Below are 43,512 nucleotides of genomic sequence, written 5' to 3' on the forward strand. Positions count from 1 at the left end.
ACTGCTAGCGCCGGGGTAAAGGCATTGAGAATCCCGGCCACGCCGCTGGCAATATGCTGCTGACCCAGTGCGTAAAAGGCAAAGGGCGCAGCGTAGCTCAATACGCCGAAGCCAAACAAAGCCAACCAGCGCGACGGTTGCTCCGGCACCCGTTTGCGGGCCGCCAAAACATAGATCCAGCATCCAAGCGCCCCAAAGCCGACACGGCCCATCGAAACCGACAGCGGCCCCAACTCGCGCAGCAGCACAGCGTTGAACATGAAGGACATGCCCCAACCGATGCCCAGCACAAAGATCGCCGCCCAATATTTCAGTGCCATGTCACGTCTCTCCGGTGCTGCAATCTCTGACCCGGGAGTTATGGGGTTCACAGCTTGGGATTGTCGACCCGCATTCTGCGGTTTAGGTGTGTCAGAATGAGCGACCCCCTTGATATTGTCTTTGCCGCGCTTGCAGATCCAACACGACGCAGCATTCTGACCATGCTGCTGGAGGATGATATGGCTGTTACAGACGTTGCGGATCCCTTTGACATGTCGCTGGCGGCAATTTCCAAACACCTGACGATCCTGAGCCGCGCCGGTTTGATCGCGCAGGAAAAACGGGGCCGGGTCAAATGGTGCAAGCTACAACCGGATGCCATGCGGTCCGCCAGTGTCTGGATGCAGGGGTTTGGTCAGTACGAGCCCGTCAATCTGGATGCGTTCGAGCGGTTCCTGGAAACCGAACTCGGAACCCCGGCGAACGATCTGTCATCGGATTGACGCCGATCCGCCAGCCTCTGCCGCTGCCATCGGTGGGCGACCTTCCCGCAGCAGAAGCCAAAGCGCCCAGATCGTGCAGAGCACGCCCAGCGCCACGATACCGCCCGGAGCCGGTCGACCCAATGCGATTTCCCACAGGATGACCCAGCTCGGCGTCAGATAGGTATAGGCCATCACCTTGGCGGACGGCAGATGAAGCGTCGCGTATTGCAGCAAGACAAAGGTCGCGGCACTGGCAATCAGCGCCACATAAAGCAGAACCAGCCAGACAAGCGGTGACAGCCCGACCCAATCCGTCGCGCTGATATCAGCCCAACCCACCACCACCAGGATGATGGCCCCGGCAACCAGCATACCAAAGGTAAACACCACCGCAGGTTCCCCGCGATTCAGCAGCCGCACCATCGGCGTATAGACGGCATGAGCCACGCAGCCCCAGAAATAGATCACCTCTCCGCGACCGACCTCAAACGCCCAGATCGCCGCCAGATCACCACGAAATATGACCCAGATCGCGCCCGCCGCGCCGATCGCCAAAGCCAACGCCATCCGCCAGCTCGTAACCTGGCGCAACAGCAGCCAGCCGAAAATGCCGCTCAGAACCGGTGTCAGCGTAAAGACGGCGGCAGCACTGACCGGCGCTGCCGTTTGCAGGCCATAGAACATCAGAACAAAATAGACCGCAAAGAAGCCGCCCAGAAGGATGAAGCGCCAGGGCGCCTGAAAATTCCGTCGCCGCAGGCCATGAGTCACCTGGGCGGCAATGCCAATCACAACCGCAGCAATTATGAACCTCGCCGCGTTCAGGGCCATCGGAGCGATGTCGTTGGCGACCATGGAGCCAAGCGAAAACGATCCGGCCACCAACGCCGAGAAGAGCAGCATAGCCAGATGGCCACGATGGGCCGGTGTCATTCGGCCCAGGCCTTGGCTTCTGCTTTCAGAAAGCTGAGGAAGCTCTGAACCTTGGTGGTGCGATGCAGATCCACATGGGTGACCAGCCACAAATCGCCACTCCACTCGGGCAGCGGCTCCATGATCTGTGTCAGTTCGGGATGCCGCGCAGCTTCCCATTTGGTCAGAAAACCGATCCCCGCCCCGGCCAAGAGCGCGTCCTGTATCGACGCCCCATTGACGCAGCGGAATGACAGCGCGCTCTCGGGGGCATGCGCTCGCAGCCAGCGGGAGTAAGGCGCGCGGCTGTCGATATCATCGTTACAAATGAAGCGATGATTGGGCATATCCTCAAGCCCGTTCAGGGGGCCGAACCGCTCCAGATAGGACCTGCTGGCGTAAAGCCCATGTTGCTGACGCATAAACGGCTGAACCACGTTGTCAGGCTGCTCAGGCGGAGATCCGGCACGAATCGCCACATGCGCCTCACCGTATTCCAGGCGAAACAGGCGGCTGCCGGTCAGGAACCGGATCACCAGCTCCGGATGCTGACGCTGAAACTCGGTCAGTGCAGGAACCAGAAGCGCCGACATCGACGACAGCGATGTCACGACCAGTTCGCCCGAGACAGCATCGCCGTGCCCCTTGAGCCGACCGACAAGCTGGCCAAACTGATCATCTGTGGCCTGCGCCACGCGCAGCAGATCCTGCCCGGCCTCTGTCGGTGTGTAGCCACGGGCATGGCGTTGGAACAGCTTCACGCCCAACCGCGCCTCAATAGCATCGACGTGGCGAATGACCGTGGCATGGTGAACCCCCAAAACTTCGGCGGCGCCGCTGACCGTCCCCATGCGCGCGACCTGATAGGCAGTGCGTACCTCGTCCCAGTTCTCCATGGCTATCTCTCAACTTGCGACCCACTTACTGCAAACATGCACATTCCACCAAGGACGGCCAGAGAAAGGTTCGCAATTGCGCAAAGGTCAGCCAGAGTTTGAGCAGTTCAGACCCAGGTGATCGCCACACCCAAACGCTGCATAACATCGAGAAAGGCCGGACGGCTCAGCGCGACCGTCCGATCATTAACCAGCGGGTGCATGTAGATCAGGTCGACCTGCTGGGCAGCCTTGTCCATGTAGAAATGCACATCTCTTTCGACACCATTGATCATCGCAAGCGGCGTCACCGCTCCTGGGCGCACACCGAGGGTCTGAAACAGCCGCTCTGCCGAGCCGAACGACAGCGTCCCCAGCCCCAGCTCAGCGGCGAGACGCTTCAGATCGACGTCGCGGTCCTGTTCCAAACTGATCAGGTGGTTGCGTTTCTTCTTGTCCCGCAAATAGAGGTTCTTCAACCGCAATGCGGTCTTCCCCGGCTCTACGAACTCCGCTTCGACCGCTTTTGCCTCCTCAACCGTGCGCAGCGGTGGATGGCGGTGCAACCGGTAGCCGATGCCCCAGACATCCAGCTGCGCCAGCAGTTTATCGCAGGAAACCGGTAGGCTGTCCTGTAGCTCGGTTGATGCATCCATTGCGGCCTCATGCTGTTATCGTTCTGCAGATCACGTGATGTCAGCAGATCAATAAGAAACCCACAAGGACGCAAGGGGTAACATCATAGTTTCGCCGGCGTTTCACTGTTGGTTGGTCAGTCTGCCATAGACCGGCTACACCCGCCGTGCCTCCTCATAATGATCGAAACCGCTTGAGAACCACGCCGTACCGCGGGTCGCACTGGCCAGGCTGTTGCACAGCTGCTCCTGCGCGGCGACAGGCAGTAGGGTTTCAAACACATCCCACCCGGCGGCATCTGGATGGGCGGCAAAGCCCAGGATCTGCCCCTGCATTCCGCTCACCACGGGGACCAGCCCGCCGGTAAAGACGGAGGGTACGTGAATTTCCACGCGCATAATCGGTTGCAGCACCACAGACCCGGCCTGCGCCAATGCCTCACGCACCGCAGATTTGCCAGCGGTGCGGAAAGCAAAATCGGAACTGTCGACGGAGTGGTGTTTGCCATCCAGCAGGGTTACCTTCACGTCGACCACAGGGTGACCGTTGACACTGGCTTGCAGAGCCTCTCGCGCGCCGGCTTCGACTGAAGGAATATACCCTTTGGGTACGGCACCACCCTTGACCTCATCCGTAAACTGAAACCCTGATCCGCGCGCTGCGGGGGCGATGCTCAGCACGACATCCGCAAACTGGCCCGCCCCCCCGGACTGCTTGCGGTGGCGATGATGGATTGTGGCAGGACGGGTGATCGTCTCCCGAAGGGCGGGTGGCACCGGTTTGTCACTGACCTCAATGCCAAACGACCCTTTTAGCAGCGACAGAATCCGGCGCAGGTGCAACGGCCCCTGGAGGTGGAGCAGCGCATGACCGCTCATTTCGTCCTGATCAACTCGCAGCCCCGGATCTACCTCAGCAATTCTTTCCAGCGCAGAGGTAAGGCGGACATCATCGCGATCATGTAAAGGGGTGAGGATCCGTTGATAACTTGCCGGGCGTGGCTGCGCCCAGTCCGGCAGTTCCGCAGCGTGGTCTTTAAGATAGGTATATCCAAGACTGAGATGATCAGACTTGACCACCTGCGCGATATCGCCTGGCGCCAACTCACCGGCATCAGATGAGGCACCATTGCTGCCATTCCCCGCAGATCGTGAAGGCGTCTGGACGCCTGCCCCGTTCTTTGCAAACCCGCCATCACCGTTCAGTTGGGTCATCGCCCCCAGGTTGCCGCCACCGACCTGTGCGCCGATCCCGACAGGTTCGCTGAGCGCGCGGACCACAACTGTCTTGCCAAGATGTTTGACGAGGTCACCGATGCAGCCCACTGCAAGGGGCGTTCCGTCCCCCGCCAACCGCTGCGCAGCAACATCAACTGCCGGGGCCTCATGCCGAAGGGATTTCATAAGCCGCACAATCCCGTTGCGATGCAGCGCCGACCCCAGCAACGCAGGGATCAGGTCATTGTGCTGCAATACCCGCGTGGCGACATCATAGACCGCTTCGGTCAGCGGCTTGCGATCCTCGATCAATTGCTCCAGCAGATCGTCGTCGTAGTCCGCCAGCGCCTCCAGCATCTCTCCGCGCGCCTGACGCTCGCGTGCATGGATGCTGTCAGGGAAGGCCACAAGGGCCGAGGGCTGCCCCTCCTGATACTTCCACGCCCGCTCTGAGATCAGGTCTACTGCCCCGATCACCTCACCACCCGCCCGCATAGGGATCTGACGCAGTACGATATTGTGCCGACAATAGGTTTGTAGCGCAGCAACAATATCCGCCACCCGCCCTGCGGCCTGATCCATACGGTTGATAAAAAGAAAGGCGGGAACACCCGCCTCTTCGACCATACGCAGATAGGGCGCGGCCAAGACCCCGGCGGCGGGATCAGCAGGCACGCAGACCACCGTTGCATCACTGGCGGCCAAAGCGGGCCCGGCGATGGCCAGGTTTTCAACCCCGCCGGCGATATCAATCACCCCCCAGTTTTCCTCCATGAACTGGAAGGCTCTCAGATCTGCAACGCCCGTGGCGTGCTGTGGTTTTTGCCCAGGCTCCTGAAGTGTCGCCAGTGCCGTTGCCAACTCCGTTTTACCGGATTGGGAGGGGCCGATGATCGAAAATACACGCATCTGTCATGATCCTTCTGATGGCTGCAAAGCCGCCCGATGAAGGAATGCGGCATTAGATTGCCGCAACAGATGCCTTGAGAATAACTGCCTCTCGCGTGGTGCCGCTTATTCGACACCGTAGTTTCGTCATATGGGGGAACACCCGAATAAGCGCCCGTAAAGTGGTCGCCGAGGTGCCGTCTCCCTGCGATATTCCCTCAGGGAGGTGGCTCGCGTCAACCGTTGCACCCAGCGCATGGCAGCCTCCCCCTCGCTCTGTCTGGGCGCGCCGGGTTGACTCACTCCGGACAAAGGCGTAACGCATGCTGCAAATCCGGGAGCCATGATGAGTCTTCCGGTCCCTGCCCGTGTCAGGGATCGCCCCCCACCAGCGTGTTACGCCCGTGGGGGCGATTGTGCATGGATCATTTGCTCCCTACATGTGGGGCGTCCACTTCGAAACCGGCATAGGAGGCCGCAGGCATGTTTGAAAATCTATCCGAACGCCTATCCGGTGTCTTCGACCGGTTGACCAAACAGGGCGCGCTCTCTGAAGAAGATGTGAAAACCGCCCTGCGCGAAGTCCGTGTCGCGCTGCTCGAGGCAGATGTTTCCCTGCCGGTCGCCCGCGATTTTGTGAAGCGCGTACAGGAGCAGGCAACGGGCCAAGCCGTCACCAAATCGGTCACCCCGGGCCAGCAGGTTGTAAAGATCGTCCATGACGCACTGGTTGACGTGCTGCGCGGCGACGAAGATCCCGGACAGCTGAAGGTCGACAATCCTCCCGCGCCGATCCTGATGGTCGGTTTGCAGGGGTCAGGTAAGACCACGACCACCGGCAAGCTTGCCAAGCGTCTGAAAGATAAAGAAGGCAAGCGCGTCCTGATGGCGTCGCTTGACGTCTATCGCCCTGCCGCGATGGACCAGCTGGCTGTGCTGGGCACACAGATCGGTGTCGACACGCTGCCCATCGTTCCGGGCCAGAAACCCGTCGATATCGCCAAACGCGCCAAACAGCAGGCGGCGCTTGGTGGTTACGACGTCTATATGCTCGACACGGCGGGCCGGTTGCAGATCGACGAAGTGTTGATGCGGGAGGTCGAAGACGTCCGTGATGTCGTCTCCCCCCGCGAAACCCTGCTTGTTGTTGACGGGCTGACAGGTCAGGTCGCCGTTGAGGTGGCCGAAGAATTCGATGCCAAAATTGGCATCTCCGGTGTGGTCCTGACCCGGATGGATGGCGACGGCCGTGGCGGTGCGGCGCTTTCGATGCGCGCTGTCACCGGCAAGCCGATCCGCTTTGTTGGTCTCGGCGAGAAAATGGACGCCATCGAAACCTTCGAGCCGGATCGAATCGCGGGCCGGATCCTCGGCATGGGCGACATCGTTGCACTGGTCGAAAAGGCCCAAGAAACCATCGAGGCCGAACAGGCTGAGCGCATGATGAAGCGCATGATGAAGGGTCAATTCAATATGAATGACCTGAAGATGCAGCTTGAGCAGATGATCCAGATGGGCGGCATGCAGGGCATGATGCAGATGATGCCTGGCATGGCGAAGATGGCCAAGCAGGTTGAGGATTCGGGGTTCGACGACAAGGTTCTGCGTCAGCAGATCGCCATGATCCAGTCGATGACCAAGAAAGAACGCGCCAATCCTGCCCTGCTCCAGGCGTCTCGCAAGAAACGGATTGCAGCAGGATCCGGCATGCAGGTCTCTGACCTCAACAAGCTCATGAAAATGCATCGCCAGATGGCCGACGTCATGAAGAAAATGGGTAAGATGGGCAAAGGCAAGATGCTGAAGCAGGCTATGAAAGGCATGTTCGGCAAAGGTGGCATGCCCGAAATGGCCGGCATGGATCCGAGCCAGATGGACCCAAAAGCGCTGGAAGCGGCGGCCAAGGCGATGGGCGGCAAGGGCGGTTTGCCCGGCGGTCTCGGCGGGCTTGGTGGTCTCGGGGGTGGCATGGGGCTGCCCGGCGGCCTCTCCGGTTTCGGCAAGAAGAAATAAGCTGCATGATCGCCTCCATCCCTACCCTTCAGACCGAGCGCCTGACGCTGCGCGCCCCCAAGCTTGAGGATTTTGAGCATTGGGCCGCGTTCTTTGCGTCCGAACGCGCCCGCTACGAGCGTGGCATCCTGCCGCGCGGCGAAGCGTGGAGAGTCTGGGCCGGGGATGTGGCACTTTGGACACTTCGTGGGTACGGCCCCTTCGGTGTCGAAATCCGAGAAACCGGCGCCTATGCGGGCGAGGTCGGGATTTACCAACCGGACGGCTATCCCGGCCCGGAACTGGGCTGGTTCGTCGTCCCCGAAGCTGAAGGCAAGGGAATCGCTGCCGAGGCCGCGCAAGCTGTCATGACCTGGGCGCGACAGAATTTCGGCTGGGACAGTCTGATCAATATTATCGACCCGAACAACCACCGATCAATCGCCCTGGGCCAGCGTCTCGGCGGTGTTATCGACCCCGACGCAGAGGGCGAATGCGTCGGCGACGTGGTGATCGTGCATGATCTGCGGGGACTGGCATGATGCAGATCCCGGCTATCCTTCAGCTTGAAACCGAACACTTGGTCCTGCGCGGACCGGAGGCCTACGCATGATGGCCACCCATCTTCCCACACGCGTCTTTACCCACATCCGCTCCGCTGTGGCCGCCTTGCCACAGCGCAACAGCGCCTTAACCCCTTGTTTCCCGGCATCTGGCATCATCGAGCCGTCATTGATGCCGAAACAGGTCACTGGTGCGCGCGCGGCAGGGGCCGAAACGAGTGTGGGTATGCCAGACACAGACAATCGTTTCCCTAGCCTCATGACGAAGAGGCTATTGTTGGTCTCCCCTGCGGAGGCCGGTTTTGACGCGCATGATGCCTTCCTGCGCATTGGTGCGCCGCGCTTCATCGACGCGGTCGACGATCCTGATGCGCTGTGGTGGTCGATAGCGACGATCATCGGCCACTGGCACCTGCGTGGTTACGGATTGTTCGCCCTCATCGAGCGCAATACCGGGCGCCCGGTCGGCATGATTGGCCCCTGGTTCCCGAAGGGCTGGCCAGAGCCGGAGCTTTCGTGGCACCTGACCGAGGATGCCCGTGGTAAAGGCTACGCAAGCGAGGCCGCAGAGGTCGTTCTCGACTGGCTGTTCCGCGAGAAAAACTGGAGCAGTATCGCCTCCTTCATTCCCGAGGACAACGCAGCCTCCATTGCCTTGGCGCAGCGAATCGGCGCCCGCCCAGAAAAATTAGTATCGTTCCGCCTCGCACCTGCACACAATATGCGCACCTGGCGCCATCAGCCCCGCAAACACCTGCTGGACCGGCCTGCAATCACAGGGCGCCTTCAATGATCTATTACCACTGCGACTTCAGCGCGGGGGGCATCTGATGCCATCGTCCATCCCCGTAATCGAAACCAAGCGCCTGATTCTGCGTGGCCCGGAAGCCGTGGATTATCCCGACTTCAAAGCCACGTTCAGTTCCTATCGTGCGCGTTTCATGGGCGGTCCACTGAACCCCTATGAGGCCTGGATGCTCTATGCCGCCGAAATCGGCCACTGGCAGGTGCGTGGCTTTGGCATGTGGATGATCCACGATAAGACCACCGAGGAAACTTACGGCATGGCCGGTGGCTGGATGCCTGCTGGCTGGCCCGAGCGTGAGATCGCCTGGATCATCTGGCCCGATGCCGCAGGTAAAGGCTATGCGCTGGAAGCAACCCACGCGGCACGGAACTACTATTACAATACGCTCGGCTGGGATGGGGCGGTCAGCTATATTGACCCCAAGAACCTGGATTCGATCCGTCTTGCCGAACGGCTGGGTGCCAAGAAGGACCAGGACGCCGCAACCATTGATGGCAACGACGCCGTCTACAGGCATCCCGCACCAGAAGCACTCAAGAACAGCCAGTTGTCCCATGGGATCGAGATGGAGATAAGCCACTACGCAGATCCCATGTTCAAACCGGAGGGTTGGGCGCTTGACTGATCTATTCACCCAACGCTGCCTGATGCGATATGCCTTCATTGCCTTGTGGAGCCAGAAATGACGACAGAGACTCAAGATCCCGTCGCCCGCGCAGCGGCGTTGCTGAAAGGCCACCGCGAGAGTATTGATCGCCTCGATGCGATCCTCGTCTACACGTTGGGCGAGCGGTTCAAGCACACCCAGGCGGTGGGCCGTCTCAAGGCAGAACACGACCTTCCCCCGTCCGATCCGACGCGTGAGACAGCGCAGATCGCACGGCTCGAAGACCTGGCGAAACAGGCCGACCTGGACCCCGATTTCGCCAAGGCTTTCCTGAATTTCATTATTCAGGAAGTCATCCGACACCACAAGAAACACCAGGAATAACAGGGATTTCCCTGCAAACGCCATTAAAGGAGACTGAACCCATGGCAATGAAAATTCGTCTGGCCCGCGGCGGCTCGAAAAAGCGTCCCTTCTACCGCATCGTGGCTGCCGACAGCCGCATGCCGCGCGATGGTCGCTTCATCGAAAAGCTGGGCACCTACAACCCGCTGCTGCCGAAAGACAGCGAAGAGCGCGTGAAAATGGACATGGAGCGTGTGCAGCACTGGCTGGACCAGGGCGCCCAGCCCACAGATCGTATCGCTCGCATGTTGGAATCCGCTGGCGTACGCGCTAAGGTTGAACGCAACAACCCTAAGAAAGGCACCCCGGGCAAGAAAGCCCAGGAACGTGCTGAAGAGAAAGCAGCCAAAGCTGCCGAAGCGACTGCAGAAGCGGAGTAAGTTGATGAACATGCGGGACAATTCATTCTCTGAAGACTTCCGCATGCAACTTGATCTGTTGATGCGTGTCCGGCGCGATGTGCGCCGGTTCCGCTCTGATCCGGTGGACGAGACAGTGCTCACGCGCTGTCTCGACACCATTCAGCTGGCTCCCTCCGTGGGTCTAAGCGAACCATGGCGGGTCATTCGCGTCGAAAGTGACGCAGCCCGGGCCGCCGCACTTGCCAATTTTGAAAGCGCAAACGCCGAAGCGCTAGCGGGTTTCTCCGAAGCCAAGGCCGAACGCTACGCCAAACTGAAGCTTTCAGGCATGCGCGAAGCACCGGTTCAGTTGGCGATCTACTGCGACGATTCCACCACAAAAGGTCACAAGTTGGGCGCCGGCACCATGCCGGAGATGCGTCGCTATTCGGTGGTCACCGCCGTGACTCTGTTCTGGCTGGCCTTGCGCGCCGAAGGGCTGGGGCTGGGCTGGGTATCCATCCTTGACCCACAACGGTTGAACAGGGATCTGGATGTGCCAGCGGACTGGCAGCTGATCGGCTATTTCTGTGTTGGTCACCCGGAGCGGATGTCCAAGACGCCCGAACTGGAACAACTGGGTTGGGAAACCCGGCGCAACGCATTGCCGATCGAAACTCGGTAATCCGCCCATGTGGCGATTGATACGGCTTGCGGTTTTTGTTCTGATCGCCTTTACCGCAGGCGTTCTATATGAACGCAATTACCAAACAGAACGCTGCGGACTCGCGGGCGGCACTTGGACTGCTGCGCGGTTCTGCAAAGGATGGACTGAATGACTGAGCAGATTTGCGTTGGTGCCATTTCCGGCTCGTACGGAGTGCGGGGCGAAGTGCGGCTGAAGAGCTTTTGTGCGATGCCCGAGGATATCGAAGACTATTCCCCGCTCAGCACCGAAGACGGCAGCCAGACCTATACGATCACCTTGGTCCGCGCCATCAAGAACGGGTTTACCGCCCGTATCGGCGGAATCGAGACCAAGGAGCAGGCCGATGCTCTAAAGGGGGTCCGCCTGTTTGCGCCGCGTAACCGTCTGCCGAGCCTGCCGGATGATGAATACTACCACACCGATCTGATGGGGCTGGAGGTGTACGACACCGGCGGGACCCTGCTGGGGACCGTGAAATCGGTGCAGAACCACGGCGCCAGTGATCTGCTGGAAATCGCCATCCCGGCAGACAGCAAGACAGTATTGCTGCCCTTTACACTGGCTGCGGTGCCGACGGTCGATCTTGCCAGCGGACGCATCATCGCAGACCCGCCGGACGGCGTGTTCTGAGCCCGTCAGCCTTCAGCTGCCAACAGCTGCTCCAGCACATGTTCAACAGCGACCCCGAGATCCTTTGTTCTCTGTCGCGGCTCCGATAGTTTGCCGCCCAGCGCTGACCACAGCTTGAACAGGCGCCAAGTAAAGAAGAACCTAAAGATCGGATCCGTCGTCAGTTCTGCACCATAGCCGTCCTCAAATGCTGCCCAATCGGCTTTGGCAACACCTCCGAAACCAGGCGCGCGCCCTTCTGCAGCCAGGTGGTCGGGGCAGTTGGACAACCAGATATCGGCAATATCGCGCTGCGGGAATGTTCCGTCGTGGTTTGAATAGTCAATGAATGACACCTCACCATCGCACATCAAGATATTGCGTAGATGAAGATCTCCATGCTCCAATGCACCACGAAATGTCTGTGCACGGGCGCGCCGTGCCTCCCGGTGAAGCAGCGCGCAGAGGCCCAGGTACCTCTTGGGCTTCAAGACCTGGAACTCCCCGGCACGTACCGCCTCCGCCCGCGCTGAGACCTGTTTCAGAAACGGTTTTGGCCAGAATTGCATATCTCCGGCATCCGAAACCCTGTGCAATTCAGCGACCGCATGTCCAATCCGTCGAAGAACCTCTGCCCGGTCACCGAACCCGTATTCGGTCATAGCCAGCTCGCGATAGGCGGTATCCCCTTGGACAAAGTCCATCAAAACTACAGCACTATCTTGATCTCGCCACAGCACGTCAGGCGATGACACACCGCAGACCGATTGCAGGCCAAGCGCCGCTTGCTGATGCCGGTCAAGAAACCTGATCTGCCGCGCGGCGTTGGCTTCGTCAAAAACCGCCCTCAAGACATAGCTTTGCCCACTGGCCGTTTTGACCTCGAGCACACTGCGACAGTGTTGGCGCCGACTATGCACCTGTAGTCTGCGAAAACTGACCCCATCGGGCGGCAGACCTAGATCCGACGCAATACGTGGCCAGAACGCTTTTGCGCGCGCCTGCACATCGTCGATTGCGGCCTGATACTCGCGGTCGGTAACAATAAGGGCCATTTCCGAATTCATCCAAACACCAAAGCTTTTTATTGCGTGTCGTTCTAACTGGATTAAACAGCACCACATGAGTGCACAAAACAAATCTCATGGCCGCAAAGCCATTCGCCCCTCATTTAAACCGCGCGAGCTGATGACGCCGACGCCGGATCTGGTCGGCGTCTGGAAGGCCAAGATCATGACGCTGTTCCCGAATGCCTTCCCCGGCATACTTGGCGAAAGCCTGACCGGAAAGGCGTTGCAGGAAGGGTTATGGCAGCTGGAAACCATTGACCTGCGCCAATTCGGCATCGGTAAGCATCGCAATGTCGATGACACTCCGGCAGGTGGCGGCGCCGGCATGGTCCTGCGGGCCGACGTTCTTGGCAACGCTATTGAACACACCATGGCAGGCACCTCCGGTAACTGGCCCCTGATCTATCTGTCTCCGCGCGGTCGCCGGATGGATCAGGCGTTGATGCAGAACCTCGCACGCTGCGACGGGGTCACCTTGCTCTGCGGGAGATTCGAGGGTGTCGACGAGCGCGTCTTGCAGCACTATGGCATTCAGGAAGTCTCCCTGGGAGATTTTGTGATGACCGGCGGCGAGATTGCCGCCCAAGCCATGATTGATGCCACCGTTCGGCTGATCCCAGGCGTCTTGGGCAACCAAGCCTCTGCCGAGGAAGAGAGCTTCTCCTCAGGCTTGCTCGAGCACCCGCAATACACCCGTCCGGCAGACTGGAAGGGTCACCCCATACCTGATGTTCTGATGTCCGGCCATCACGGCAAGATTGCTGAATGGCGCCAGAAAATGAGCGAAGAGATCACGCAGGCGCGGCGCCCTGACCTTTGGCAGGCCTTTCTGAACCGCAAAAAGGCCGAGTGAGCGCCCGCAAGTGGACAGGCCGGTCCCAGACTGAACCTGGGCTCTTGATCCGCCAGCAAAACAGGCATAGAAGGCCCCTGTCTGGATTCGCTTCTGCGTCTATGGACCGGTGTGCTGTTGCATCATGAAACCCTCGACCCGCCTTCTTCGGCAATCCGGGGGGATGTCAGCTCGCTCTCAGGAAAGAACGGGACGATCTCTGGCGGGCTGCAAATGGCGGGACCCGATGAAGACCAAGAGCTCTCGCAACCGCGCAAAACTTCGTGGACAAAACCACGAGCAACCATAGGAGACCTGCGATGGATCTGATCGCACAGTTGGAGGCGGAACAAGTTGCCGCCCTGGGGAAAGAGATCCCCGATTTCAAAGCCGGTGACACCATCCGCGTTGGCTACAAAGTGACCGAAGGCAGCCGCTCGCGCGTGCAGAACTACGAAGGTGTCTGCATCAGCCGCAAGAATGGCTCCGGCATCGCCGGTTCGTTCACCGTTCGCAAGATTTCGTTTGGCGAAGGTGTGGAGCGTGTTTTCCCGCTGCACTCGACCAACATCGACAGCATCACTGTTGTGCGCCGCGGCCGTGTTCGCCGTGCGAAACTGTACTATCTGCGCGCCCGTCGCGGTAAATCCGCACGGATTGCAGAAGATACAAACTACAAAGCCAAAGCGTAAGGAGTGGTATCATGAAAGCCGACACCCATCCCGAATACCACTTCATCGACGTCAAAATGACCGATGGCACCATCCTCAAGATGCGCTCCACCTGGGGCAAAGAGGGTGACACTCTCTCGCTGGACATCGACCCCACCGTGCACCCCGCATGGACCGGTGGTTCGACCCGCCTGATGGACGCCGGTGGTCGCGTATCCAAGTTCAAGAAAAAATACGAAGGCCTGGGCTTCTAAGCCGATCCGGTCTTGTTCTTTCGGAAAACGCCGCTCGTTTTGGGCGGCGTTTTTTATTGGTGCCACGCCCGCCCGCGCAGCGCCCTCTCCCGTTAACGCGGGATGAACCTAGACCCTAAAACAGGGCCTAACGTGCGGATATCCCGCTTTCCATCGATTCGCGCGGGCAGTATACTCATCCCAAAATGCGCGGTATTTTGCGCAGTGATTGGGGGAAGCGAACGTGGCGCATATTATTGTCGTCGGCAACGAAAAAGGGGGCGCGGGCAAATCCACCGTTTCCATGCATGTGGCAACCACCCTGGCCCGATTGGGATACAAGATTGCCGCCCTGGACCTCGACTTGCGTCAACGTTCACTGGGGCGCTATCTGGAAAACCGCAAGGCGTTCATGGAAAAGGCCGCGCTGGACCTGCCACTGGTGGAGCTGCATGAGCTGCCCGAAATCGATCCCGAAAGCCTGCAACCCGGCGAGAACATCTATGACCACCGGCTGTCTGCGGCGGTCTCCGAGCTGGAACCCAACAACGACTTTATCCTGATCGACTGCCCGGGTTCGCACACCCGGCTCAGTCAGGTCGCCCATTCCCTGGCCGACACGCTGATCACGCCACTGAACGACAGTTTTGTCGATTTCGACCTCCTGGCGCATACTGACCAAAAGGGTGAAAAGATCACCGGGCCGTCCGTTTATTCCGAAATGGTCTGGAACGCGCGACAGTTGCGCGCGCAGGCTGGCCTGAAACCAATTGACTGGATTGTGATCCGAAATCGAGTTGGCACTCAGCGCATGGTGAACAAGGAAAAGATGGAACGCGCGATTTCCATGCTTTCGAAACGGATCGGATTCCGCGTTGCCCCCGGATTTTCGGAACGGGTGGTGTTCCGGGAGTTGTTTCCGCGCGGGCTGACCCTGCTGGACCTCAAGGATATTGGCGTCAAACAGCTGAATATCTCCAACATCGCGGCACGGCAGGAACTGCGCGACATGATGAAATCGCTGAATCTGCCAGGCGTGGATGTCGATATCTGATCAGCCACAGTCGTCGCGCCCTATCGACCAGGTGTTGGGCAACGGCAGCCGACGGTTATTCCTGATCCTCGGGTTGGCGATTGCCGAGCTATTGCTTGTCATGGTCGCCTACCAGCTGCTGGCCAATGTGCATTGCAAATTCACCGGCGCGGATCTGGCCTGTACCACCGTACGGTCGCTCGCCGGGCGTTTGCTAGCGTTGTTGACCGTGCTCAGCCTTTATCTTGTGCTGGTGCACAGCGCCTATACTGCGCTGGCCGCATTTGTCGGGAGCGCCTCGCAACGCCCATCGGCAGTTATCCTGAACCTCGTCGGTCTTCTGATCGCGCTGGTCCCGCTGGCCCTGTTTGGACCCAGCGGCATCAACGCATGGATTTCGCCGACCCTTATTCTGGTCTGCCTAGGCGGCGGCATCGCCGGGCTAGGCGGTCTGCTGGCCCTGATGCCACTTCGAGATTGGGTTGTCTGGCTGCGCGGCTGCGGCCTGCCTCTGATCCTGGCGCTTCTTGTGGCACTGGTCATGCCCGATATCACTCGCATGATGGAGCCGATCTGGAACATAGAAGCGCTGACGTCGGTGACGTTCCTCCTCGTGACATGGGTTCTAGAAAGCTCAGGTGCCACTGTCTGGTCCGATCCGGCGTTGCATCTGATCCGTGTCGACGGTTTTCTGGTGGAGATCGGCGAACCCTGCTCAGGCGTCGAAGGGTTTGCCCTCGTCACGACCTTTATGGGGCTTTATGCGCTGTTGATGGGCCGCGACCTCAGGCAGACACGATATTGGCTGTTCCTGTTTCCCGCCGCTCTGCTGCTCAGCTGGGGCTTCAATGTCGCGCGTATCGCTATACTGATCCTGATCGGCGCCTGGATTGCACCGGAACATGCGGTCAACGGATTTCACAGCTATGCAGGCTGGCTGATGTTCACCTGTCTTGCGCTGCTGATCCTGGCGATTGCCCATCGCTCTCGCTGGTTGCAGAGCAACCCCGCTAGGGTGGCCGCCGCAACCGCCGACCTGCCACCGCTGCGTGCCGATATGCTGATCGCGAGCATAGTGCCTTTTGTCGTGATGATGCTGAGCGGCGTATTGGTTTCTGCAATCTGGGCAGAACCTGCCGACGGATATCCGCTGCGTACCGCAATGATGGCAGCCGCATTGCTGTTGTTCTGGCCTGCCCTTAGGGCGCTGGCCTACAGGCCACGCCCTATGGATATCACCGCCGGGGCCGCAATTGCAGCCGTCTGGATCGTGATGGCCACACCCGACATCAGCCGTGGCAACATTACAGAGCACCGGGATACCCTATGGATTGCGACACGCCTGCTCGGGACCATAATTCTGGTGCCCATCATCGAAGAGCTGTTCTTTCGCGGGTATCTGCTGCGCCGCATGGCCGGGCAGGGTCAGGTTCTACGGGCGGTTATCGCCTTGGTCGTCAGCAGCCTTCTGTTCGGTCTGATGCATGACCGCTTCGCGCTTGGTATGGCCGCTGGCGCAATCTTTGGCGCCCTATATCTGCGTGGGGGCGGGTTACCGGCCGCCATATTGGCCCATATGGTGGCAAATGCCCTGATCGCCTATGTTGCCTTTGCGACCGGGAACTGGACACTTATCTAGGTCCAGAATGGTTGACTCAAGCGACGCCCTGGCAGCCATTGGTTCTAGACAGACCGGCGCCGGCGCAACTCCCAGCTCAGAAGCAAAGCAGCGGCGACCGCAGCCACGGCGAGCATACCTGCGCTGACGTCGATCTCAGGCACGGTCTGGCCATTGCCGTTGCCGTTCCCATTGCCCCCGCCGTTGCCCCAACCATTGCCCCAACCATTGCCATTGCCGTTCCCATTGCCCGGTCCGCCCGCGTCAGGCCATTCACCAGCCGCAAATGCCATGGGGGCAGTTGCACACAAAACGGCCGCAACGGTTATCAGGTCATGTATGCGCACTGCCAGTTTCATCACACTTTCCTCGCTGCTCTCTCAATAAAGTCAGGCATGGCAGTTCAAGATTTCTTGCACGAATCTCGTTGGCCATAATCTGTCCCAGCTCTGCTCTACGCGGAAAAAATGCGTAAATTATGGCAAATTTTACCTTTGTTCAGGCTGAACGTTGTTCTGACACCCGATCAGAAAGGCCCGCTCCGCTGCCTTCGTAAATCGTGAAGAGCTCAACCGGCTCGGCAACACCGCGCAGCATATAGCGACCCAGCGACACCAGATCGTGACTGGTCGGCTGGGCTGCCCGTTGAACCTGTTCCGAGACAATGATGCTGCGACCAACAGAGGCGTGCATACCTGACAGCCGTGCCGTCAGGTTGACGGTTGGTCCGATCACCGTGAAATCCAACCGGTTCTCAGATCCTATATTACCATAGAGGATTTCGCCGGCATGCAGGGCCAGCGTGAAATCAGCAACCGGATTACCCTGCTGCGCACGCTCAACATTGCGATTGCGTATCTTGCTCTGCAAGCCACTGGCCGCCGCGAGCGCTGCTGTTGCATCTTCGCCGATACTGCCAAGGTCAAACATCGCCAATATGCCATCACCCATGAATTTGAGGATATTCCCTCCATGGGTCTGAATGGTCTCGACCGCCAGACCAAAGTAGTCGTTAATCATGTCGATCAATTCGGCGCCCGGAATTTGCTCAGCCAGTTGGGTAAAGCCTTTCAGATCGAAATAGCAGATCACCGCATCAATCTGGCGTGACGAACCCCGCTGTATTTCTCCTGACAGAACCCGCTGACCAGCATCGCGACCGAGATAGACCTGAAGCAGATCCTTGGCCATCTGCTGGGCAGAGGCCGCCCGCAGCGCCAGCGCCAGATGCGGGTAGATAAAACGGATCAACGTGAGATCCGCCTCTGAGAAACCGTCGGGATGATCGGTTGACCAGGATGACAGGATGCCCTCTCCCGGCCGCTTAGGATCAAAAGGGGCATCGGCAAAATCACCAAAGCGCATTGCCAGCGCAAAGTAATCCGTGGCCCCGCGCTGTTTGAACTGCGCTAGTGCAGGAAACCGCTCCAGCACATGCCCGGTCAGTTTGGTGCGAAACTCAGGCACTTGGCGTTCCAACATATAATAGAAGGTGCTGTAGAGCCACTCATCCCGCGGTGTATCGCTGTGTTCATAGAATTCATGCGACAAGCCGTCCGCGCGGGTCCAGCTAAAGCCGATACCACCGTATTTTGGGTGATAGGCACGCTGCGCCAGATGAAACCGCAGGAGCGGCACGCCGTCGTCAGCAAGCCTCTGGCAAAAGCCTTGCAGCATCTCCTGACGGCTTGCCCCTCTTAGTCCTTCAGCAGTCAGCCAGTCGATTATCGGCGTGGCGCGCAGAGCAGCATCCGTCATTGTGCACGGCCTCACATTGTGGTTCCGGCCCAATCTGAAGCCTCAACCAACGGATGTCTATGGTTCAATTCCGGCCAGTTTGCGCAGCATGTGGCGCAGCGCCTCGCTTTCACCTTCGCTGAGTCGGGATGCAAGCTGCCCATCATAGATGGCGGCCTGCTCCCGAAGATCGCGATAGGCGGCCTGCCCCTGCGGGGTCAGTTCCAGATGCTCTGATCGTCGGTCTCGTTCATCCCGGTGACGCAATACAAACCGACGCTCGGCGAGCTTCGCAACGGCACGGCTGATCTTGGTCTTATGGATTTTGGCGCGCTGGCCAATTTCCTTTGCGGTCATGCGCCCGTAGCTGCCCAGATGGAACAGGACCCGCCATTCGGTACGGAGCATCCCGTAGCGATTCTTGTAGTGCTGTTGAAACTCAAGCGAGCTCTCTTCTGCGGCGCGATTGAGGAGATAGGGTAAGAAATCCTGCAGCGCGAAGTCATCTTTTTCGGTCATGAGGGTGACCTATGCCTTGTTAGTTACAAAATCAACTATTACCGAAACAGAGAGTTAAGAAAAGGAGCGCGCCATGAATCACAAAGTCGATGCCCACGAAATGATCCAGGCCCCGTCCCTTACCGGGCCACACGAGGGCTATATGCCGGGCTTTGCCAATGATTTTGAAACCGAGGCGCTGCCCGGTGCGCTGCCGCAAGGCATGAACAGCCCGCAAAAGTGCAACTATGGTCTTTACGGCGAACAGCTGAGCGGCACCGCTTTTACCGCCGATGTGCCGGAGCGGACCTGGTGCTACCGCATCCGCCCGTCCGTCAAGCATTCGCACCGCTATCAGAAGATCGACCTGCCGCATTGGAAGTCTGCCCCCTGCGTCGATCCGGACGTGATCTCGCTGGGCCAGTACCGCTGGGATCCGGTGCCGCATTCGGATGAAGGCCTGACCTGGCTCACCGGCATGCGCACGATGACCACCGCAGGCGATGTGAACACCCAGGTCGGCATGGCCAGCCACATCTATTTGGTCACCGAATCGATGGTGGACAGCTACTTCTTCTCCGCCGATTCCGAACTCTTGGTGGTGCCACAGGAAGGACGCCTGCGCTTTGCCACTGAGCTGGGTATCATCGACCTCGCACCGCAGGAAATCGCCATCATCCCGCGCGGTCTGGTGTACCGGGTGGAGGTGCTGGAAGGCCCCTGCCGCGGCTTTGTCTGCGAGAATTACGGCCAGAAGTTTGAGCTGCCGGGCCGCGGGCCGATTGGCGCCAACTGCATGGCCAACCCGCGCGACTTCAAGGCGCCGGTGGCAGCGTTCGAGGATCGCGAGACGCCCTCCACCGTGACCATCAAATGGTGCGGCCAGTTCCATGAGACCAGGATCGGCCACTCGCCGCTGGACGTGGTCGCCTGGCACGGAAACTACGCGCCTTACAAATACGACCTGACCACCTATTGCCCGGTCGGCGCGATCCTGTTCGACCACCCGGACCCGTCGATCTTTACCGTGCTGACGGCACCGTCGGGGGTGCCGGGCACAGCCAACATCGACTTTGTGCTGTTCCGCGAGCGCTGGATGGTGGCTGAGAACACCTTCCGCCCGCCGTGGTATCACAAGAACATCATGTCGGAGCTAATGGGCAATATCTACGGCCAGTATGATGCCAAACCGCAAGGGTTCGTGCCGGGTGGCATGTCCTTGCACAACATGATGCTGCCGCACGGGCCGGACAAGAATGCGTTCGAGGGTGCGTCGAACTCCAACCTCGGCCCCGAGAAGCTCGAGAACACAATGTCCTTCATGTTCGAGACCCGTTTCCCGCAGCATCTGACAGGATTTGCCGCGAAGGAAGCACCGCTGCAGGATGACTACATCGACTGCTGGGCCGATATCGAGAAGAAATTCGACGGGACACCAGGCAAGAAGTAATCCAACGGGGGCGCTGCCCCCTCTGCGGCCTGAAGGCCGCATTCACCCCCGGAGTATTTCGGGAAAGATGACGAGAGCAGCTGCTCTCAAACGAAAAGGACCACGTATGCCTTTGACAAAATCCTGGGTCACCTCCGCCAACAGCGCGACCCATCCGTTCCCACTGAATAACCTGCCTTATGGCGTGTTTTCTGTTGATGGCGACGATCCGCGCTGCGGCGTGGCCATCGGCGACATGATCCTCGATATGCAGGCCGCCGAGGAAACCGGCTTGGTCCAGTTGAGCGATGCGCCACTTTTCGACGTTCCGTATTGGAACGACCTTATGGAAGAAGGTCCGGCCGTCTGGACTGCGCTTCGCAACCGTTTGACAGCGCTGCTGTCCGAAGGCTCTTCCGAGCAGGGTAAGGTCGAACCTTTTCTGGTTCCGGCTACGGACGCCGAGCTGCACATGCCCTTTGCCGTCAGCGAATACACCGACTTCTATGCGGGCAAGAACCACGCCTTTAACGTCGGCACCATGTTCCGCGGTCCGGAAAATGCGCTGCCGCCGAACTGGCTGCATATCCCGATCGGCTATAACGGGCGGGCCTCCTCCGTTGTGGTGTCCGGTACCGACGTGCGCCGACCCTGGGGTCAGCTGAAAGGTCCAAATGACGAGACGCCGCGGTGGGCGCCCTGCGCGCGCTTCGATATCGAGCTGGAGATGGGCGCCATTGTCGGCACCCCCTCCGATGGCCCGATCACCGTGCAGGAAGCGGATGACCATATCTTTGGCTATGTACTGCTGAACGACTGGTCCGCGCGCGATATCCAGGCCTGGGAATACCAGCCCTTGGGACCGTTCCAGGCCAAGGCTACTGCCAACACGATCTCTCCTTGGATCGTGACCAAAACGGCGCTGGAGCCGTTCCGCTGCGACACGCCGGGGCGTGAGGTGGAACTGCTGGACCACCTGAAGGATTGCGGCCCGATGCTCTATGATATCGACCTTGAGGTCACCATGGCGCCGGAAGGCAAAGAGGCCACAACCATCGCGCGGACCAACTACAAGGAAATGTATTACTCCGCCGCACAGCAGCTGGCGCATCACACCACCTCGGGCTGCCCGATGAACGCGGGCGATCTTCTGGGCTCCGGCACCATCTCCGGCCCCACCAAGGAAAGCCGCGGCTCACTCCTGGAACTCAGCTGGGGCGGTAAGGAGCCGCTAACGCTGGAAACTGGCGAGGAGCGCTCCTTCATCGCCGACGGTGACACGCTGACCCTGAAAGGCGCGGCCAAAGGCGACGGCTACACCATCGGTTTCGGCGACTGCACCGGTACCGTGCTGCCCGCGCTTGAAAACCCCTACGCAAGATAAGGAAGACCACCATGGCCAAGGCTTTTGCGTCCCAAGGGGACATGACTGAAAAGAAGATCACCTTTGATGAGATCGGCGAGGGGCTTTATGCTTTTACCGCCGAGGGCGACCCGAACTCCGGCGTGATCATCGGCGATGACTCTGTGATGATCGTCGAAGCGCAGGCGACCCCACGGCTTGCGAACAAGGTGATCGACTGCGTTCGCTCTGTCACCGACAAGCCGATCACCCATGTGGTGCTAACACATTACCACGCTGTTCGCGTACTGGGTGCTTCCGCATTTGGCGCGCAGAACATCATCATGTCGGACAAGGCCCGTTCGATGGTGGTTGAACGCGGGCAGGAGGACTGGGACAGCGAATTCCAGCGCTTCCCGCGCCTTTTCGAGGGCCATGAGAGCATCCCCGGACTGACCTGGCCCTCCACCACCTTCAGCGATTCGATGACCGTTTACCTCGGCAATCGCCGGATCGACATCAAGCATCTGGGTCGCGCCCATACCGCGGGTGACGCGGTGATCCACGTGCCGGATCAGAACGTGATGTTCACCGGCGATATCGTCGAAGACCACTCAGCCTGCTACTGCGGCGACGGGCATTTCGGTGACTGGGGCAGGACGCTGGACAATATCAAAGCTTATGATGTCGACGCCATTGCCCCCGGTCGTGGAGACGCGCTGGTGGGCAAGGACGCGGTGGAACGCGCCGTCGAAAGCACCCGCGATTTCGTTGAAAGCACCTACCGCCCGGCAGCGAAAGTTGCAGCCCGCAACGGCACGCTGAAAGAAGCCTGGGACGCGGTGCGCGCAGAATGCGATCCGAAGTTTGCAGATTATGCCATCTATGAGCATTGCCTGCCCTTCAACGTGGCCCGTGCCTATGACGAGGCACGCGGCATCGACACCCCCCGGATCTGGACCGCTCAGCGCGATCTGGAGATGTGGGAAGCCCTGCAGGGGTGAGGCCCAGGCAAATTTATACTCGGGGCGGTTTGATCCAGACCGTATCGCCCCAGCAGTACCTATGAAATGTTTGACCAGAACCTCGGCGTAGCCGCGACCGGGGGCTAGTCGAGCCGTGCCTGACGGCACCCGGATTTGGGAGGAGGCCAGATGAACAAGATCTTTGAAGTTCCCTTGTATTCTTATCAACGCAGTGACGATCAGGATGCGCCCTCGCCGGTGCGTCATCCAGTCGTCGTGATCGGTGCGGGGCCGGTTGGTCTTGCTGCCGCAATTGACCTGGCCCAGCAGGGCATTGGCGTGGTCGTGCTGGACGACAACGACAAGGTCAGTTTTGGCTCTCGCGCCATCTGCTTCTCGAAACGGACACTGGAAATCGCCGATCGGCTTGGCCTCGGGGATCCCATGGTCGCCAAAGGCGTTCAATGGAACCTCGGCAAAGTCTTTTTCGACGACCGCAAGGTGTACGATTTCAATCTCCTGCCTGAGGAGGGCCACAAGCGGCCCGCATTTATCAATCTGCAGCAGTATTATTTCGAGGAATACCTGGTGAACCGGGTCCGAGAGCTGCAGGAGCAAGGCGCGCCGATCGAAATCCGCGGCCGCAACAAGGTCTCTGCCATCGGCACTCACCCCAGCCATGCCGTGCTGGAAATTGACACGCCAGAAGGTCCCTACAACCTGGAAGCCGACTGGCTGATTGCCTGCGACGGTGCCGGCTCCCCCACCCGGCAGATGCTGGGGCTGGATTTCGTCGGACGGGTGTTCGAAGACAACTTCCTGATTGCTGATGTGATCATGGACGCGGATTTCCCGACGGAACGCTGGTTCTGGTTCGACCCTCCCTTCAACAAGGGGCAGTCGGCACTGCTGCACAAGCAGCCCGACGGGGTCTGGCGCATTGACCTACAGCTGGGCTGGGACATCGACAAGGAGCGTGAGAAGCGCCCCGAAAACGTGATCCCGCGACTCAAGGCGATGCTGGGCGAAGATGTGAAATTCGAGCTGGAATGGGTCTCTATCTATACATTCCAGTGCCGCCGCATGGAGAAGTTCCGCCATGGCCGGGTAATCTTCGCCGGCGACGCCGCACATCAGGTGTCGCCGTTCGGAGCCCGCGGTGCCAACTCCGGCCTGCAAGATACCGACAATCTGTGCTGGAAACTCAAGCTGGTGATGGACGGCAAAGCGCCGGAAAGCCTGCTGGATAGCTATGACATTGAACGCGTCCACGGCGCTGACGAGAACATCCGGAACTCCTCGCGCTCCACTGATTTCATCACCCCCAAGTCGGAGATGAGCCGGGTCCTGCGCGACGCGGTTCTGGACCTGTCCGAGCAGTATGAATTCGCGCGTCCTTTGGTGAACTCCGGCCGGCTGTCGGTGCCCTGCACCTATGAGGGCTCACCGCTGAATTCGGCGGACGCGCTGGACGGGCCGGAACGCACCCGGCCCGGCTCACCCTGCCCCGATGTGCCGCTGGTCGACGGGTTTCTGCTTGGCAAGCTGGGCGACAAATTCACCCTGCTGACCATCGACGCCGACGCGCCTGATGAGATTCAGGAATCCGGCATCACGGTCACCCGATTGGCGCTCTCCAGCAAGGACGACAAGACACTGGCGCTGAAGGACCGCTACCTGGGCAAGCATGAAAGCGGTGTCTACCTGATCCGCCCGGACCAGCATGTCGCCGCCCGCCGCCCCAGCTATGACGACAACCTGTTCCGGCATGCGATCCGCCGGGCCATCGGCAAGGAGTGATCACCATGACCGAAGACCAACTGATCCTGGCCGCCAACCTCGAACGCGCCGACGATTTCTATGCTGATCTGCTGGCCGCGCATGAGGATCTGAGCAAGGCCGAAAGCGATGCGCTGAATGCACGGCTGGTGCTGGTGCTGGCAAATCACATCGGGAAACGCGCGATCCTGAAACAGGCGCTGGCCGCGGCCGCGCTAAACCCCGGGGAGGACTCCGCTTGAAAATAGAACAGATCCACCACGTCGCCTACCGCTGCAAGGACGCAAAGGAGACAGTCCTGTGGTACAACAAGATGCTGAACATGGACTTTGTCCTGGCGATTGCCGAGGACCATGTTCCCTCCACCCATGAACCCGATCCCTACATGCATATCTTCATGGATGCAGGTAACGGCAACGTCCTGGCCTTTTTTGAGCTGCCGACCAAGCCGGAGATGGACCGCGACCGCAACACGCCGGTCTGGGTGCAGCATATCGCCTTCAAGGTGAAGGACCGCGCGACCCTGATCCAGCTCAAGGAGCATCTGGAGGCCAACGGCGTCGAGGTGCTGGGGGTGACCGACCACTCGATCTTCCACTCGATCTATTTCTTCGATCCGAACGGCCATCGGGTGGAGCTGGCCTGCCCCGACCCGGAGGAACAGGCACTGCTGCAAAAGCTGGACTCCGTGAAATGGGAAATGCTGGAAGAATGGTCCAAGACCAAGAAGGCGCCGAAACATGCCGAATGGCTGCACGCCAAGGAATTGAGCGAGCTTTAGTGATCGGACCGCGGGGCGGTGTTTCCACCGATCACTCAGGCCATGCAGGGAGACCGGAATGTCTGATGTCATACTCTACGACTACTGGCGATCATCGGCCAGCTATCGTGTTCGCATTGCCCTCAATCTCGCGGGTATCGCCTACCGGAGCCAAACCGTGGATCTGGTCAACGGCGAGCAAACCGGCCCCGAGCATCTGGCCCGCAACCCGCAAGGGTTCGTGCCGGTGCTGGAAATCGACGGGCTGCGCCTGACGCAATCGCTGGCAATCCTCGACTACCTGGACCAGACCCGAAACCTTGGCCTGCTGCCTGGCACCCCCTCAGAGCGTGCGGGGGTTCAGGCCCTTGCCCACTCCATCGCGGTTGATCTGCACCCTGTCTGCAATCTGAAGGTCGCCCGCTACGCCACCAGCCTTTGTGCAGAGGCACAGCCGCAAGATGCTGAACACTCTCTCGACATGCCCGCAGGCTGGATGCGCCACTTCATTCGTCCGGGTCTCATTGCTTTTCATGCGCTTCTGGAAAGATATCCCCCTGCGCCATATTGCACCGGAGACCGTCCGGGGCTCGCAGATCTCTGCCTGATGCCACAACTCTACAACGCCCGACGCTGGGGGGTGGATTTCAACGACCTGCCCCGTCTTGGTGAGATTGAAGCCACATGTGCAAGCAATCAGGCCTTCGCGATGGCGCATCCGGATGCAGTTCATTCCGCCACTACAACGGACAAACAGATAGGATAATCCGCTTCCAGCGATACGGCTCCTGCCAGACGAGGGGATCATTGATGTCAACCGATTGGACGGGTTTCACCCTTGCCATGACAGTGTTTATCGTCAGCCATTTCCTGCCACGCCTCGCAGATCTGCGCGGGCGACTGATCGCAACCCTTGGTCGCCGCGCCTATTTCTCGGCCTACGGGCTTTTGTCACTCGGAGTGTTCGGCTGGGTCATCGTAGCCGCGGCTGATGCGCCTTATGTCGAACTCTGGCCGCCATCTGATTGGTTGCGATGGGCCCCGATGCTGACAATGCCCTTGGTCTTTGTGCTGACAAGCTGCGGTTTGGGCGTGGAAACCCCCTTTACGCTTGGAGGACGGCGCAGTTCCGATCCGACGCGGGATGATCCCGGGCGCGCCGCGCTCAGCCGCCATCCGATGCTCTTGGCGCTGGCACTCTGGTCGCTGTCACATCTGCTGGCCAACGGCGATTTGGCTCATGCCATTGTGTTTGGCGGATCCTTTCTCCTGGCCGGTGCTGCAATCCTGCTCTTTGATTTTAAGGCACGCGCAACGCTTGGTGCGGACGCAGCGACTTTTTTCGCAACTACCGCCGTGTTCTCGCTACGCCCGATCCGCAACTCAGGCTGGCGGCAACAGCACCTGCGGGATCTGGCCATACGGGCTGCGCTTGGCCTGTTGCTCTGGGCGGCCGCGTTACATTTGCATGAGCGCGTGATCGGCGTTTCACCCTTGCCAGTCTAAAATTTGATTTCGCGCAAAGTCCTGCATTCAGAAATCGGTCATATCTGGCAATATGAAACAGATTGATCGCCTTCGCGAGCTGGGACTTTTTGACAGCCGCGTTCCCCGCTATACTTCCTACCCCACAGCGCCGGTATTCAGCGCAGCCGTCGATAGCGCTTTCCAGAGCCATGCACTGTCGGCGCTGGACCCGGCGGAACCTGTGTCAGTCTATATACACGTGCCCTTCTGCGAACGCTTGTGCTGGTTTTGTGCGTGCCGAACCCAAGGCACTCAGACACTCAGCCCGGTCGAAAGCTATATCGCCACCGTCGAAAAAGAACTGTCCCTTCTCGCCGAGCGACTTCCCAAAGGGTTGCAGATGGGCCGCCTGCATTGGGGAGGCGGCACTCCGACCATTCTGCCGCCAGCGCTGGTACACCGGCTGGCGCAAGCGGTGAAATCTGCCATACCACCGACAGATGATTGCGAGTTTTCAGTCGAGATCGACCCGACAATGGTAGACGGCGACAAGATTGCGGCTCTGGCAGAGGAAGGCATGAACCGCGCCAGCATCGGCATTCAGGATTTTGATCCCGAGGTGCAGGCAGCAATCGGTCGTATCCAGCCCTATGACGTCACTGCCGCCTGTGTCGCTGAGCTGCGTGCGGCTGGCATTCGATCTCTGAATACCGATCTCGTCTATGGATTGCCCCATCAGGACGCGACACGCATCGCGGATACGGTTGACAAGGTGCTGACACTGGCGCCAGATCGTGTCGCCCTGTTTGGTTATGCCCATGTCCCATGGGTGGCAAAACGGCAGAAGCTGATTGATGATACCGCGCTGCCAGGCGATGAAGCCCGCTACCATCTGGCTGAGCTGGCCGCAGAGGCATTTCGATCTGCCGGATTTGCCAACATCGGCATAGATCATTTTGCGCGCCCTCAGGACCGTTTGAACCTGGCCAGCGAAAATGGCGGCTTGCGGCGAAACTTCCAGGGTTATACGGATGACCGCTGCCCGACGCTGATCGGTGTTGGCGCTTCTTCGATCTCGCGCTTTGAAGGCGGCTATGTGCAGAATGCAGCTGCTACGGCCGCCTATGTTCAGAGGATTGAAGCCGGCGAGCTTGCCGGCGCACGCGGCCATCAACTTACCCAGATCGACAAGGTGCGGGCTCGGGCGATTGAAATGCTGATGTGTGATTTCCTGCTGGATCTCACGGAACTGCGCCAGCGGTACGGGCCCATATGCCAGCAGCTGACTGCGGATCTGGAGGAGGTCACCGCGACCTACGGTGAACTGGTGACCTGGGCGGACGACGCCCTCCGTGTCAAACCCGAAGGGCGCGCGCTGACCCGGATCATCGCCAGCACATTCGACGCGCATAAACCGGAGGGTGTCCGCTACAGCCAGGCCTCCTGACGCTTTGAAAATGACATAGATCAGTCTCTAATATTGGCTTATCTGTCGCGCCTTTCTGCGCGGGACCACCCTGCCGTTGCCAGCTTTCCCCGTTGCCAGCTTTCACGGTCACGCTATCTGCTGCCAGACCAGCGGAGTACCGGGACATGACCAATAATGTGACACCTCAGGACAGCAGTGACCGCGGCAGGATTATTCTGATCCTGGGTGATCAGCTGTCGCATGATCTTTCGTCTCTGCAGCAGGGTGACCGACAGAAAGACCGCCTCCTGATGGCTGAAGTTACGGAGGAAGCCAGTTATGTGCCGCACCACAAAAAGAAACTCGCCTTTGTCTTTTCCGCCATGCGGCACTTCGCGGATGAGCTGTCCGCCGACGGTTGGGCCCTGCGGTACATACGACTTGAGGATCCCGACAATTCAGGCAGCTTGATTGGCGAGCTGGAGCGTGCATTGGAGCAGACCCCGGCAACAGAGGTTCTCATCACCGAGCCGGGAGAATATCGCCTCAAAGAGGCGCTGACCAACTGGTCTGGACCGGCAAAGCTGACCATGCTTGAGGACAGCCGCTTTCTCGCCAGTCATGAGATGTTCCGCAACTGGGCGGAGGGGCGCAAACAACTCCGCATGGAGTATTTCTATCGCGAAATGCGTCGCAAAACCGGCTTATTGATGCAGGGTGACGACCCTGAGGGTGGCAAATGGAACTATGATTCTGAGAACCGCAAAACGGCCCAGAACGACATGTTTATGCCCAAGCCTGTTCACACCGATCCGGACAAAATCACGCAAGGCGTACTCGCGCTGGTGGAGCAGCGGTTTTCCAGCAATTTCGGACAGCTAACCCCCTTCTGGTTCGCAGTCACCCGCAAGGAAGCCCTGGCGGCGCTAGATCATTTTGTAGATGAGGCGCTGCCACTATTTGGCGATTATCAGGATGCCATGCTGACAGGAGAGCCGTTTCTCTACCACTCCATTCTGGCGCAATACATCAATATTGGCCTGCTTGGCCCTTTAGAAGTCTGCCTCCGCGCCGAACGTGCCTATTATGAGGGGCGCGCTCCTCTCAATGCGGTCGAAGGGTTTATTCGTCAGATTATCGGCTGGCGCGAGTATATGCGCGGTATCTACTGGCTGAACATGCCGGGCTACACCTCAATGAATTTCCTGGGGGCAACACGGGACCTGCCAGAGTTCTACTGGAGTGGCCGAACCGACATGGCCTGTATGGCCGCAGCCATCAGTCAGACCCATGACGAGGCCTATGCGCATCATATTCAGCGGCTGATGGTAACCGGCAATTTCGCCCTGCTGGCTGGAGTGGACCCGCACCAGGTCCACGAATGGTATCTGGCGGTCTACGCAGATGCCTATGAATGGGTTGAAGCGCCAAATGTCATCGGCATGAGCCAGTTTGCAGATGGCGGTTTCCTAGGGTCCAAGCCCTATGCCGCCAGTGGAAATTACATCAACAAAATGTCGGATTACTGCGCGAATTGCGCCTATGACGTGAAACAAAAAACAGGGCCCAAGGCTTGCCCGTTTACACCGCTGTACTGGGATTTTCTGATCCGAAACCGTGAAAAACTGTCAAGAAACCCGCGTTTGATGCAGCCCTATCGGACCTGGGACAGAATGTCGTCAGACAAACAGGAGGCCTATCTCAGCAGTGCAAGAAAGGTTCTGAACAGTCTCTAAATAGGCATTTTCGGGGATTTGGCCGAATATTAACCCGATTCAGGATCACGCTCCTTTCACCAAACATGTCCGTCAGAATTGGCACTTTGCCCTCGACTGGTTTGTTGTGCGGTCTGTGCTGTTGTCAGGGCAGCCACTTTTGCAGGGCGATGTGACACGGTATAAATCGATCATGACCACTTCAACGCTCCCATATTTTCCACTCAAGCGCGGACGCGTACATGAAGTCTGCGGTCCTGGCAGTTTTGGGTTTCTTGCAGCTTTGATGGCCCAGACCTGCGGACCCACGCTTTGGATACGTGAAAGCCACCGTCCAGAATATATCAACCCTATGGGGCTAGGTGAATTTGCAGATCCCTCTCAGATGCTGGTTGCAAATGTGACGCATCAGACCGATGGGCTTGCCAGTGCCGAGGAGGCGTTGCGGGAGCGCGCTGTCGCATTGGTCGCGATCGACATCAGCAAACCTCTCAGCCTTACTGCCGGGCGGCGTCTGCAACTCGCGGCGAAGACAGGAAACAGCACCGGGCTTTGCCTTATCCCTGAAGGGATGGGCAGCAATGCCGCCGAAAGCCGCTGGCGCTGTCGACCTCTATTTCATGCACAGGACTCGACTCATTTTCACTGGAGTCTTATTAAGAACAAATCGGGAACAGTTGGATCTTGGCATGTTCGATGGAATCGCACGTCGCGTCGTGTCGATATGGTTTCACCGGTTAGCGAGTGACCGGTTTCTTCGGCAGTACCCGCTGTCCGGCCCTTTTGCGCTGACCATCAAACACAGCAATGCAAATCGGCTGTATTGCCTCAATACTGAAGCCGCGCAGCAAGGCTTGCACCAGGGTATGCCCCACTCAGACGCCCGCGCATTTTGTCCAAAACTACAAACAGCCCCTGCGGATCTCTACCGGGATCAGCAATTCTTGCTGACCCTGCGCCGATGGGCCACCCGGTATTGCCCTTGGGTAGGGTTAGAAGGCCGGGACGGCCTGGTTCTTGATATCAGTGGCTCTTCTCACCTTTTTGGAGGAGAGGACAATATGTTGAGTGATATCCGCACAGGTCTGACACGGGCGGGCCTATCGGCACAGATCGGACTGGCCGACACACGCGGAGCAGCCTGGGCGCTGGCACATTTCGGCGAGGGACAGGCTGCACCAGGGGCTATGTTGCCAGCTCTTAAGGACCTTCCCGTTGCCGCTCTGCGGCTGGATGAGAAGACAACAACCGCTCTGATCAGATTGGGGCTGCGCAAAATCGGGGATCTTGCGACAACGCCCCGTGCCCCGCTGACACGCCGTTTTGGACCAAACGTAGTGATGAGGCTGGATCAGGCCTTAGGGCAGCAAGTTGAAGAAATCACACCTTTGGCCGCGCCGCCCCATTACGGTGTCCGCATGACATTGCCAGAGCCTATCGGCCTGATAGATGATGTCATGGCTGGCACGAAAAGACTGCTGACACGACTCTGTGCAACCTTGAAAACCCATGAGATGGGCGCCCGTGTGTTTGTCGTAACACTGCGGCGAGTGGATCAGGGACACCAAGAAGTGGAATTGCGTCTGGCCCGCCCCTTGCGCGATCCACTCCGGATTCTCCCCCTGTTCGAAAAGGGACTGTCTGAAATTGACGCTGGCTTTGGCATAGATCAGCTGCGTCTCGAAGCGACACAGACCGAGGCTCTGCCCGCGCAGCAGATGACTCACGTTGCCACTGACAGCGACGACCGGCTGGACGATCTGATTACGCGGCTCGGGACACGGATCGGTCTTGAAAACATTCAGCGTTTTCTTCCCGCCGACAGCCATATTCCGGAACGTAGCTTCATTACATCACCTGCGGCCTATTCAACCGCCGCCAGCGGTTGGGTTTGCAGGAACCCACGCCCACTCTGCCTGTTTCACCCAGAACCGATTGCAGGGGGCGGATCTTATCCGCCGACCCATTTCCGCTGGCGACGCATGTCATTGACCACAGGCAGGGCCACCGGACCGGAGCGCATCACCCCCGAATGGTGGTTTGATGACGACAACTGGCGGTCTGGCTTGCGTGATTATTGGCGGGTGGAAACCACGCAGGGGCGACGGCTCTGGCTGTTTTATACGCCTCAGAACCCCGGCTGGTACGTGCAGGGGGAATTCGCATGATTGAGGTCAACCACAGGCATCGGCAGGTTGAGGTGTTTCAGAAAGATCTGCCGGATCGACGACTGCAAAAGCAAGATTATGCCGAACTGTGTGCCACCACAAATTTCACCTTTCTGACCGGGGCCTCCCATCCCGAAGAACTGGTTGCGCGAGCTGCCGAATTGGGACTGTCAGCGCTGGCAATAACAGATCACAACTCGCTTGCGGGGGTTGTCCGGGCCTGGAGTGCGCTAAAGGAGCTGACACGGGAAACACAGGATGCCTTGAAAATCCGGTCCCACCAGCGGATCGATTCCTCCTCTCGGCAAGAGATAGGCCACGCATCTGCCATTCCCAAGCCGATAGCACCGGTCCTTCCCAAGTTGATTGTCGGATGCCGTCTCATCTTGCAGGACAGCGCAGTGGATTGGCTGGCCCTACCATGCAACCGAACCGCCTATAGTAAGTTGGCAAGATTGCTCACCCTCGGGAAACGGCGTGCGGAAAAAGGTAAATGTATTCTCTACACTGAAGACGTCATCAATGCCTGCCAGGCCATGATCCTGATCGCCTTGCCAAAGGGATCATTGAACGATGCTGTCCTGGATATTCAACGAATGGGGCGGCAGTTTCCGCATCATGTCTTCTTGGGGGCCGCGCCGCGCTATGATGGAAGCGATCAGGCTTATCTCGCGGCCTGCGCCCAGACAGCGCAAAAAACATGCGCTCCAATGGTGGCGATCGGAGATGTCCTGATGCACCGTGCCAATCGCAGGCAGCTTGCTGATGTTTTGACCTGCATGCGCGAGAATATCACCATCGATGAGATCGGCACCCGCGCCTTGCCAAATGGAGAACGTCGGCTCAAAGCGGGCGCCGATATGGCACGTATATTTCGTGATCACCCTGCAGCGCTCCGCCGCACGTTGGAGATTGCCAATAGATGTAATTTTGATCTGGGTGAACTCTCCTATGAATACCCACATGAAGAGGCGGACGGTGAAACAGCACAGGCCCGTTTGGAACGCCTGGTTCAGGAAGGCTTGAAACGTCGCTACCCAGATGGCCCTCCGGACAGAGCAATTCAGCTGATGGAGAAAGAGCTTTCTGTTGTCAAAGAACTGGAGTTTTCAGCCTATTTTCTGACCGTTCATGACATCGTGCAATTTGCCAAATCCAAGGGGATCCTCTGCCAGGGACGCGGGTCTGCTGCCAATTCAATCCTTTGCTATCTCTTGGGCATTACGGATGTCAGCCCCGATATGATTGCGATGGTTTTTGAGCGTTTCGTGTCAAAACATCGGGGAGAGCCACCGGATATCGACGTTGATTTCGAACACGAACGGCGTGAAGAAATCATCCAGTGGATTTACCAGAAATACGGTCGCCATCGTGCTGGGCTTTGCGCAACCGTCATCCACTTTCGCACGCGCGCTGCCATTCGCGAGGTCGGCAAGGTTATGGGCCTCAGCCAGGATGTAACTGCAGGCCTGTCCGGACAGATCTGGGGCATGAGCAATGGCAATGTGGATCTGGATCGCATTCGTGAACTTGGGCTCAATCTAGAAGACCGCCGCCTGATGCAGACGATACAACGGATCGGCGAGATCATCGGCTTTCCACGTCATCTTTCTCAACATGTGGGCGGGTTTGTCATCACCAGTGGACGGCTGGACGAACTTGCCCCGATTGAGAATGCCGCAATGGAAGATCGTACCGTCATCTGCTGGGACAAGGATGATATTGATGCCCTGCGCATTCTGAAAGTAGATGTGCTGGGATTGGGTATGCTCACCTGCATTAAAAAAGCCTTTGCCTTGATGCAGCAACACGAGAACATAACGCACAGCATCGCAACCGTCCCCCAAAAAGATGAGGCGACCTACGATATGCTCTGTGCCGCAGATGCGGTGGGTGTCTTTCAGGTAGAAAGCCGGGCACAGATGAATTTCCTGCCCCGGATGCGGCCCCGCAAATTCTACGATCTGGTTATCGAAGTCGCGATCGTCCGCCCGGGTCCGATACAGGGAGATATGGTGAAACCTTATATTCGCAGGCGAAACGGTTTGGAAAACCCGGATCCCTTCGGACCTGCTCTGGAACAGGTAACCAAGCGCACAATGGGCGTGCCTCTGTTTCAGGAGCAGGCTTTGCAGATCGCTGTTGTCGGTGCGGGTTTTTCTGCAGAAGAAGCTGACCACCTGCGCCGTTCTCTTGCCTCCTTTAGGCGCATGGGAACAATTGGAAAGTATCGCGACAAATTCATCGCTGGAATGCTGAGGAACGGCTATAGCCAAGACATTGCCGAAAGGTGCTTCGGACAGATAGAAGGCTTTGCGGACTATGGATTTCCCGAAAGCCACGCTGCAGCCTTTGCCATGCTGGCCTATGTCTCAGCTTGGCTGAAATGTCACCACCCGGCAATTTTTGCCTGTGCCTTGCTCAATTCTCAGCCGATGGGCTTTTATGCTCCAGCACAGATCATCCGGGATCTACGTGATCATGGTATCGAAGTCCGGCCGATCTGTGTAAACTGCTCCGAATGGGACAACACGCTTGAACGCCGCCCGGATGGAACATTGGCCCTGCGTCTAGGGTTTCGTCAGATCAAAGGTTTCAAGGAAGACGACGCAGGCTGGATCATTGCTGCGCGCGGAAACGGGTATATAGATCCTGAGCACCTCTGGCTGCGCGCGGGGCTTGCCCCTGCAGCCCTGGAGCGTCTGGCTGAGGCGGATGCCTTCTCGTCTATGGGTGTCCCGCGCCGAGAGGCGCTCTGGCAAGTAAAATCAATCCGAACTCCTGCACAGCTTCCGCTGTTCAACGATCAGTTCGACGGAGAAGCCATCACCGAGCCGGACGTCATGCTGCCGCGGATGCATCTGGGGGAAGAAGTCGTCGAAGACTATGTCTCAATGCGCCTGAGCTTACGCGCGCATCCGATGGAACTTCTGCGTCCGGCTCTACCCGGCCTGATCTGCCACGACCAGCTGATAACCGCGCCATTACAGCCAGTCTGCGTATGCGGCCTGGTCATTACGAGGCAACGACCGGGCACCGCTTCAGGCGTGATATTTCTGACCCTCGAGGATGAGACCGGCGTTTGCAATGTGGTGGTTTGGAACAGGATATACGAACGTTTTCGCCGCACTGTCATGGGGGGGAGATTGTTGCGCATAACAGGCTACCTTCAACGAGAAGGTGCTGTGGTGCATGTCATCGCCCAGAATATCGAGGACGAATCTGCGAGGCTATCGGAGCTAGGCCACCCGCTAGACAGTGCAATTCAATCCGAGGGGCCACGTGCGGACGACACCCCGAAACGCACCCGCTATCCAGCCCGCGCAATGCATCCAAGGGATCAAGCCAAGAGGCTCTTTCCAAGCCGGGACTTTCATTGAACCGCAGTATCGCCTTTTCTACCACAACTCATGCGTTTCGGCTTTCCAACACCCTATCACTTTGCGACTAGCCGAGAGCGATCGACGTCAGTGCGCATCGAAGTACAAAAGGTATCCCGAAGTACATCGAGCATGACCCATCTGACGATTGGGACGCCGTGCAGGCGAAAGTAACGAGCGCGATGTCTTTGTCGCTTTTCACGGAGTTCAGTGACGATGACATCCAAGCGCTAGAGAAGCTATTCAAGAAGGAGAGTGACTCGGATTGAGTTTGCTTGCGAGGCATGCGCACGACTAACGACGATCAAGAAGATGCAGGAGCGGCAGTTGGCACCCAGCTAGCCAGCAGATTGGTAGGAGCGTAGCGCATCTCAACTTAAATCATTGATTTATAGTTATACAATGGTGCCCGGGGGCTGTTCTAAATCTGGTCTAGATCCGTGTGCAATCCGGTTCAGTTCCCGTTACAGGCATCGTCAGCACGGTAAGCATCAGCAATATAAGGGTTATCAGTCGCGTAGAGATGAGGTCAACATGCACAAATTGTTCTACGGTTTGTTCTACGGTCTCGGTCCTACCTGCTCCCGCGCCGAACAGAGATGAAGGTTCAGATGAAAAACCGGCTGGGTCTGAACCAGCGTATGCCTTCGGAGTACGGAGGGGGGGGCCAGTGCCACCCCACCCCTAGGCGATATCGTACATGACCTCGACCCGAGATTGGGTTTCAGATTTCGTCAACCTGCTCTCGAATGAAAGCCCTTTTGAGCAGTGAACATTGCGTAGGCGCCAGTTGTGACAAACCTCAGTTCTGCAGGGGGTGCCTTACGGGTGCATAGCTTGACGGGGAAACTCGGTGCAGTTCGCTGATAGTTACCCAAGCAGTTTCAGGCGTGCTTCCCGTCACAAGCTGATTGGATCAAGGCTGTTGGGCAATCAGCGAGGAGAGGAGTATATTTTTTTCTTCTTCGTGATGAGAAAATGTAGTTGGTGTAGGAAGTGTAGCCCTCTCGGAAAAGTCCCCGGAAAGGATCCGGTTAGAGACTTTCCAAGAAGGGCTACATCGACTGCATCCCCTACACCGTCAGCCTAGGGCGGGTTGAATGCCGTGCCATTGCATGCCGCCGGAAGTGCGGTGCTGAAAGACCCCAGGCAGCTTCTCCAAGGCCCTCTTGAACTACATTGAGTTTGCCATTCGCATCGCTCGGTTGAAGAAGTGCCTTGTGGCTTGATCACGGGCCACCTTGTCCGTCATCACGGCACTCCGCATTTCGTTGTCCTGCTGGAACATTCGCACCATCCCCTGGAAGAAAGCACGCTCGAATGCTCCATAGACGACATCCGCCGGGTTGTTTCGCATCATGTCAGACATCTCGTCGTCCATGATCTCTCGATTGACCCGCTCGAACCGCAGGAAGTCCTCCCTTGAGAAATTGGTCCCATGCCGTTCGTTGAAGGAGTCGATGATCTCTGACAGCGATCGCTCTTCCTCTTCCGTGTACCGGTTTGCACCGAACTCGGTGATGGCTGCCAGCTTGGTGGTCTCCCCAGGCTGTAGTGAGGCAGAGCCTTCTTCGCCTTTCTGAACGCGGAACGCCGAGAGCTGCAGCATATCCTCCGTGATGGAAATGTCCGCAGGAACTTCTCGCGACGGCAGCAGGCGAGATAACCACGACACGTAAGCGAACAGCTTTTCGAGCCACGGATCGCCCAAGGCCACGATCTGGGCAACGAACGAATAGAATCGTGTGTAGCTGCGAAGGAGCTGCCGGAATTCCTCCTGCTGCGCTTCGTCATCATCCATCTCGAAACGCCCGACTGCTTCCTTTACGAGGCCTTCGAGGCGGATCCGGTCCTGGCTGCTGAGATTGCCAGCGAAGAAGGCTTCGGCAAAACGCTCAACATCCTCGCGAATGACGTACGGCGAAGAAGAGATCCGGCTTTCAAGATCGTAGATCTGATTGAGGTCCGTCCGTTCCTCCAGCTCCGTGGCCTCAAAGAAGGGGGCGAAGGCGTCACGGATCTCCTCCATCGTGTTCTGGAAATCGAGGACGAAAGTTCGCTCCTTTCCCGAGTGGGTCCGATTCAGCCGGGCAAGGGTTTGCACCGCTTGCAGCCCAGCCAGCTTTCGGTCGACATACATCGCTACCAGTTTCGGTTGGTCAAACCCGGTCTGGTACTTCTCGGCAACCACCAGCACCTGATACTCATCCGTGCCAAATCGCTGCGGCAGCTCCGTCTCTGGGAAGCCATTTGCTACTGCCTCAGACCAGTCATTACCATCAATGCTAAGGTCACCCGAGAAAGCCACCAATGCCTTCAGGTCGGAGTAGCCCCTCTTGTCGATGTAGGCCTTGATCTGCTGCCAATACCGGAAGGCGTGTTCGCGGCTTTGCGTGACCACCATGGCCTTCGCCTGGCCATCGAGTTCTCTCCGCACATGCCGACGGAAATGCTCGACGATAATCTCGACCTTCTGAGCTATCGTGGTCGCATGAAGGGAAGCATATCTTGCAACCGCACGCTGCGCGTTTCTGCCCTTGAATGCAGGGTCATCTTCGATGGCCTTCTCCAGCTGGTAGTACGCCGAATAGGTCATGTAGTTCTGGAGGACGTCCAAGATGAACCCTTCCTCAATAGCCTGGCGCATCGAGTAAAGGTGGAACGGGTGCGGGTGACCATCCTCGCCAGCGCGGCCGAACCGCTCAAGCGTCACGTTCCGGGGTGTCGCCGTGAAGGCAAGAAAGGAAATGTTCTTCTGCGGGCCTCTCGCAGCCTGATGGGCAAGGATCATGTCCTCAATGTCTTCAGAGGAGGTCTTTTCCCGTGTCAGAGCATCGCTCATGGCCTGCGCGGCCTTGCCCGACTGCGAGGAATGTGCCTCGTCGATGATCACGGCGAAGTTCTTGGATGACTGCCCTGAAATAGCCGCCAGATGCTCCGTGCCGAACTTCTGGATAGTGGTGATAATGATCCGCTTTCCTTGCTCGATGGCCTGCTTCAGGTCACGGGAGGTACCGTCGATCTTCTTCACCACGCCTTCTGTCTGGGCAAAGCCGCTGATCGTGTTCTGCAACTGGCGGTCCAGAACCAGCCGGTCTGTCACAATGATCGCCGTATCGAACAGAGGCCGGTCGGCCTCGTCGTGCAGATTGATGATCTGATGGGCGGTCCAGGCGATGGTGTTAGATTTGCCGGACCCGGCACTGTGCTGGATCAGGTAGTTCTGTCCCGCGCCATTCCCCCGGGCATGCGCGAGAACACGCCGCACTGCATCCAATTGTTGGAAGCGTGGAAAGATTAGAACCTCCTTACCGCCAGCGCGTTCCAGATGAATGAACCGCCCAATGAGGTCCAGCAGCACCTCGCGAGAGAAGACGGCCTTCGCCCCCGGCAGATCCTTGTAAAGGTAAGCAACCCGGTTTTCCCCCGGCGCATCCGGGTTCCCGGCGCCGCCGTCCCGCCCCCGGTTGAAGGGCAGGAAGCGTGTCTTGCCGTTCATCAGCCGCGTGGTCATCGACACGTTGTCCGGATCTACGGCGAAATGGACGATGGCCCCGCGTTTGAAGGTCAGAAGCGGCTCGCCACCGGGAGACCGGTCTTTGCGGTACTGCGCTTCGGCGTGTTTGAAGGTCTGCCCCGTCAGCGGGTTCTTAACCTCCATCGTGGTGACGGGGATGCCGTTCACGAAGGTCGCGATGTCGATGGCATTGGCGTTCTTCGAGGAGTACCGCACCTGCCGCATCACCGACAGGATATTTGCCTCGTAGAGCCGGGTCAGCCCCGGGTTCAGGTTGGAGGCGGGCTTGAAGTAGCAGAGCTTGAAGTTGATGTTTGGGACAAGCTTGATCCCCTGGCGCAGTACCTGGTGGGTGGGCTGCTCCTTTAAGGCCTTTTCCAGCCGCTTCAGAACCTCGGCTTCGGCTTGAGAGCTATAGTGGTCCTCCAGCGTCTGCCAAGCGTCGGGCTGGGTCTCCCTCAAGAACCGGAATAGAAGTTTCCGATCCAAGGCATAGGCCACGTCGTAATCGGCGGCAGGATCCCGTTCGAGGTAACCCTGATCCGATGTCAGGCAGGCCACGATATGGGCCTCGAAGACTTTTTCCTGGTGAATGTCTTGTTGACTTAAATGGTGATCACTCATCATTTTTCTCAATATACTTTCCTACTGGGCAATCACTCGGTCTAGTCTCGTTCCATGTGGCAATCAGTTTTTGCTTGTTCGTTTCGTGCCATTTTCTGATCTCTTTCTGCCGCCGAGCCAAAACGGCATCGCCTTCTATAAGCCGGCAATTACTAATCTCAAAACTCGCGTTGCCTGCATTGGTTTTGACATGGAAGTGCGGAGGTGGATGCTCTTTGGCGTATATTTCGATTTTTATGTCTCGGAAGCGGGCGACTATAAAGTCCATGTATGGACCGGTGCTAGCGCTACTTTTCCGGCTTCGAGGATCCATGAGATCAGCCAAATTCAAAGAACTAAGCAGATCTTCTGTACAATTGTCTTCGAACAGAACGATGTTATCGCTCACGCCTCAATCTCCTCCTGAATGGCGTCGAGCCGCCGGTCCACGGTGCCGGATTTGCCGTAGGTCTGCACATCGATCTGCCCGGTGACAGCGGCAGTGATCAGTGCGGAGCGGTACTCTTTGAGGCGGTCGACGGAGGCCTGAGTTTGCCCAGAAAGAGTGTTTGAAAGAGAACGCTGTTTTCGTATTTCTTCCACGATTCCGGTCTGCTCTGCTCTTGGCGGCACAGGGAAACGTTCGGGGTATATGTGCTTGTTATTGATTTGCGGGACGGTGGAGACATCAGCGAGGTTGTCCAATGTCCTAGTCTTCAAGACCCACATGAAATAGTCCAACACGTGGTCATCAGATATCACCCATCCCATGAGGTTGGGATCAATTGCTGAGTTCTTCGGAGAGACTGCGACTTTATTAGTGAAGATTGCTGCGCCTCGCTTGGGGAAAACTAAGAAGTCCTTTCGCGGCCCTTGTAACTGAGAGTGCGGTCGAAACGCTGCTTTTGTCTCCAAAAGCTTACCTCCGTCACAAGAATTTAGATCGTTCACTTTGACGTAAGGCACTGTGCCTTCGGCAGCATCTGTCTCCTCGCCGCTGGATGAACCGATAATCCGCCCAAGGTGAAAGCCCTTCCGAACCTGCCAGTGATCAGGAAGCAGCGGACACCAGTAAAGCCCACTGGCAACGAGTACTGGATTGTCAGACACTCCTCGAGTGACGAGGTCTCGAATTTTATGGGAGAGCCGCTCCCCCAGCAACGCCACCAACCGCTGCTTTTTCTCGATCAGCAGGTCAATTCTCGCGGTCTCGCGGTCCAGAAAGTCGGCAATCTGGCGTTGGGTCGCGAGGTCGGGTCGATAGACCCAATCGTTCGGAAAGTCGGCGAGCTTAACAGATTGACGTACGCCACCACCGAGTGAGTAGTAGTGCTTCGCCAGATCAAGAGCGAGCAACGAGTAGAACCAGAAGCGAGGGTCGTTGTCGCGCTGAACTTCGACAGCGTCGTATGCGGAAGTAATAATGCCGCGCTGGGTCACGAGGCCCTGCCTAAGGCTTCGTTTATCGTTCTGCAGGTCGGTAAGCCGGAGGATAATGTTCCCCGGATCTACGATCTGATACCCTTCAAAGTTCTCGGGCAGCAATCCATCCGCGGTATCTATATCCTTCTCGACGATCCGCCCATAACTGAGAGATAGAAGGTTATCATTCTTCATGCCCGTGTTTTTGTTGCCGCGGCGGACGCGAAACACTTGATGCAGCTTATCCAACTGCCATTCATCAAGTTTTGGTGCGGCGTGAACGCGTTCTTGAAGTGTGATCACTCCACCACCTCCTGCAGCAGACCTGCGATCTCGGTTTCCAGCGCCTTCAGCTCGGCGTCGATCTCTGCCAGCGGGCGGGGCGGCTCGTACTTATAGAAGTAGCGGTTGAAGTTGATTTCATAGCCGATGCGGCCAACATCGCCGTCCTGCGCGTCGGTGTAGCTCTCGTCCACCCAGGCATCGGGGACGAAGGGCAGAACCTCGTGCTGCACGTAGCCCCGCCAGTCCTCCCCCAGCGGCACCAGCTCGTGATCGCGCAGATCGGTATCGGGTTCCGGGTTGCCGTCCTTGCCGGTGCAAACCTTGGCGTCCTCGTCCCGCTCCGACAGGGTAGAAAGGATCGCCTTCTTCACCGGGGCGGAGATCTTGAGGCCCGCAGCCTTCAGCGCCGCTGTCAGGTCTTTTTCGAACCCTGCCCGGTACAGCCACCGCTTGCCCGCCGGAAGCTTCTTCTGCAATGCATTCAGGATCGCCTCCCGCTCAGCTACGTCCAGTTTGGCAAAGGGCTTTGCCTCCTGCAGCGCCTGTAGGGCAACTTCAGTCACCTCGAAGGCCAGTTTCAGGGGGCGTTCAACACGGATCTCCCGGTAGCCGAAATCGGTGGTCTTGAAGATCTTGGAGTATTCCCCCCAACCCGTCTCGCCGTTCAGCATCCCAGCATAGATGCGGGTGATCTCGTCACAGGCTTCCGCCGGGATCTCGCGGCGCTTGGAGCCGAGGGATTTGCGCATGGACTTCCAGAAGCGGTCGCTGCTGGCGTCGATTAGCTGCACCTTGCCCTGACGGTCCCGTGTCTTGCGGTTGGTCAGCAGCCAGACATAGGTCTGAATGCCAGTGTTGTAGAACAGATCCGTCGGCAGGGCGATGATCGCCTCGACCCAGTCGTTTTCCAGCATCCAGCGGCGGATCTCGCTTTCGCCTGACCCAGCGCTGCCGGTGAACAAGGGGGAGCCGTTCATGACGATGCCGATACGGGTTCCCTGCTCGTCATCCCGAATCTTCGAGATCATGTGCTGCAGAAACAGGAGCTGCCCATCCGAGACGCGCGGCAGACCGGCCCCGAAACGGCCATCCATGCCAAGCTCCTGCGCCTCAGCGACGATGTCGTCCTTGTACTTCTTCCAGTCCACGCCATAGGGCGGGTTGGATAGCATGTAGTGGAAGCCCCGTCTTTTATGGGCGTCCTGGGTCAGCGTGTTGCCGAAAGCGATGTTCTCGGGGTTGTGGCCGGTGACCAGCATGTCCGATTTGCAGATGGCGAATGATTCCGGGTTCAGCTCCTGACCAAACAGCTCCACCCGGATCCGCTCGTTCAGGGCCTTCATCTCCATTTCGGCAATGGACAGCATACCGCCGGTTCCCGCCGCCGGGTCATAGACTTGCCGGATCACGCCGCTGCCAGTCAGGGCGTCATGGTCGTTGATGAGGAGCAGCGACACGATGAGGCGGATCACCTCGCGCGGGGTGTAGTGTTCCCCTGCGGTCTCATTGGAGATCTCCGAGAAGCGGCGGATCAGTTCCTCGAACAGGTATCCCATCTCGAGGTTCGAGATCGCCTCAGGGTGGAGGTCGATATGTGAGAACTGCTCGAACACAGCAAACAGCAGGCCCGCATCGTTCAGCCGCTTGAGCTGGTCCGTGAACAGGAATTTCTCGAGGAAGATGTCGCGGACGTTCGGGGAGAACTTGGTGACGTAGTCCAGGAGGTTGCTGTGAATGTCTTTGGCGTCCTGGCCCTTGAGGCTTTCGAAGGTGAAGCGCGATAGGTTGTAGACCTGAACGTTTTGACCAGCAGCCCCGATCAAGATCGTGTCACGGGCCTCGTCATCGATATCTTCCGGCAAGCTGTCGGCTAGGTCGAGGACGGCACTCTTGGTCCCGTCCAAGATGCAGTCCAGGCGGCGCAGGACGACGAAGGGCAGGATGACCTTGCCATATTCCGACTGCTTGAAATCGCCACGCAGGGTCTCTGCGATGGACCACACGAAGGCACTCAGAGATTTGATGTCAGTTCCGCTCATAGTCTTCTTTCATTATCGGTTTGCACCGTGGCTGGCCTAAAAGCCATGCAACGGATTTCGAGTGCTGGCAATTGTCCAATGTCTAGAACATCCAGAAGGAGAATGCATTCCCAAAGTCTCCCTCCCAGGACGTGTCCACCGCCCCTGCATAGGGTCTGCAGGTAGTTTTGGAACTGGCTTGAGTGGCCTTCAATTTGAAGGTCAGACGCAGTGAAACCGCGCTATCTTCGCCG

40 protein-coding genes (1 of these 40 only partly in view) are annotated in these 43,512 nt (G+C 58.3%); 27 read left to right on the plus strand and 13 right to left on the minus strand.

The window, feature by feature from the left end:
- On the minus strand, nucleotides 1-320 hold the 5' end (the start) of the coding sequence (locus tag VWY60_RS14825) for a DMT family transporter (RefSeq protein WP_340546512.1). The gene continues 574 nt to the left of window position 1, outside the view; the window shows 320 of its 894 coding nt (coding positions 1-320); it begins with the start codon at nucleotides 318-320; its stop codon lies beyond the left edge, outside the window.
- A gap of 96 nt (nucleotides 321-416) precedes the next feature.
- Between VWY60_RS14825 and VWY60_RS14830 the strand changes: the two genes are divergently transcribed.
- A complete protein-coding gene (locus VWY60_RS14830) occupies nucleotides 417-764 on the plus strand; it encodes an ArsR/SmtB family transcription factor (RefSeq protein ID WP_340546511.1) in 348 nt (115 codons plus the stop codon).
- Here the strand turns inward: VWY60_RS14830 and VWY60_RS14835 are convergent.
- The 4 genes from VWY60_RS14835 to VWY60_RS14850 all read right to left on the minus strand — a co-directional run bounded on the left by VWY60_RS14835 (nucleotide 753) and on the right by VWY60_RS14850 (nucleotide 5,295).
- Nucleotides 753-1,679, minus strand: coding sequence for a DMT family transporter (locus VWY60_RS14835; protein WP_416541006.1), 927 nt, complete (start codon nucleotides 1,677-1,679; stop codon nucleotides 753-755). The genes VWY60_RS14830 and VWY60_RS14835 overlap by 12 nt on opposite strands.
- Entirely contained in the window at nucleotides 1,676-2,554 is an 879-nt protein-coding gene (locus VWY60_RS14840; RefSeq protein WP_340546509.1) for a LysR family transcriptional regulator, read from the minus strand. Before VWY60_RS14840 ends, VWY60_RS14835 begins: the two co-directional genes overlap by 4 nt.
- A 107-nt stretch (nucleotides 2,555-2,661) precedes the next feature.
- A complete protein-coding gene (locus VWY60_RS14845) occupies nucleotides 2,662-3,189 on the minus strand; it encodes a prolyl-tRNA synthetase associated domain-containing protein (protein ID WP_340546508.1) in 528 nt (175 codons plus the stop codon).
- Between the two features lie 135 nt (nucleotides 3,190-3,324).
- Nucleotides 3,325-5,295: an elongation factor G gene (locus tag VWY60_RS14850; protein WP_416541007.1), complete on the minus strand. Its 1,971-nt coding sequence runs from the start codon at nucleotides 5,293-5,295 to the stop codon at nucleotides 3,325-3,327.
- Between the two features lie 462 nt (nucleotides 5,296-5,757).
- On the opposite strand from VWY60_RS14850, the gene ffh reads away from it, so the two are divergent.
- From ffh to rimM, 8 genes are all read left to right on the plus strand, one after another.
- A complete protein-coding gene (ffh, locus tag VWY60_RS14855) occupies nucleotides 5,758-7,287 on the plus strand; it encodes a signal recognition particle protein (RefSeq protein WP_416538323.1) in 1,530 nt (509 codons plus the stop codon).
- Between the two features lie 5 nt (nucleotides 7,288-7,292).
- A complete protein-coding gene (locus tag VWY60_RS14860; RefSeq protein ID WP_416538322.1) occupies nucleotides 7,293-7,808 on the plus strand; it encodes a GNAT family N-acetyltransferase in 516 nt (171 codons plus the stop codon).
- A gap of 67 nt (nucleotides 7,809-7,875) precedes the next feature.
- Complete coding sequence (locus tag VWY60_RS14865; RefSeq protein WP_416541008.1) at nucleotides 7,876-8,622, plus strand: GNAT family N-acetyltransferase; 747 nt, start codon at nucleotides 7,876-7,878, stop codon at nucleotides 8,620-8,622.
- A 37-nt stretch (nucleotides 8,623-8,659) separates the two neighbouring features.
- A complete protein-coding gene (locus tag VWY60_RS14870) occupies nucleotides 8,660-9,262 on the plus strand; it encodes a GNAT family N-acetyltransferase (protein ID WP_340546503.1) in 603 nt (200 codons plus the stop codon).
- A 57-nt stretch (nucleotides 9,263-9,319) separates the two neighbouring features.
- Nucleotides 9,320-9,628 carry a chorismate mutase gene (locus tag VWY60_RS14875; RefSeq protein WP_340546502.1) on the plus strand — a complete coding sequence of 103 codons (309 nt, stop codon included), beginning with the start codon at nucleotides 9,320-9,322 and terminating at the stop codon, nucleotides 9,626-9,628.
- Nucleotides 9,629-9,669: 41 nt separating this feature from the next.
- Nucleotides 9,670-10,029: a 30S ribosomal protein S16 gene (gene rpsP / locus VWY60_RS14880; RefSeq protein ID WP_340546501.1), complete on the plus strand. Its 360-nt coding sequence runs from the start codon at nucleotides 9,670-9,672 to the stop codon at nucleotides 10,027-10,029.
- A gap of 4 nt (nucleotides 10,030-10,033) precedes the next feature.
- Entirely contained in the window at nucleotides 10,034-10,675 is a 642-nt protein-coding gene (gene bluB / locus VWY60_RS14885) for a 5,6-dimethylbenzimidazole synthase (RefSeq protein WP_416541009.1), read from the plus strand.
- Between the two features lie 150 nt (nucleotides 10,676-10,825).
- Nucleotides 10,826-11,329 (plus strand): ribosome maturation factor RimM, encoded by a 504-nt coding sequence (gene rimM, locus VWY60_RS14890; protein WP_416541010.1) that lies wholly within the window; start codon nucleotides 10,826-10,828, stop codon nucleotides 11,327-11,329.
- A 5-nt stretch (nucleotides 11,330-11,334) separates the two neighbouring features.
- Here rimM and VWY60_RS14895 read toward each other — a convergent pair whose 3' ends face one another.
- The gene (locus tag VWY60_RS14895) at nucleotides 11,335-12,363 is read right to left on the minus strand and encodes a phosphotransferase (protein WP_416592525.1); all 1,029 of its coding nucleotides are present in this window, start codon (nucleotides 12,361-12,363) and stop codon (nucleotides 11,335-11,337) included.
- A gap of 67 nt (nucleotides 12,364-12,430) precedes the next feature.
- Here VWY60_RS14895 and trmD point away from each other — a divergent pair, with 67 nt between their 5' ends.
- From trmD to xrtE, 5 genes are all read left to right on the plus strand, one after another.
- Nucleotides 12,431-13,231, plus strand: coding sequence for a tRNA (guanosine(37)-N1)-methyltransferase TrmD (trmD, locus tag VWY60_RS14900; protein ID WP_416538318.1), 801 nt, complete (start codon nucleotides 12,431-12,433; stop codon nucleotides 13,229-13,231).
- Between the two features lie 299 nt (nucleotides 13,232-13,530).
- Nucleotides 13,531-13,902, plus strand: coding sequence for a 50S ribosomal protein L19 (gene rplS / locus VWY60_RS14905; RefSeq protein ID WP_014876109.1), 372 nt, complete (start codon nucleotides 13,531-13,533; stop codon nucleotides 13,900-13,902).
- An 11-nt stretch (nucleotides 13,903-13,913) separates the two neighbouring features.
- On the plus strand, nucleotides 13,914-14,135 hold the full coding sequence (gene rpmE, locus VWY60_RS14910; protein WP_340546496.1) for a 50S ribosomal protein L31: 222 nt from the start codon (nucleotides 13,914-13,916) through the stop codon (nucleotides 14,133-14,135).
- 223 nt (nucleotides 14,136-14,358) lie between these two features.
- Nucleotides 14,359-15,168: a division plane positioning ATPase MipZ gene (locus VWY60_RS14915; RefSeq protein WP_340546495.1), complete on the plus strand. Its 810-nt coding sequence runs from the start codon at nucleotides 14,359-14,361 to the stop codon at nucleotides 15,166-15,168.
- Nucleotides 15,155-16,786, plus strand: a complete 1,632-nt coding sequence (xrtE, locus tag VWY60_RS14920; RefSeq protein WP_416541012.1) for an exosortase E/protease, VPEID-CTERM system — start codon at nucleotides 15,155-15,157, stop codon at nucleotides 16,784-16,786. Before VWY60_RS14915 ends, xrtE begins: the two co-directional genes overlap by 14 nt.
- Nucleotides 16,787-16,830: 44 nt before the next feature.
- On the opposite strand, the gene VWY60_RS14925 is transcribed toward xrtE, so the two are convergent.
- The 3 genes from VWY60_RS14925 to VWY60_RS14935 form a co-directional block, all read right to left on the minus strand.
- Nucleotides 16,831-17,124, minus strand: coding sequence for a VPEID-CTERM sorting domain-containing protein (locus tag VWY60_RS14925; RefSeq protein ID WP_340546493.1), 294 nt, complete (start codon nucleotides 17,122-17,124; stop codon nucleotides 16,831-16,833).
- A 139-nt stretch (nucleotides 17,125-17,263) separates the two neighbouring features.
- The gene (locus VWY60_RS14930) at nucleotides 17,264-18,523 is read right to left on the minus strand and encodes an adenylate/guanylate cyclase domain-containing protein (protein WP_416541013.1); all 1,260 of its coding nucleotides are present in this window, start codon (nucleotides 18,521-18,523) and stop codon (nucleotides 17,264-17,266) included.
- A 57-nt stretch (nucleotides 18,524-18,580) separates the two neighbouring features.
- Entirely contained in the window at nucleotides 18,581-19,021 is a 441-nt protein-coding gene (locus VWY60_RS14935) for a MarR family winged helix-turn-helix transcriptional regulator (protein WP_340546491.1), read from the minus strand.
- A gap of 73 nt (nucleotides 19,022-19,094) precedes the next feature.
- Here VWY60_RS14935 and hmgA point away from each other — a divergent pair, with 73 nt between their 5' ends.
- From hmgA to VWY60_RS15000, 13 genes are all read left to right on the plus strand, one after another.
- Nucleotides 19,095-20,450 (plus strand): homogentisate 1,2-dioxygenase, encoded by a 1,356-nt coding sequence (gene hmgA / locus VWY60_RS14940; protein WP_416541014.1) that lies wholly within the window; start codon nucleotides 19,095-19,097, stop codon nucleotides 20,448-20,450.
- 106 nt (nucleotides 20,451-20,556) lie between these two features.
- A complete protein-coding gene (fahA, locus tag VWY60_RS14945; RefSeq protein ID WP_416541015.1) occupies nucleotides 20,557-21,813 on the plus strand; it encodes a fumarylacetoacetase in 1,257 nt (418 codons plus the stop codon).
- Between the two features lie 11 nt (nucleotides 21,814-21,824).
- The gene (locus tag VWY60_RS14950; RefSeq protein WP_416534672.1) at nucleotides 21,825-22,775 is read left to right on the plus strand and encodes an MBL fold metallo-hydrolase; all 951 of its coding nucleotides are present in this window, start codon (nucleotides 21,825-21,827) and stop codon (nucleotides 22,773-22,775) included.
- Nucleotides 22,776-22,925: 150 nt separating this feature from the next.
- Nucleotides 22,926-24,536 carry an FAD-dependent oxidoreductase gene (locus VWY60_RS14955; protein WP_416541016.1) on the plus strand — a complete coding sequence of 537 codons (1,611 nt, stop codon included), beginning with the start codon at nucleotides 22,926-22,928 and terminating at the stop codon, nucleotides 24,534-24,536.
- 5 nt (nucleotides 24,537-24,541) lie between these two features.
- Nucleotides 24,542-24,757, plus strand: coding sequence for a DUF2783 domain-containing protein (locus VWY60_RS14960; RefSeq protein ID WP_416541017.1), 216 nt, complete (start codon nucleotides 24,542-24,544; stop codon nucleotides 24,755-24,757).
- Nucleotides 24,754-25,296 (plus strand): VOC family protein, encoded by a 543-nt coding sequence (locus VWY60_RS14965; protein ID WP_416541018.1) that lies wholly within the window; start codon nucleotides 24,754-24,756, stop codon nucleotides 25,294-25,296. Before VWY60_RS14960 ends, VWY60_RS14965 begins: the two co-directional genes overlap by 4 nt.
- Nucleotides 25,297-25,354: 58 nt before the next feature.
- Nucleotides 25,355-26,041, plus strand: a complete 687-nt coding sequence (gene maiA, locus VWY60_RS14970; RefSeq protein ID WP_416534675.1) for a maleylacetoacetate isomerase — start codon at nucleotides 25,355-25,357, stop codon at nucleotides 26,039-26,041.
- Nucleotides 26,042-26,085: 44 nt separating this feature from the next.
- Nucleotides 26,086-26,781, plus strand: coding sequence for an NnrU family protein (locus VWY60_RS14975; protein WP_416541019.1), 696 nt, complete (start codon nucleotides 26,086-26,088; stop codon nucleotides 26,779-26,781).
- 52 nt (nucleotides 26,782-26,833) lie between these two features.
- Nucleotides 26,834-28,189, plus strand: a complete 1,356-nt coding sequence (hemN, locus tag VWY60_RS14980) for an oxygen-independent coproporphyrinogen III oxidase (protein WP_416541020.1) — start codon at nucleotides 26,834-26,836, stop codon at nucleotides 28,187-28,189.
- A 146-nt stretch (nucleotides 28,190-28,335) separates the two neighbouring features.
- Nucleotides 28,336-29,886 carry a cryptochrome/photolyase family protein gene (locus tag VWY60_RS14985; protein ID WP_416541021.1) on the plus strand — a complete coding sequence of 517 codons (1,551 nt, stop codon included), beginning with the start codon at nucleotides 28,336-28,338 and terminating at the stop codon, nucleotides 29,884-29,886.
- Between the two features lie 172 nt (nucleotides 29,887-30,058).
- Nucleotides 30,059-30,613 carry an ImuA family protein gene (locus VWY60_RS14990; protein ID WP_340546480.1) on the plus strand — a complete coding sequence of 185 codons (555 nt, stop codon included), beginning with the start codon at nucleotides 30,059-30,061 and terminating at the stop codon, nucleotides 30,611-30,613.
- Nucleotides 30,555-32,033: a Y-family DNA polymerase gene (locus VWY60_RS14995; protein ID WP_416534680.1), complete on the plus strand. Its 1,479-nt coding sequence runs from the start codon at nucleotides 30,555-30,557 to the stop codon at nucleotides 32,031-32,033. The genes VWY60_RS14990 and VWY60_RS14995 overlap by 59 nt, the downstream gene beginning before the upstream one ends.
- Entirely contained in the window at nucleotides 32,030-35,413 is a 3,384-nt protein-coding gene (locus tag VWY60_RS15000) for an error-prone DNA polymerase (RefSeq protein WP_416541022.1), read from the plus strand. The genes VWY60_RS14995 and VWY60_RS15000 overlap by 4 nt, the downstream gene beginning before the upstream one ends.
- Before the next feature lie 1,174 nt (nucleotides 35,414-36,587).
- Here VWY60_RS15000 and VWY60_RS15005 read toward each other — a convergent pair.
- From VWY60_RS15005 to VWY60_RS15020, 4 genes are read right to left on the minus strand one after another with little or no spacing between them, the layout of a single operon-like run.
- Entirely contained in the window at nucleotides 36,588-39,554 is a 2,967-nt protein-coding gene (locus tag VWY60_RS15005) for a type I restriction endonuclease subunit R (protein WP_416541023.1), read from the minus strand.
- On the minus strand, nucleotides 39,547-39,942 hold the full coding sequence (locus VWY60_RS15010) for a DUF4160 domain-containing protein (protein WP_416541024.1): 396 nt from the start codon (nucleotides 39,940-39,942) through the stop codon (nucleotides 39,547-39,549). The genes VWY60_RS15005 and VWY60_RS15010 overlap by 8 nt, the downstream gene beginning before the upstream one ends.
- Nucleotides 39,939-41,258 carry a hypothetical protein gene (locus VWY60_RS15015; RefSeq protein ID WP_416541025.1) on the minus strand — a complete coding sequence of 440 codons (1,320 nt, stop codon included), beginning with the start codon at nucleotides 41,256-41,258 and terminating at the stop codon, nucleotides 39,939-39,941. Before VWY60_RS15015 ends, VWY60_RS15010 begins: the two co-directional genes overlap by 4 nt.
- Nucleotides 41,255-43,279 (minus strand): type I restriction-modification system subunit M, encoded by a 2,025-nt coding sequence (locus VWY60_RS15020; RefSeq protein ID WP_416541026.1) that lies wholly within the window; start codon nucleotides 43,277-43,279, stop codon nucleotides 41,255-41,257. The genes VWY60_RS15015 and VWY60_RS15020 overlap by 4 nt, the downstream gene beginning before the upstream one ends.
- Nucleotides 43,280-43,512 lie beyond the last annotated feature (233 nt).

Origin of the sequence: Phaeobacter sp. JH20_26 (genome assembly GCF_048056275.1) — a bacterium.
In the GTDB taxonomy this organism is placed as follows: Bacteria; Pseudomonadota; Alphaproteobacteria; order Rhodobacterales; family Rhodobacteraceae; genus Phaeobacter; species Phaeobacter bryozoorum.

Bases quoted from the DNA above. Each gene is read 5' to 3' on its own strand.
- VWY60_RS14830 (WP_340546511.1), top strand. From the start codon at position 417: ATGAGCGACCCCCTTGATATTGTCTTTGCCGCGCTTGCAGATCCAACA.
- VWY60_RS14835 (WP_416541006.1), bottom strand. From the start codon at position 1,679: ATGACACCGGCCCATCGTGGCCATCTGGCTATGCTGCTCTTCTCGGCG.
- VWY60_RS14840 (WP_340546509.1), bottom strand. From the start codon at position 2,554: ATGGAGAACTGGGACGAGGTACGCACTGCCTATCAGGTCGCGCGCATG.
- VWY60_RS14845 (WP_340546508.1), bottom strand. From the start codon at position 3,189: ATGGATGCATCAACCGAGCTACAGGACAGCCTACCGGTTTCCTGCGAT.
- VWY60_RS14850 (WP_416541007.1), bottom strand. From the start codon at position 5,295: ATGCGTGTATTTTCGATCATCGGCCCCTCCCAATCCGGTAAAACGGAG.
- ffh (WP_416538323.1), top strand. From the start codon at position 5,758: ATGTTTGAAAATCTATCCGAACGCCTATCCGGTGTCTTCGACCGGTTG.
- VWY60_RS14860 (WP_416538322.1), top strand. From the start codon at position 7,293: ATGATCGCCTCCATCCCTACCCTTCAGACCGAGCGCCTGACGCTGCGC.
- VWY60_RS14865 (WP_416541008.1), top strand. From the start codon at position 7,876: ATGATGGCCACCCATCTTCCCACACGCGTCTTTACCCACATCCGCTCC.
- VWY60_RS14870 (WP_340546503.1), top strand. From the start codon at position 8,660: ATGCCATCGTCCATCCCCGTAATCGAAACCAAGCGCCTGATTCTGCGT.
- VWY60_RS14875 (WP_340546502.1), top strand. From the start codon at position 9,320: ATGACGACAGAGACTCAAGATCCCGTCGCCCGCGCAGCGGCGTTGCTG.
- rpsP (WP_340546501.1), top strand. From the start codon at position 9,670: ATGGCAATGAAAATTCGTCTGGCCCGCGGCGGCTCGAAAAAGCGTCCC.
- bluB (WP_416541009.1), top strand. From the start codon at position 10,034: ATGAACATGCGGGACAATTCATTCTCTGAAGACTTCCGCATGCAACTT.
- rimM (WP_416541010.1), top strand. From the start codon at position 10,826: ATGACTGAGCAGATTTGCGTTGGTGCCATTTCCGGCTCGTACGGAGTG.
- VWY60_RS14895 (WP_416592525.1), bottom strand. From the start codon at position 12,363: ATGGCCCTTATTGTTACCGACCGCGAGTATCAGGCCGCAATCGACGAT.
- trmD (WP_416538318.1), top strand. From the start codon at position 12,431: ATGAGTGCACAAAACAAATCTCATGGCCGCAAAGCCATTCGCCCCTCA.
- rplS (WP_014876109.1), top strand. From the start codon at position 13,531: ATGGATCTGATCGCACAGTTGGAGGCGGAACAAGTTGCCGCCCTGGGG.
- rpmE (WP_340546496.1), top strand. From the start codon at position 13,914: ATGAAAGCCGACACCCATCCCGAATACCACTTCATCGACGTCAAAATG.
- xrtE (WP_416541012.1), top strand. From the start codon at position 15,155: ATGTCGATATCTGATCAGCCACAGTCGTCGCGCCCTATCGACCAGGTG.
- VWY60_RS14925 (WP_340546493.1), bottom strand. From the start codon at position 17,124: ATGAAACTGGCAGTGCGCATACATGACCTGATAACCGTTGCGGCCGTT.
- VWY60_RS14930 (WP_416541013.1), bottom strand. From the start codon at position 18,523: ATGACGGATGCTGCTCTGCGCGCCACGCCGATAATCGACTGGCTGACT.
- VWY60_RS14935 (WP_340546491.1), bottom strand. From the start codon at position 19,021: ATGACCGAAAAAGATGACTTCGCGCTGCAGGATTTCTTACCCTATCTC.
- hmgA (WP_416541014.1), top strand. From the start codon at position 19,095: ATGAATCACAAAGTCGATGCCCACGAAATGATCCAGGCCCCGTCCCTT.
- fahA (WP_416541015.1), top strand. From the start codon at position 20,557: ATGCCTTTGACAAAATCCTGGGTCACCTCCGCCAACAGCGCGACCCAT.
- VWY60_RS14950 (WP_416534672.1), top strand. From the start codon at position 21,825: ATGGCCAAGGCTTTTGCGTCCCAAGGGGACATGACTGAAAAGAAGATC.
- VWY60_RS14955 (WP_416541016.1), top strand. From the start codon at position 22,926: ATGAACAAGATCTTTGAAGTTCCCTTGTATTCTTATCAACGCAGTGAC.
- VWY60_RS14960 (WP_416541017.1), top strand. From the start codon at position 24,542: ATGACCGAAGACCAACTGATCCTGGCCGCCAACCTCGAACGCGCCGAC.
- maiA (WP_416534675.1), top strand. From the start codon at position 25,355: ATGTCTGATGTCATACTCTACGACTACTGGCGATCATCGGCCAGCTAT.
- VWY60_RS14975 (WP_416541019.1), top strand. From the start codon at position 26,086: ATGTCAACCGATTGGACGGGTTTCACCCTTGCCATGACAGTGTTTATC.
- hemN (WP_416541020.1), top strand. From the start codon at position 26,834: ATGAAACAGATTGATCGCCTTCGCGAGCTGGGACTTTTTGACAGCCGC.
- VWY60_RS14985 (WP_416541021.1), top strand. From the start codon at position 28,336: ATGACCAATAATGTGACACCTCAGGACAGCAGTGACCGCGGCAGGATT.
- VWY60_RS14990 (WP_340546480.1), top strand. From the start codon at position 30,059: ATGACCACTTCAACGCTCCCATATTTTCCACTCAAGCGCGGACGCGTA.
- VWY60_RS14995 (WP_416534680.1), top strand. From the start codon at position 30,555: ATGTTCGATGGAATCGCACGTCGCGTCGTGTCGATATGGTTTCACCGG.
- VWY60_RS15000 (WP_416541022.1), top strand. From the start codon at position 32,030: ATGATTGAGGTCAACCACAGGCATCGGCAGGTTGAGGTGTTTCAGAAA.
- VWY60_RS15005 (WP_416541023.1), bottom strand. From the start codon at position 39,554: ATGAGTGATCACCATTTAAGTCAACAAGACATTCACCAGGAAAAAGTC.
- VWY60_RS15020 (WP_416541026.1), bottom strand. From the start codon at position 43,279: ATGAGCGGAACTGACATCAAATCTCTGAGTGCCTTCGTGTGGTCCATC.